This is a genomic window from Microbacterium sp. JAI119, assembly GCF_013410135.1.
Lineage (GTDB): Bacteria > Actinomycetota > Actinomycetes > Actinomycetales > Microbacteriaceae > Microbacterium > Microbacterium oxydans.
In genome coordinates this window covers 1-54,226 of the sequence record NZ_JACCCK010000008.1, presented here as the reverse complement: position 1 = coordinate 54,226, position 54,226 = coordinate 1, and the positions used below count along the sequence as shown (strand labels likewise).

Here is a 54,226-nt window from a genome sequence, read left to right as displayed (position 1 = left end):
TTCGCGCTGCCGAAGGACCAGGTGCTCGTGCAGACCCCGGTCACGGCTCCTGTGCGCTTCGTGGACTGCACGATCACCGGGATCGACGGGGTCAAGGCTCGCGGGTCGGGTCCGGTCGAGTTCGTGGACTGCCGCCTCAGCGGCCCGGCGCCGGGTGCGCCCTTCGAGCTCGGCGCCGCCAAGGTCACCATCCGCGGCGGATCCGTGCGCGACGTGCGCCTGAGCGCGACCGCCGTGCGCGACCAGCTCATCGCCCTGGGCGGGGTCGAGCTCTCCACGGGGCGCACGGACGGGGCTCTGCTGGGCAGGGCCGCCGGTGCCGGCGTCGTCACCTGGCGGGTGAGCGGGGTCACCTCGACGGTGCCGAAGGGCGCGGCGCACCTCGACATCGGCACCGGCGTCAACCACGCCCGCGTCACCGGCAGCCAGTTCGTCGGCGGACGACTACGGCTGGCGGACGGATTCGCCGAGCCGTCGACGCTGCTCTACAGCGACACCGTCGAGCGCGGCGTCGAGACGGCGCTACCGGAGGCCGGACCGCGCGTCGTCATCGCAGACGTGCTGACGAGCGCGTGACGGACGGCATCATGGACATCAGGGAGGACCACGCGTGAACGACACGGCAGCTGCGACGCACCTCGGAGACCGCATCCGCATCCCGCGCACGCAGGCGGGCATCGGCGTCGCCCGGCGCGACATCACGCCGCCCGTCGGCATCCGCGCCAAGAACTGGGGCCCGGCCGACTGGGAGCGCTCCGAGGGGGCGCACCGGCCGTTCGAGCTGACCGCGCTCGCGGTGGTGGCCGCGGACGGACGCCCCCGGGTGCTCCTCGCCGTCGACGGCACGTGGTGGCGCCGAGTCGCCGACGAGCAGGGCGTGCGCGGCGCCATCCTCGACGGTCTGGGCTTCGAACCCGATCAGCTCATGCTCTCGCTCTCGCACACCCACGCCGGGGCCGTGCTGTGCGCCGCGGACGCGCATCTGCCGGGCGGGGAGCTCATCCCGGGGTACCTGGAGGCGCTGTCTGCCGCGGGTATCGCGGCCGGGCGCGAGGCGCTGGAGACCGCCCGGCCTGGACTGATCGAGTGGACCACGGACACCTGCACCCTCGCGGCGGAGCGCGAGCTCGACCTCGAAGGCCGCGCGCTCGTCGGCTACAACCCCCAGGGCACCGCCGACGACACGGTGACCATCGGCCGGATCAGCGTCGACGGGGAGGTGCGGGCGACGCTGGTGAACTACGCCTGTCATCCGACGACCCTGGCCTGGCAGAACCGCGAGGTGTCGCCGGACTACGTCGGCGCGATGCGCGAGATCGTGGAGGCCGCGACCGGTGCACCGTGCCTGTTCGTGCAGGGGGCGTCGGGCGAGCTGGCCCCGCGGGAGCAGTACACCGGCGACGTGGCGGTGGCCGACCGGCACGGACGCGCGCTCGGGCACGCGGTGCTCGCGGCGTTGGACGGCTTGCCTGTGCCCGGCGAGGAGCTGACGTTGGACGGTGTCGTGGAGTCGGGTGCTCCGCTCGCGATCTGGACAGGGACCCCGGCGGACGGCGGCGAGGAGGCGGCGGGAGTCGTCTCGGCCGTCGAGCTGCCGCTGCGCGACCTGCCCACCCTGGACGAACTCGCCGAGGAGTGGAAGGACATCGACCCGCGCTCGCGGGAGGAGCGCCTCGGACGAGCGCGGAACCTCCGCGACGGTTACATCGAGGGGCCGACCGTGTCGCATCCGGTGTGGGCCTGGCGGCTCGGGGACGCCGTGATCGTGGGGCATCCGGGTGAGGCCTACTCGCGGCTGCAGACGACCCTGCGGGAGCGGTTCCCCGAGACGCCGATCGTGGTGATGAACCTGACGAACGGCCCGGGGTTCGTGTACCTCCCGACCCGCGAGGCCTACGACCGCGGCGCCTATCAGTCCTGGCAGACGCCCTTGGCTCCCGGCGCCCTCGAGCTCCTGGAGTCCCACGCCGTGTCGGTGGTGGCCGGGTTGTTGGCCTAGCTCCGGTCGCGATATTCCACCTACTTCGAGGCTTTCGGCTGGAACATCGCGACGGGAGCGGCCGTAGACTGCTATAGCAAACGTATGACTGAGGAGAAGCACGCATGAGTCAGGCACCCGTCGCCATCGTCACCGGAGGATCCGCCGGCATCGGCTGGGAGATCGGCCAGCGACTCTCCGCGGACGGCTACCTCGTCGTCGCGACCGACCGCGTCCCCGGGCTGACCGCGGGCGAGAACCCCGCCGGGATCCTGTGGCGGGAGCTCGATGTCACCGACCACGCCGGGGTCGACCGGGTCTTCGGTGAGATCGAGGCGGAGCTCGGGCCCATCGAGGTGCTCGTGAACAACGCCGGGATCCAGCGGCACCGTGGCATCGAAGACCTCACGTGGGATGAGTGGTCCGCGGTCGTCGACGTGAACCTGCACGGGGTGTTCTCCGCGCTCCAGGCCGCAGGGAAGCGCATGCTCGACCGTGGTGAGGGCCGCATCGTCAACATCTCCTCCATCTCCTCGCGCGGCTCCGCGGGGCGGGCACCCTACGCCACGACCAAGGCCGCCGTCATCGGACTCACCTCCACGGCGGGGGCGGAGTGGGCGTCGCGCGGTGTGCGGGTCAACGCTGTCGCGCCCGGTTACGTCGACACGGGCGTCTTCCGGCAGGGCGTCGAGCAGGGGACGCTGAGCCTGGACACGATCCTGTCGCGTATCCCCGCGAAGCGCCTGGCGGAGGCAAGTGAGATCGCGGCCGCGGTCAGCTTCCTCGTCTCCGACCAGTCGCGCTACATGAACGGGCAGACGCTGTATGTCGACGGTGGCTTCATGGTGGACTACGGCGTGCCCCTGGCGAAGAAGCCCGAATGACCACGATCGCCCGCATCGACACGGCCACCGCCGTACTGCCGCTCCCTGCGCCACTGCAGCTCGGCGCGATGACAGTCGTGCGGCGAGAGTACTCCGCCGTGCAGGTGACAGCCGATGACGGAACGACCGGGATGGCGTACTGCCTTTCGCGGGAGGCGCCGATGGGCGAGATCGTCGGCCGTCTCGTCGCCCCGCACGCGGTGGGTGCGGATGCCGACGACCCTGCGGCGGCGTGGGAGCGGATGCTGCGCGGCAGTGCCATCGTCGGCCGGGTGGGCTTGGTGCGGCGCGCCATGGGGCTGGTCGACATCGCCCTCTGGGACATTGCCGCCCGGCGCGCGGGCATGCCGCTGTGGAAGCTGCTCGGCACCGGTGATGCTCCCCGGGAATCGATGCTGGTCGCCGCTTACCCGTCTGCGGACCGGGCTCCGCGGGAGGTCGCCGACGAGGTTCTCGCGCAGGCTGCTGGATGGACGAACGTGAAGATCTCGCGCATTCCGGATCCGGCATACATGCGAGAACTCCTGGCGACTCTGAATGCAGAGCTGCCCGCTGACACAGGGCTGGTCGTCGATGTGGGTTTCGGCTGGCCGGATGCTGACACCGCGCTCGCGGAGATCGCGCAGTGGGGCGACCCGCAGCTCGCGTGGCTCGAAGACCCGCTGCTGCCGGAAGACGCAGCAGGTGTCGCGCGCATCCGCCGGGAATCGGGCCTGGCGGTCGCCGTCGGCGATGAGGTCACCGATCCCGCGGTGCTGAAGGCGCTGGTCGAGGTCGGTGGTGTCGAGGCGCTGCGCCTCGACGTCGTGGCGATCGGTGGTGTGACGCCCGCCCGCGAGATGATCGCATGGGCGACCGAGCGCGGTGTCCCGGTCTCCGGGCACGTGTATCCCGAGGTCACCGCACACCTCGGGATCGGCGTGGAGACGTTCGCGCGAGGAGTCAATCCGTACGACCCCGCGCCGTCGTTCATCCTCGGTGGTCCGTCGTTCGAGGGTCTGGTGCGCCCGACGGATGCCACGGGACTCGGCTTCGCTCTCGATCCCGCCGTCTTCCGATTCGAGAGGGATTGACATGACGGAATCTGCACGCAGCGTCGTCGTGACGGGCAGCGGCAAGGGCATCGGCCGTGCCATCGCAGAGCGCCTCACGGCTGACGGATGGATCGTGGTTGGGCTCGAGCGCTCTGCCGGCTCGGGCACGGTCGAAGACGGCATCGTGGCTGAGGTGGTGCTCGGTGACGCGTCGGATCGCTCGACGCACGAGCGCGCGGCTGCTGCTGCCCGCGCCAGAGCCCCGCTCGCCGGCTGGGTCAACAACGCCGGCATCACGAAACGGACGCCCCTGCACGAGCTCGACGAGTCCGTGGTGCGCGAGGTGCTCGACATCAACGGCTTCGGCTACATCTGGGGCTGTTCGACGGCGGTCTCCGCATTCGTCGACCAGGGTGTGGCGGGCGCCATCGTCAACATCGGTTCGATCCATGGGCGCTCCAGCTTCACCGACCACGCCGCCTATGAGTTCACCAAGGGCGGCATCGACGCGCTCACCCGCAGCGTGGCCGTGTCGTATGGCGCTCTGGGCATACGAGCCAATACGGTCGCTCCCGGTGGCGTGCGCACCCCGCATCTGGAGGCGCAGATCGCCCGGGCTGCCGATCCCGCCGCCGAGGAACGTGCCCTCGCCGAGGGGCCGCCCATGGGCCGGATCGCCCGCGCGGAAGAGGTGGCCGCGCTCACGGCGTTCCTTCTCTCCGACGAGGCGCCGTACCTGTCGGGGCAGTCCATCGCGGTCGACGGCGCGTGGACGGCATCCTTCGGCGACATCGCCATCGACCCGGGTCTGCGGGAGCGTTTCGAGGGCTGACGGGGCACCTACCGGAGATACGCATCCACCAGCAGTGCTCCCCGAATCACCCGCAGCTCGTCGATGATCCGGGCGATGCTCTTCGCTCCGACGGAGGGCAGCGCCAGGTCGTGCGGACCGAGCGGTTCGAGCTTCCCGGTGCGGATGCGGATCACCTCCCACCCCACAGCACGCAGGGCGCGGTCCTTGCGCAGATCCGCGTCCTGCCGCTTGCCGACATGCTCCAGGCCGTGTCGGCCGACCGTGTCGTACTCGATCGCGATGCGCAGCTCCGGCAACACGATGTCCGGCCAGACCTCGGTGTGGCGGAAGAACGGGCGCGAGACCTTGACGGCGTTCACGGTGGTGTCGAACTCGATCGCGACCCCGAGTCCCGCCCGCAGACGTCCCTCCGCGGCAGAGGCGGGCTTCGGCGCGCACTCACTCGCGAACGCGGTCCCCGAGGGCAGGTCGGGCGTCTTGGTGCAGAGTGCAGGCGCGGGGCGACGGGGCCTACGGGGGATGGCGCGAGCTTCCCCGAGCACGACCGGCTGCGGGCGGGCGAGCGCGGAGCAGTCCGGACACCACCCGGAGCGGCGCCGGACGCGTCCTGGACGTTCGCGCTGCTCGGTCGGTGTGGCGGCGAACCGATGGCCGACCGGGCACTCCCAACACACGAGCACGTCGGCGGCGAGAGGGATCTGCGACAGCGCGATGCCGTGATTCAGCTCGGGGTGGTACTGGCGGATCAGCTCCGGGTACGCGGCCCACCCAGCGCGATAAGTTCCCACGTCATACGGAATCGCGCGACCGCGGGAGAACTGCCGTCGCGCCCACCACTGCATCACCGGTTCCGGCACGCGCCGAACCTACCTGTGAGGACCGACACCGGGTGCGGGCCGGGCGCGACGTCCACGGATGTCCCCGGTCCATGCGACGATCCGCTCGTCGACAGGAGAGCAGGATGCGTGGGGAAGCGACCGTGCTGCACGCCGACCTCGATGCGTTCTACGCGTCGGTCGAGCAGCGCGACGCCCCGGAATTGCGCGGGCGACCCGTGATCGTGGGCGGCGGGGTCGTGCTGGCGGCGAGCTACGAGGCGAAGGCGCGCGGGGTGCGCACGGCGATGGGAGGCCGGCAGGCGCGCGAGCTCTGCCCCGATGCTGTCGTCGTCCCTCCGCGCATGGAGGCGTACTCCGCCGCGAGCAAGGACGTATTCGCGATCTTCCGCGACACCACCCCGCTCGTCGAGGGGCTGTCGATCGACGAGGCGTTCCTAGAGGTCGGCGGTTTGCGACGCCTCGCGGGCAGTCCCGAGCGGATCGCGGCTCGATTGCGCGAACGGGTGCGGGCGGAAGCGGGACTCGCCATCTCGGTCGGGGTCGCGCGCACCAAGTTCCTCGCCAAGGTCGCCAGCGCCGTGAGCAAACCAGACGGCCTGCTGGTCGTCGAGCCCGAGCGGGAAGAGGAGTTTCTGCTTCCCCTTCCCGTGGAGCGGCTGTGGGGCGTGGGCGCGGTGACGGCCGAGAAGCTGCACCGATACGGCATCCGCACCGTCGGACAGCTCGCCGAGCTGGAGACCGCGACCGCCGAGAGGATGCTGGGCAAAGCGACGGGTGCGCACGTGCATGCGTTGGCCCGGCTGCGCGACCCGCGGCCGGTCGACACCACGCGGCGTCGGGGATCCATCGGCTCGCAGCGTGCGTTGGGCACTCGTCCGCGCTCGGCCGAGGAACTCGACCTCATCCTCACGCAGATCATCGACCGTCTCGGCAGGCGACTCCGCGACGGCGATCGCGTGTGCCGGACGGTCGTGCTGCGTCTGCGCTTCGGCGACTTCACGAAGGCCACCCGCTCCCGTTCGCTCCGGGCTCCGACCGATCGCACCGCCGTGCTGCTCACCCTCGCTCGCGCGCTGCTCGCCGCCGCGCAGCCCGAGATTTCTGCGGGCGGCATCACCCTGCTCGGCATCTCACTGTCGCAGCTCGACCGTGCAGGGAACGTGGCGCCCGAGCTGCCGATCGACTGGGGCGACGAAGCGCGCCTCGACACGGTGCTCGACACCCTGCGCGGCCGCTTCGGTGCGGACTCCGTGTCGCGGGCGGCACAGCTGGGTCGTGATCGGGGTTGGTCGTCGCCGGTCCTGCCCGAGCACGAGTGAGCCGCACGACGCTCAGGCTTCTCGTGCCGGTCCGGTATCTTGAGCTCGACGGCGCCGAGCCGAAGAAGGGCGCAGCCGCAGATGAACGCACTCAGCCGGACGGGATGGGTCCTGGTCGTGCTCGTGCGCGGGCTTCTGCTTTGGGTGCTGATCCCCTTCGCCTTCCTCTCCTGGCTTCTCCTCCACTGGTGGGCGCAGAAGGCCTCGCGTCGACAGGCGCTGTGCTGGTACGACGCGCATCTGACCGTCGCGCTCGCGCGAGGTCCGTTCCGCCTGATGATCGCTCCCGACAATCGGCGCTTCGACCGGATTCCGAGGATGGCGACGGTGGAGCCCCGAAAGACCAGTCTCTTCGGCATGCACACCATCGAGGTCTTCGATCTGGTGTGAAGACGGCGCGCTCGGCGAGATGCCCCCCGCGCCTCAGGCCTTGAGCATCGACGCCCTGGCGATCAGCCCGTCCACCACATCGAAGGTCGCGATGGTCTCGGTGGCGACGCCGGCGTTGATCACCTGTTCCTGTGCGACAACCCACCGGGTGCCGAAGAGCACGCTGGTCTCGATGACGCACGACAGCTCGGGGTTCTGCAGTCGAGGCTCGTAGAACGCACGGATCGCGGCGGAACCGACCACGGGTTCGGCGGCGACACCGGTGATCACGGCGTCCTCGGCGTAGGTGGCCACGAACGCGTCGAGGTCGTGTGCGTTGAACGCGTCGAGCTGCGCCTGCACGGTTTCGAGGGCGGAGCGGTCCAGGGGTGCGTGGTCAGTCAATGCGAACTCCTCCGTTGACGTCGTAGGTGGCGCCGGTGATGAAGCGTGCTCGCTCTGAGGCGAGGGATCCGATGATCCAGGCCACGTCCTCCGGCTGCCCGAACGCGCCGAGGGGGATGCCCGACTCGAGCTTCTCGCGCCCCGCCCCCTGCAGCTGGTCCGTGATGGCGCTCGCGACCGGGCCAGGGGTCACGGCGTTGACGCGGATGCCCTCCGAGGCGAGGTGCCGGGCGAAACTGCGCGTGATGGCCAGGATCGCACCCTTGCTCGCGGCGTAGTGGATGCCGGTCTGCAGCGCGCCGACCTGGCCGGCGATCGAGGCGATGTTGATCACCGAGCGGTCGCCCTCCGCTGCCCGGAGCAGGGGGAGCGCGCCGCGGGTCAGGAAGAAGGTGCCGCGGGCATTGGTCTCGAGCACCATGTCCCATTCATCGAACTCGATGTCGTCGTAAGGCGTGTAGGGGCAGACTCCGCCGTTGTTGACGAGCACGTGGAGCGATCCCCATGCGTCCGTGATCTCGCCGACGAGTGCGTCGATCGACTCGCGCTCCTGCAGGTCGAGGCGCGACACGTGAACCTCGGGTGACCCTGCCGCCCGGCACTCCTCCGCTATGCGCAGCGCTTCGGCCTCCCGTCCGGCATACGTGATCCAGAGGGCAGCACCCTCGCGGGCGAGTTCGAGGGCGGCGGCGGTCCCGATGCCGGAACTCGCCCCCGTGATCAGAACGCGGCGCATAGTCATCCCTAAACGCTATAGCAAAAGGGCGGTCATCCGCGACCTCCGGCGCCGTCAGCGGATCCGCCCGCGGTCATCGCCGGCGAAGGCTGCGATCGACGGAACGGCGCGGCGAGGGTGGGCAGGATGTGCCGACGGTGGACGATCAGGAAACCGGCGGCGATGATCAGCTGCAGAGCGGAGAGCACGTAGCGGCCGCCGGTGTCGGTCACGAAGAACTGCACGAGGAAGATCGCTGCCAGGGCGATGGCCGATCCCAGGTGGAATCGGAGAGCGAGGAGGATCGCGACGCCCATCACGGTCTGGGTGCCGGTGAGCACGAACTCCTCGATCTGCCGGGCATCGAGCGGCAGATCGGACCCTCCGCCACCGAAGAAGTGCGCGAGGGGGAGCGAGCCGACCAGGAGGCTCCACTGGTTGACCTTCGACGCGATGAGGGTGGCGATCGCGGCTGCCCCCATTCCCCGGACGGCGAAGAGCACCGCGATGATGAACTCGGGCGCCTCGGAGGCGAGGGGCGCGAGCCACTGCACGAGGAAGAAGCTGTCGATCCCGAGCGCGGTTCCCGAATCGACGAGACCGGTTGCGAACGGCTCGGCGCACGCGAGGATGATGCCCGCCGAGACGATGAACATCGAGATCACGGTGATCCGCCGGGCGCGGGTCGGCATGCCCGCGATGTGCGCGGCGGCGCCGACGAACTCGTCGTGGCTTTCGCTCTCCGCGCGGCCTGCCCGCCACAGGTAGGTGACGAATGCCCCGATGAGCACCAGGCCGAACCAGATCGGGATGTTCCCGAACAGTGGGATGGCGAACGCGAGGATTGCCAGCACCGCGAGGAAGCCGACGTCCAGGCGTGCGGTGACGGGGAGCTCGAGGGCGAGACGCCGGGCTTCGCCGCGTCGTGCCCGGTTCGCGATCACGAGGGCGACGATCACGACGAGTGGCCACCCGAAGCCCAGGAGCAGTCGGTTCGATCCCGTCATGTTCGCGGCGGCGTACTGCGCGTACTCGGGGTCGGAGCCGGAGCGGAACGCGTAGTACAGGTCGACGGCGTACTCGGGGAGCACGGCGATGAGGGCGAGGATGGCGATCGCGAGGGCGCCGGAGATGTCCTTCTGCGCGGCCTCGGCGGCCCAGGCGAGCACGAAGCTCGCCGCCACGACCGCCGCCCCGAAGACGACGAGGTCGAGCATGGGATTCGGGTGGAAGCCCAGTGTGCGGAACACCAAGGCGGGGGCGGCGATCAGGAGGCACAGGGCGAGACGGCCGATCAATGCGCGTGGCATGGGGAACGGTCCTTTCGGTCGGGCGCGACCGAGAGAGGACAAGACAGAGCTCCGGCCGCGCGTGGGCCGAAGGTCTCGTTCATCCGGGAGACAGGGGCACCGGACGATCATCGTGAACGTCAGTATGTCGATGCGGCCTCAGGCTCTCGCGAGCCCGGAACTACTCCCCTTCGATCTCCCCAGTCTGGCGAACACGGCGCGCGATCCCCCTGCTCAGACGGAGATTCAGAGGGTTTCGGCACCCCTCACGCGTGAACTCGCTGGCGCCCGAGCGGGCGGCCCAGGATTTCGGAACAGTGAAAGGGCCCAACTTCGGTATCGCGATGCGCATATCTGCTAGATGCTATAGCATCGCATCCATGACCGAGCCATTCATCCTCGTCAGCGACTGCGACCTGCCGGGAACCGTCATCGAAGACACGCTCCGACAGGCAGGACTGCGCGCCGATCGCGCCGCATCCGGAAGCCCGGACGACATCGCCGCCCTCGGTGCCGACGCCGAAGGGCTGGTCGTGCAGTGGGCGCAGATCACGGGTGATGTGATGGACCGGATGCCGAACCTCCGCATCATCAGCCGTGTCGGCATCGGGTACGACATGGTCGATGTCGAGGCTGCGACCGTTCGTGGCATCGCCGTCGCGAACACCCCGAGCTACTGCATCGAAGAGGTGGCGGCGCACACCATCGCCATGATCATGTCCCAGGCGCGCGGCCTGTCCGCCTACGACCGCGCCGTGCGTGCCGGGACCTGGAAGGCCGTCGACGCACGACCGCTCGCTGTGCGCCCCTCGGCCACCACGGTGTCGGTGCTCGGCTTCGGACGCATCGGCTCGATGGTCGCTCGCGGTTGTCGCGCGCTGGGCTTCCGCGTCCTCGTCGCCGACCCCTTCGCCCCCGCCGACGCCGTGCGCGAAGCCGGGTGCGAGCCCGTAGAGATCGCGGAGGCCGTCGCGCGTGCCGACATCCTGACCCTGCACGTGCCGCTCACCGACGACACCCGGCACCTGATCGACGCAGCCGCCCTCGCGACCATGAAGCCGGGAGCGGTCGTGGTGAACACCTGTCGCGGTCCGCTCATCGACGAGGAGGCGCTCGCCGCCTCGCTGCGGGCGGGACACATCGGTGCCGCGGCCCTCGACGTGTTCGCGGGAGAGCCGCTCGCCGCCGACTCGCCGCTGCGTGACCTCGATCAGGTGCTGCTCACACCGCACGCCGCCTGGTATTCGCCCGAGGCGCTGGCCGACCTTCCGGTGCACGCGGCCGAGAACGTCATCCGTTACCTGGCCGGCGAGTCCGTGCCGATCGTCAACCCGTCCTTCGCCACCGCGCGCTGACCTGGAAGGCCCCCATGGAGCTCCTGCGACTCGGCCCCGTCGGCCGCGAACGTCCCTACGTGCGAGAGGAGGGCGTCGTGTACGACCTGTCCCCCCTCACCGCCGAGATCGACGGCGACTTCCTCGCCGCCGACGGCATCGGCCGCGTGCGCTCCGCGCTCGGCCGGGGTGAACTGGTCGCCGCCGACGTCGATGGGCTGCGCATCGGTGCCCCGGTCGCCCGCCCGACCGCGGTGGTCTGCATCGGACAGAACTACGCAGCTCACGCTGCCGAATCCGGATCGGAGCCGCCCGAGCATCCGGTCGTCTTCTTCAAGCACCCCAACACGGTGGTCGGACCGGACGATGTCGTGCTGCTGCCGCCCGGAGCGGAGAAGGTCGACTGGGAGGTGGAGCTGGCGATCGTGATCGGCAAGCCCGCCCGCTACCTGTCGTCTCCTGATGCCGCGCGTGAGGTCATCGCCGGCTACACGATCTCGAACGACGTCTCGGAGCGCGCGTATCAACTCGACGTCTCGGGCGGGCAGTGGTCGAAGGGCAAGTGCTCCGAGACGTTCAACCCGCTCGGGCCCGCACTCGTTCCCGCCGACGAGGTCGACCCCCAGGCGCTGCGACTGCGGTCGTTCGTGAACGGCGAGCCGCGGCAGGACTCGTCGACCGCGGACATGATCTTCTCCGTGCTGCAGATCGTGCACGAGCTGAGTCAGTATCTGGTGCTCGAGCCCGGCGACGTGATCAACACCGGTACCCCGCAGGGTGTCGCGCTCTCCGGCCGGTTCCCCTATCTGCAGGACGGCGATGAGATGACGATCGAGATCGAGGGTCTCGGACGTCAGCGCCAGCGCACCGAGCGGGTGCACCTGGGCTGACTCGGCTCTCCCCGGCGGCCTGTGCCCGGGGCACGGTTCCTTTCGCTGAGTGCACCGTGCTCCGGGTAGAGGCCGTCGGGTGCGTCAGCCCGCGAAGGGGATGACAGGAAGGCCCCGCACACCGGGTCGCACGGCGAAGAGCGAGCCCGCCTCGGTGCCGTGGCCGGGTTCGAGGCCCTGCGCCGAGGTCGTGATGTACAGCGTGCCGAGGTCGTCGTCGCCGAAGGTGCAGGCGCTGACCTGGGGCACCGGGAGCTCGATCGTCGCGATGCGCTGCCCTGCGGCGTCGTAGCCGTGCACTGCGCTGCCGCCCCACAGGGCCACCCAGATACTGCCGTCAGCGGCGATGCACAATCCGTCGGGGGAACCCTGCTCCTCGGGGATCGCGACGAAGGCGCGACGGCCCCGCAGCTCGCCCTCGCTGACGTCGAACACGTCGATGCGGTGCGTCCCGGTGTCGACGTAGTAGGCGCGTCGGCCGTCCGGCGAGAAGCCGATGCCGTTCGAGATCGTCGCCCGCGGAAGAACGGTGCTCGTCGTCAGGTCGGCGTCGACGCGCAGCACGGCTCCGGCATCGGGCGCCGCGTCGTAGGCCATCGACCCCGCGAGCAGGCGTCCCCGAGGGTCGCAGCATCCGTCGTTCATGCGCACACCGGGGTCGTCGCCCAGCGAGGCGGCGGCCCGGACCTCTCCGTCGACGTCATGCGCGAGGTAGAGCGTGCGGGCGCCGACCGCCACCAGACCTCCACCGGAGCGCGGGCGGGCGAAGGCCAGGTACTCGTCGTCGATGTGCTGGCGGGACACACCATCCGGTCGCAGCGACAGAAGATCGCCGGCGTCCCCGTCGACCCAGCGCAATCCGCCCCAGCCCGACCACCAGACGGGCGCCTCGGCGTGGTGCGCCATCGGGCCGGTGACGTTCTCCGGAGTCATGCGTCGTCGCGCGGGAGGGTCCGCGGGGCTGTGCGGTGCAGCGGGTCGGCGACAGGCATAGGCTCCGGCACGCGCTCCGCCTCCTGCTCGGCTGCGGGTGCGGCGGGCGGGGTCGCGGTGGCAGCGCTCGCCTGCGCGGGAAGCTCCTTCGCCACCTGCTTCTCCAGCACGGTGACCGCGTCGTCGGAGAGCAGGATGAGGCCGTCGAGCTCCTCGCGCACGCGCTTGTAGGCGACGTTGCGCTCGGCCTGCGTGGCGGATTCGTCGACCGCGACCTTCAGCAGCTGCTGTGCGCGTTCGAGACGCTTGCGCTCCGGCTCGGTAAAGGTCGAATCGCGCAGGCGCCTGGCATCCTTTTCGGCGATCTCGAAAGCGACCGCGTAGTCGCCGACGGCCTGGAGGTACTCGGTGACCTGCTGTTCCGACACCCTGGCGTCGGCGGAGGCGGGGCGCAGGGCATCGGCCGTCTTCTTGGCGCGCAGGAACGCGGCGGTCAGCGGCTGGCGCCCATCGCTCATGGCGGGGAAGGCGATCAGCTTGGCGACGTCGAGCTCGTAGTCGAGCCAGCGTGCCGTGATCTCGTCATGCTCGGCGAACAGGCGCGCGACCAGATCGCTCGGTGCCACGGACGCTGTGGTGTCGACGACAGAGGGTCCGCGGCGCTTGGCCTGCTGGGTGAGCGCGCGCGCTTCGATCTCGGCGGTCTTCAGCTGCGCCTTCATGCGAAGGGTCTCCAGGCGGCGCTCGTGTCGTCGCTTGGAGCTGCGCTCCCACGTCTTCGCGATACCACCGGCCATTCCCATGATCGGGAAGATGAGCCACCAGTAGTGCTGCGCGAAGGTCCAGAAGCCCTGGATGAACTCGTCCATGATGCGTTCAGCCTACTTCTCGGCGGGCTCTTGCCGCCCGTGCTGTTGCGGCGGCAAGGCAGGAACCTCCGGGGACACAGCTGGCCCGCTCCGCCCGCAGCGTCGATACCGTCCGTTCACGCAGCGTTCCATTCGGAGTACGGCAGTCTCGTAATTGCGCGTCACCTTCAGGGGTTGGAATACCGATGTTCTCGGAATGCCGAGACGTCTCCTCCCGAAAGGTCATCATGCGCCGCTTCACCCTGCCCGTCGTCGGCCTCCTGGGCGTGGCCGCCCTCTCTCTCACCGCTTGCCAGAGCCCGACCGCCGAGGCTGCTCCGGCCGATCCGGACGCTCCTCTCACGATCGCCACGATCCCCGTCGGCGACGACCCCACCGCCGAGAACCCGATCGAGGTGTTCGCCGACCTGCTGGAGAAGGCGACGGGCCGCGACGTCGAGATCACTGATGTGCCCGACTACCTCAGTGTCGTCGAGGCCATCCGTGCCGACCACGTCGACATCGGCATCATGAGCGGCTTCCCGTCGGCCCTCGCCGTCAACACCGGCGAGGTGGATGCGCTGGTCGCCTTCCAGGGCGACGGCAAGCCGGTCTCGACCTGCGTCGTGCTCGACGAATCGCCCATCCAGAAGGTCGAGGACCTCGAGGGTAAGACGGTCGCGTTCGCCGATCAGGCCTCCAGCTCCGGGTACTTCATGCCCGTGTACATGCTGCACGAGGCCGGTCTCGAGCAGGGGACCGACTACGAGGCCATCTTCGCCGGTGGACACGAGGGCAGCTTCGCCGCGCTGCAGCAGGGACAGGTGGACGCAGCCTGCACGGCCGTCATGCTCACGGAGCTCGGCGCCCCGATGTTCCCCTTTGCGGATGGAGAGTGGCGCGCGGTGGGGGAGAGCCCCGCGATGGACATCCAGGGCGCGGTCCTCGGCCGTCAGTCGCTGGACGCCGAGACCCGCAAGGTGATCCAGGACGGCATCGCCGAGGTGTTCTCGCCCGCGAACGCTGAGCGTCTCGGCGCTTACGGTGCGTTCGCAGCGGCCCCGCAGACGGTCGACCCGAAGAGCGCCGACTTCCAGTCCTTCGCCGAGATCGCGGCCGTGGCCGGGGTCAAGCTCGAGGACCTCAAGTGACTCTTCCCGCTCTGCGTCTCGCGCCGGCGGCCGCTGTTTCCGCACCCGGCCGAATCGGAGATGATTCGTCGTCGTCAGGGCGCGTCGCAGACCGACACGCCGGAGCGCCAACCGATGCTCTGGGTTTCGGCCCCGCCGAGGGTGCAGTGCGCACCCCCACGGCCGAGCTCCGCCAGGCGCTTCCCCTCGTCGCGGTCCGCGGACTGCAGGTCGCGTACGGGGAGAACACGGTGCTCGACGGGGTCGACCTCGACCTCTTCCCCGGCGAGATGGTCGCCCTGCTCGGAGCCTCGGGCTCGGGGAAGTCCACGCTGATGCGCAGCCTGACCGGGTTCGCGCCGATCAGCTCAGGCACGGTCCGCGTGGCCGGGCACGACGTCACGAACCTCGGCCGCGGCGAGCTGCGAACCCTCCGCTCCGGGGTCGGACAGGTGTTCCAGCAGTTCAACCTGATCCCACGCCTCAGCGTCATGACCAATGTGCTCACCGGCGCCCTGCACGGCGCCGGGCCGATCAACATCGCGGGAGGCTTCTCGAACGCGCACCGCCGTCGGGCGCTCGAACTGCTCGATCGGGTCGGGATCGCGCACAAGGCATCCGCTCCCGCACGCTCCCTCTCGGGGGGACAGCAGCAGCGTGTGGCGATCGCGCGGGCGCTCATGCAGCAGCCGAAGGTGATCCTGGCCGACGAGCCGGTCGCATCACTCGATCCGAAACTCGCGGGATCCGTGCTCGGCCTGTTGCGCGAGATCGCCACGCAGGACGGCATCCCTGTGCTGGTGAGCCTGCATGTGCTGTCGCTCGCTCTCGCGCACAGCGACCGCATCGTCGGGCTTCGCCACGGCGAGATGCTCGTCTCCGGCGTGACCTCGCAGTTGGATGCCGCCGCGCTGGAAAACCTCTACGACGACGAGGAGCACGGTGATGACGACGACCACTGAGCCGCGCGCAGACAGGACCACCCGCCCGACTCTCGACCCCGCGGAGCGCGCCCGGCTCGAGAGCGCCTTCCGCGTGCCGCGTGCCCGCTTCCTGATCGGACTGCCGGTCGCGGTCCTGGTGCTGATCTGGTCGTTCAACGGCGCCCAGTTCAACTTCGTGAAGCTCGGCGAGGGCGCGATCAACATGGGTGAGTTCCTGTCGCGCCTGTTCCCGCCCGACTTCTCGAAGATCGGCACCATCCTGGCACTGCTGCTGGAGACGTTTCAGATGGCCGTCGTCGGTACGGTCCTCGGCGCCGTCCTCTCCCTGATCGTCGCCTTCGGAGCCACCTCCACCCTCGCGCCGAAGTGGCTGTACTACCCGACGCGCTGGGTCATGAACATCATCCGCTCCGTGCCCGACCTGGTGTTCGCGCTCATGTTCGTCTCGGCTGTCGGGCTCGGCCCGTTCGCCGGCATCCTGGCCATGACGCTCGGCTCCATCGGCTCGATCGGCAAGATCTTCGCCGAGGCGATGGAGCAGGTCGACCGAGGGCCCGTCGTCGCGATGGAGGCGGTCGGCGCCTCGAAGCGGCAGATCATCCAGTACGGGATCCTCCCGCAGGCCGCACCGCTGCTGACCTCGTACACGCTGCTGCTGTTCGAGGGCAACGTGCGCGGCGCGACCATCCTCGGTCTCGTCGGCGCCGGCGGCATCGGCCTCGAGCTGACCACCGCGATGCGCATGTACGACTACGGCCACCTCAGCGCCATCATCATCTGCATCATCGTGCTCGTCACGGTGATCGACCAGGGCAGCGCCCTCATCCGAAGGAGAATCACATGAGCATCATCGATACCGGACTCGTCCTCAGCGCGCCGGTAAACCTGCGCGACCTCGGCGGCATCATGATCGATGGCGGTGTGCTGCGTGAAGGCCTCGCCATCCGCACGGACGACCTGGCCTATGTGACCTCGGAGGTGGCCGATGAACTCGTCGCGGGTGGACTCAGTGCCATCATCGATCTACGCTCGCCGCTCGAGGTCTCGGTCACGGGACGTGGGCCTCTCGGCGCGCACCCGGTCGGCTACCATCACCTGCCGCTCATCGCGGATGTGGGGGCATCGATGGGAGACAAGGCCCCGGAGCTGAGCCACGAGGCCATGGGCCGGATGTACCGGCGCATGGTCGAGGGCGCGGCGCCGCAGCTCGTCATCGCACTCAACGTGATCGCGCACACTCCCGGCACGGCGGCCTTCCACTGCGCCGCCGGTCGCGACCGCACCGGTGTGCTCGCCGCCATGCTGTTGCTCGCATTGGGGGCCACCGACGACGACATCGTCACCGACTACGCCCGCACCGGCGACAACATGGTCGCGGTCATGGCGCGCACGGCTCCGGTCATGGGAGCGATGTGGAGAGCTCTGGGCTTCGACGCCGCCGCTCTGGAGAACGGCTCGTCGCTTCTGGAGGGCTCGATGGATGTGTCCATGCGCAGCCTTCTCGACACGCTCCGCGCGGAGCACGGGGACCCGCTGACGCCGTTGCGCGCTGCGGGGCTCTCGAACGCCACGATCGCCCGACTGCGCGAGCGGGCGCTGGCCGCGTGACGATGCCGATGACGGATGCCGGGGCCGCGGTTCGCCGCCGCGCCGGGCGTCCGCGCGATGAGGAGATCGACGGACTGATCGTCGACGCGACGCTGGGGATCATCGATGCTGGCGAGGAGGTCACGGTGTCGCGCGTCGTCGCGTGCAGCGGAGTGAGCCGCGCGGCTCTGTATCGGCGCTGGCCGTCGCTGACGCTGCTGATCGCCGCCGCGCTCGACGTCGGGCGCGAGGTGCCACCGGACTATCCCGCGGATGCCGACCTTCACGAGGTGCTGCTCGCAGGGCTCGGACTCGGCGCGGACGGCGTCGCACCCTCGGCGCCCGGTTACTCCGAGGAGCGGTTCCGGCAGCGCATCCGCCTCGTCATGGCAGATCGCGCCCTGCAGAAGACGTACTGGGAGTCGCACGTGTCCCGGCGACGGGTGCCCCTGCAGAATGCGCTCCGCATCGGGATCGCGCGGGGCGAGCTGCGGGCCGACCTCGACGTCGAGGCGTGCTTCGACGCCGTCGCGGGTGTCGTTTACTACCAGCTCGTCGTACGCGGTGACAGGATCAGCGACCCCGTCGTCGTGGCGCGGCTGCGTGCGGCGATCGAGGTGATCTGGCGCGGGATGGTCAGCTCTTCGTGAGGTCCTGCGCGAACATCAGCAGGATGCCGCTCGGGCCGCGCAGATACGTGAGCTTGTACACGTCCTGGTAGTTCGCGACCCCGCGCAACGGGTGGTAACCGTGTCGGGCCGCGATCGCCAGCGACTCGTCGATGTCGTCGACGGAGAACGCGATGCGGTGCATGCCGATCTCGTTGGGCAGGGTGGGCTCGGTCTCGATCGCGTCCGGATGGATGTACTCGAACAGCTCGATCTGGCCGTGCCCATCGGGAGTCTGCAGCACGGCGATCTTCGCGTGGTTGCCGTCGAGGCCGACCGCGGTCGATGCCCACTCCCCGCTGACTTCGTCGCGGCCGAGCACGGTGAGGCCGAGGTCGGTGAAGAACGAGATGGTGGCTTCCAGGTCGCGCACCGCGATGCCGACGTTCTCGAGCGTGATGGGCATGGGGGAATGCTACTCGTGCCCGTCGCCACCGTCAGGGCTATCTGCCGAGCTTCTCGGCGCAGACGACGCAGTACTCGGCGAACGGCCGTGCCTCCAGGCGTCCGGCGGGGATCGGGCGGCCGCAGTTCGCGCAGATGCCGTAGGTGCCGGCTTCCACTCGGGCGAGTGCGTCATCCACCTGCTGCAGCTCGGATGTCGCGGCGTCGGCGAGACCTGTCAGCCGGGACCACTCCGACGACAGGGTCACGCCCTCGGGGTCGTGTTCGTCGTCGTCGTTCGAGCCCGCGCGGTCGTGGGTGAGCTCGTCGAGCATCGCTGCGGTCGCCTGCACGCGCGCCTCGGCCTGCATGCGCAGTGCGAGCAGGCGTTCCCGGGCATCGGCGGTCATCTGCCCACTCTAGGCACCTTCACCGACACCCGATCCCTGGGTCGTCGTCAGTCGGAGGTACGGGTCGTCGGCACCGAGTCGGTCGTCGTCGGCACGGCCACGGACTTCATTCCGGGGTGGTCGCGTTCGAGGGCTGCGCCCTCCATGTCGACGTTGGGCAGGATGCGGTCGAGCCAGCGCGGCAGCCACCAGGCCGAGCGTCCGAGCAGGTGCATGAGCGCGGGCATCAGCAGCATCCGCACCACGAACGCGTCGAGCAGCACGCCGAACGCGAGCCCGAATCCGATCGAGCGGATGATCGTCGACTCCGAGAAGATGAACCCGCCGAAGACCGACACCATGATGAGGGCCGCGGCGATCACGACCGAGCGTCCGGCGCGGAAGCCCTGGGCGACGGCATCGCGAGCGGAGGCGCCGTGCACGAACGCCTCCCTCATGCCGGAGGCGAGGAACAGCTGGTAGTCCATCGCGAGCCCGAACAGGATGCCGACGAGGATCACGGGCAGGAAGCTCAGGATGGGTCCTGTGCTGTGCAACCCGATGATCTCGGCACCCCAGCCGAACTGGAACACCGTCACGATCAGCCCGTAGGTCGCGAACAGCGACAGCACGAAGCCACCTGTCGCGATGATCGGCACGAGCAGCGACCGGAACACCACGATCATGATGAGCAGCGACAGGCCGACCACGACCACGAGGTACAGCGGCAGCACTCCGGCCAACGCTTCGGAGATGTCGATGTTGATCGCGGCCTGACCCGCGACGCCGAGGGTGATCCCCTCCGCGACGGGAGGCATGGAGCGGAGGTCCTGCACGAGCCTCTCGGTCGACGCGCTGTTCGGGCCTTCCTCCGGCACGACCTGGAACGCGAGCAGCGTGTTGTCGTCGGAGGTGGCGATCGGGGCGACCGCAGCCACGTCGTCCTGGTCGGCGATGGCCTGCGCGATCGTCACCTGCGTGGAGAGCAGGTCGTCGTCGCTGACCGCTTCGTCGAGGGTCGCGGTCACGAGCAGCGGGCCGTTCGCGCCCTCGCCGAACTGCTCGTCGACGGTCTGGAAGGCACGGTAGCTGGTCGAGTCGCTCGGCTCGCTCGATCCGTCGGGCAGTCCGAGTCGCATCGACATGGCGGGGGTCGCGATGATCAGCAGGGCGACGACGCTCACGAGTGCGGTGACGACGGCGCGGAGCGTCGACATGCGCTTCACCGGCTTGCCCGCGGCGTGCTCCTCGCCGATCGTGGTGCGCGCGCGACGGCTGAGCAGGCGTGTGCCGACGAGGCCGAGGATGGCGGGCGCGAGGGTGATGGCGACGAACACGGCCACGGCGACGCACACCGCTCCGACCGTGCCCATGAGGCCGAGGAAAGGCACGCCGGTCACGTTGAGGGCGAGGAGGGCGACGATCACGGTCGTGCCGGCGAACACCACGGCCGTGCCGGAGGTGCCGGTCGCGAGGCCGATGGATTCCCGCACCGGTACCCCGGCGAGCAGTTGCTTGCGGTGCCGGTTGACGATGAACAGCGAGTAGTCGATGCCGACCGCGAGACCGAGCATGACACCCAGCACGGGAGTGACCGACGCCATGTTCACGATGCCCGAGAAGGCGAGGGAGGCCGTGACGCCGACGCCGACGCCGACGATGGCGGTGACGATCGGGAGGGCGGCGGCGATGAGGGAGCCGAGCATCACGATGAGGACGATCGCGGCGAACGCGAGGCCGACCGCCTCGCCGACACCGAAGATCTCCGGGACGCCCTGTGCGATGTCGGTGCCGAAGTCGACCTCGACGCCGTCGATCGGCGCAGACTCGAAGTGGTCGATCGCACCCTGCTTCACCTCTTCGGAGAGCTCGAGGCGCGGGTCGACGAACGAGATGTTGACGATGGCGGTCGAGCCGTCGTCGGAGACCACGCCGATGCCGTCGGCCAGGTCGAGCAGGGTCGAGCCCAGCTGCACCTGGTCGGCGTTGTCGTCGAGGGTGATGCGGGACTGGTCGAGCTGTGCGTTCTGGGCCGCGACCTGAGCCAGCTGCGCGTTCACGGCAGCGATCTGGGCATCGAGGGCGGCGAGCTGTGCGGATCCGGCACCGGCCTGCTCCGCCTGCGTGCGCGCGGCCGTGAGCTGCGTGAGTCCGGCTTCGAGCTGCGCACGGCCGTCGTCGAGCTGCGTCTGGGCGGCATCCAGCTGCGTGCGACCGTCGGCGACCTGCGTCTGGCCGTCGGCGAGCTTCTGCGCCTGCTCTTCCTGCTGCTTCTGCGCGTCGAACGGATCGATCACGCGCGCGACGCCGTCGAGGTCTTCGGCGCTGACGGCGAGGTCGGAGATCGCCTGCTTCTGCTCGTCGGTGAACGGCGACCCGTCCTTCGTGCTGTAGACGACCGTGCCGGTGCCGCCGGCGGTGTCCGGAAGCTTGTCGGCGAGCTCATCGGTCACGGCGCCGGATGCAGTGCCGGGGATGTCGAAGCTGTTGCTCAGCGTGCCGCCCAGGGTGAGGAAGGCACCGACTCCGAGGCCGAGGATCAGCACCCACGACACGATCACCGTCCACGCCTTGCGCGCAGCGAACGAACCCAGCCGGTAGAGCAGTGATGCCACAGTGGTCTCCTTCAGACTCGAAGATCATACGGCACGTCTCGTCTAGCGATCTGTGGCTATCCTGAACGCATGGCGAACGAGCATCGAAGCGGCCCCGTGCGCAGCACGGCGGCACGCGAGGCGATCCTCGATGCGACCTCTCGGTTGTTCCATGCGCAGGGCTATGACCGGCTCACGATCGAGGGCATCGCCAAGGAAGCCGGGGTGGGCAAGCAGACCATCTACCGCTGGTGGTCGTCGCGCGGGGCCCTGATCGCCGACTGTCTCGTGGACGGGCGGCTCATCCCCGTCGACTTCGTCGTACCCGACACGGGTGATCTGTTCGCCGACGTCGAGACCTGGCTGCAGTCGGTGTTCTCGATCCTCGCCTCCGCCCAGGGGCAGGCGCTGCTGCAGTCGCTCGTCGCCGCTGCGGCCGAAGACGCGGCGGTCGGCGCGCATCTCGGGAGCAGTCTCGGGGTGGAGCAGCATCTGTCCGAACGGCTGCGAGGGGGGATCCGCGACGGCCAGCTGCCGGAGGATGCCCCGGTCGCGCAGATCGGGCGCGCCATCCTGGGCGCGATCATCGTGGACTCGCTCGGGCGGGAGAGCCGCGGTCCCGACGGCATCATCGACCTGGCGCGGTACCTCTTCACGCGCTGAGGCCGGCGCCTGACGGTACTGGGCATTCATCCGTCGTGACCAGCTGTCTACTCTGGTGGCATGCACACCAGCGATTACCGTGCGCGACTGATGCGTGTCCTGGCTGCGTCATCCGACCAAGTCGCCGGGAAGCTCCGGCGTTTCCAGGACGTCGCGACCGACGCGGTCGCGATCGACCTCTTCCTGGGGCAGGACGGCGAGGGGCCGTTCGATGTGTGGGCGCGGTTCATGGGAGAGGACGCGTTCGTGCTCGACCGTCGTTTCGACGACGAGCGGCAGATCTTCGGTGTCGTCTGGGGCGAGGAGGGGTGGGAACCCGATGTTCCGTCGCGTCCGCAGGGGTGGAGCTGGGAAGACCTCGAGGATGCGGTGTTCGAGACCGTCGCGGAGTGGCTCGAGCCGCTCATCCCGGAGGGCGACCAGGTCTGGGAGCTGACCTCCGTGGACGGGGTGGCGGAACCACGCCCGCTCCGCGCGCAGTGTTGACCGTGCCGGCGGAGTGCAACTCGATCGGAGCCCGAGTCTGCGCGTCCCGACTCAGCCGAGGAGCAGCGTCAGCACCGTCGCGCCGCCACCGCCGAGGATCAGCGCGATGATGACGGTCCACGCGACGATGCGCATGCGTCGATTGCGCTTCTCGCCGAGGTCGCCGTAGTCCTCGCTGAGACCGTCGTTGCTCATGCGCTGACCGCCTCGGTGACGGTCGGGCCGAAGTACGACGGCAGTGTGGCCTGCGATCGCTCGCGCAGTTCGGCGGCCGTCACGGTGAAGACGTCCTGCACCTCGAGCTTCGCGCCCTCACTGTCGGTCACGCCGATGCGCATCACCGGGTAGTCGCGTCCCTCGCAGAGTCCGCGGAACTTCACGTCGTCCTCGCGGGGAACGGTCACGATCACGCGGCCGGTCGACTCGGAGAACAGGGCGGATGCGGCATCCACTCCGTCGCGTTCGATGATCTCGTTCAGCCAGACGCGCGCTCCGACGCCGAAGCGCATGACGCCTTCGGCCAGAGCCTGGCCGAGGCCGCCCTCGGAGAGGTCGTGCGCGGAGGAGATCAGCCACTCATCACGGGCTGCGGAGAGCAGGCCTGCGAGACGCTTCTCGCCCGCGAGGTCGACCTTCGGGGGCAGGCCGCCGAGGTGCTGGTGCACGACGTCTGCCCAGGCCGAGCCCGAGAGCTCGGTCGAGGTGGTGCCGAGCAGGTATATGTTCTGACCCTCGTCCTGCCATCCGGAGGGGATGCGGCGCGAGACGTCGTCGATGATGCCGAGCACGCCCACGAGCGGGGTCGGGTGGATCGGCACGTCGCCGGTCTGGTTGTAGAACGAGACGTTGCCGCCGGTGACCGGGGTGCCCAGTTCGTAGCAGCCGTCTGCGAGGCCGTCGACGGTCTGGCCGAACTGCCACATGACCTCGGGGTTCTCGGGAGAGCCGAAGTTGAGGCAGTCGGTGATGGCGGTCGGCACGGCACCGGTCACGGCGACGTTGCGGTACGCCTCGGCGAGGGCCAGCTGCGCGCCGGCGTACGGGTCGAGCTGGCAGTAGCGGCCGTTGGCGTCGGTCGCGACGGAGAAGCCGAGGCCGGACTCCTCGTCCACGCGGATCATGCCGGCGTCGTCGGGGAAGCTCAGGGCTGTGTTGCCGAGCACGTAGTAGTCGTACTGGTTCGTGATCCAGCTCGTGTCGGCCAGGTTCGGGGAGGCGACGAGGGCGAGGAACTGCTCGCGCAGCGTCTCGGGGTCGTTCGCGCGCGGAAGCTTCTCTGCGGCATCTGCCTGGAGCGCGTCGATCCACGTCGGGTACGCGACCGGACGGTCGTAGACAGGGCCGTCGACCGCGACGGTCGAGGGGTCGACGTCGACGATGCGCTCGCCCTGCCAGTCGATGATGAGGCGTCCGTCGCCGGTGACCTCGCCGAGCACGGAGGTCTCGACCTCCCACTTGTTCACGACGGCCAGGAAGGCGTCGAGCTTCTCGGGGGCCACGATCGCCATCATGCGCTCCTGCGACTCCGACATGAGGATCTCCTCTGCCGTGAGCGTGGGGTCGCGCAGCAGCACGTTGTCGAGAGAGACCTTCATGCCGCTGTTGCCGTTGGCCGCGAGCTCGCTGGTCGCGCACGAGATGCCGGCTGCGCCCAGGTCCTGGATCGCCTCGACGAGCTCGCCGCGGTACAGCTCCAGGCAGCACTCGATGAGCACCTTCTCGGCGAAGGGGTCGCCCACCTGCACCGCGGGGCGCTTGGTGGGGCCACCGTCGGCGAAAGTGTCGGAAGCCAGGATGCTCGCGCCGCCGATGCCGTCGCCACCCGTGCGGGCACCGAACAGGACCACCTTGTTGCCGACACCGGTGGCGTTCGCGAGCTTGAGGTCTTCGTGGCGCAGCACGCCCACCGCGAGCGCGTTGACGAGCGGGTTGGCCTGGTAGACGCTGTCGAAGACGGTCTCGCCACCGATGTTCGGAAGGCCCAGGCAGTTGCCGTAGAAGCTGATGCCGCTGGTCACACCGTGCACGACGCGGGCGGTGTCGGGGTGGTCGATCGCACCGAAGCGCAGCGCATCCATGACGGCGACGGGGCGAGCGCCCATCGAGATGATGTCGCGGACGATGCCGCCGACACCGGTGGCCGCGCCCTGGAAGGGCTCGATGAACGACGGGTGGTTGTGCGACTCGGCCTTGAAGGTGACGGCCCAGCCCTCGCCGACGTCGACGACGCCCGCGTTCTGGCCCATGCCCACCATGAGGCGTTCCTTCATCTCATCGGAGACCTTCTGGCCGAAGCGGCGCAGGTAGTTCTTGCTCGACTTGTAGGAGCAGTGCTCCGACCACATCACCGAGTACATCGCCAGCTCGCCCGAGGTGGGTCGGCGGCCGAGGATCTCCTTGATGCGCGCGTACTCGTCGTCCTTGAGTCCGAGGGCGCCGTACGGCTGCTCCTTCTCGGGGGTCGCGATCGCGTTCTCGACGGAGTCGGGGACGTGCTGGGGGGAAGGTGCAGGGGCGGTGGTCACGCGCACTCCAAAGGAAGGGGCCGGCGGGGCAGGTTCAGTCTACCGGCGTGGGTGAGGCGGCTCTCCCGCGGGCTGCGGACTCAGATCCGATCGCGGAGGACGGCGGCGATGTCTCGCCGCGTGTGGAGCACGCGGTGCACTCGCACAGCATCAGGGTCGTGGGTGTAGATGATGAGGTACGGGTGGCTCCGAAGAGGGAAGGCGCGGATCTCGGGAATCTCGGTCACCGGTTCGAAGCGCGCCGACTCGAGAGAGGGATGCGCAGCGAGCCGACCCATCGCGTGCTGGAGATCATCGATGAACGCGATCGCGACGTGTGGCCCTGCTTCGCTGAGATAGTGGGTGACTGCGCCACCGATTTCGCCCCGTCCCGGCCTCGTTCCACAAAATGGGGAAAGGGCGTGAAACTCGACGATTCAGGAGGACGAGTCGCACGCCGCGGCGAAACGCTGCGCCAGGATTCCCGCCGCCTCCCGCAGCGCCGGAGGGCCGATGACGGTGAAAGCCGCATCGAAGCGTGCGACCGAGGCGAGCATCCCTGTCCACGACCACGACCCGATCGTCACGCGGCACGATCCGTCGGTGAGCTCCTCCAGCTCTCCGTCGCCGACCCAGGGCGCGATGTCGCGGGCGGGGAGCGCGATCACGACGTCCCCCACGCACGGCCACCGATCTTCGCTCGTCGAACCCTTGGCTCGAGCCGCGAGATACGTCTGCGCATCCACGGCGGGCAGCGGGCGCGTGGCGAACGACGGTCCGGTCGGGATGCGGGGTCGCATCCCGTCCAGGCGGAACGTGCGCCAGTCGTCAGCCTCCAGATCCCACGCCAGCAGGTACCAGCGCCCCTCTCGCGCCACCACCGCGTGCGGTTCGGTGCGTCGGGCCGGGCGGTCCTGGGTGGAGGCGTAGTCGAAGCGGAGCACCTGCCGGTCGCGGACGGCGGCGCTCGCCGCCTCGAGTACCGCCGGATCGACCCTGGTCGCGTTCTCGGTGCCGGTGAAGCGGATGCCGTCCACTCGATGTCGTAGCCGGGACGGCATCACCTGGCGCACGGTGGCCAGGGCTCTGGCGGCACCTTCATCGATGTCGATCCCCGTCGCCGAAACGCTCTGGAGGGCGACGGCGATCGCGACCGCCTGATCATCGTCGAACAGCAGCGGCGGGAGCTCCGATCCTGCGGCGAGACGATAGCCGCCGTCCGGTCCCTTGATCGCACCGATCCGGTAGCCCAGCGCGCGCAGCCGGTCGACGTCGCGGCGCACCGTGCGGGGGCTGACCTCCAGCCGTTCCGCCAGTACGGACCCCGGCCAATCGCGCGGGGTCTGCAGCAGCGACAGCAGCGCGAGCATGCGTGAAGAACTCCCGGTCATGCGATTCAGTCTGCCCGAAGTAGAGGACGGAAACTGACCTCTACCTCTGTGATCGTTGTCGTCAGAGGTCCCGAACGGCGGGGCTCGCGACGAGGAGAAGAGCATGACCATCACCACCACGACCCACCTGAACTTCCGCGGCACGGCCCGGCAGGCGCTCGACTTCTATCAGTCCGTGTTCGGCGGCGAGGTGACCGCGGCGACCTATGGACAGTTCGGCATGCCCGAGGGCGTTCCGGGCTTCGACAAGATCGTGTTCGGCCAGTTGGACGGTGTCGTGCGCCTGATGGCGTACGACATCCCTGGTGAGGACGACTCGAACCCGGCGGCGACCGCGGGCAGCACGCACCGGGAGAACGGAGCGACCCTCACCGACCGCACGTTCTTTCAGTCGCTGCGCGCCGATTCGCTCGATGAGCTCCAGCGCTACTGGAACGGGCTCGTCGAGGGCGCGACCGTGATCGAGTCACTGGCAGCATCGGCGTGGTCGGCCGGTTTCGGCATGCTCACCGACCGTTTCGGCGTGACCTGGGTGCTCGACGTCGCGGCCTGAGCCCGATGGCCCGTTCTTCCCGACCGGATGCATGAGGATCGGACGGATGCAGGAGGAATCACTGCGAGTGATCCTGCATCCGTCCGATCCTCCGACAGACGTGTCGCCCCAGGACGCCGGTCAGGCCGGCGGCCAGTTCGGATGCCGTGCCACGGTCACCCGCGCCTGCAGGTCCGTGACCACCCGGGACCCCTCGGCGTCCAGCCCGAGCGCCCCGGCCAGGCCGAGCGCGAGCAGGGCATGACCTGAGGCGCTCGGGTGGAATGCGTCGTCGAGCAACCCCCACGGTGTGCCCTCGTTGCCCGGCCCCGTGCCCGCGGAGAACGCGACGAACGCCTCGTGCTGGTCGACGAGGATCGCTTCCTCGGCGGTGGCCACGTCGCGGATCGCCTGCGCGAACTCGCCGAGACGCGCGCGGTCGGGAGCATGGGACAGGTCGGCGGGCGGCGGCGTCTGCAGCACCGGCACCGCGCCGAGCTCTCGCACCTGTCGCACGAACTCCGCGACCGAATCGGCGAACTCGGACACCTCGATCACGGGATCGAGCCACTCGGTGGTGCAGTCGTTCGTGCCGATCAGCAGCGTCACGACGTCGGGGCGCCAGCATGCCACGCGCCCCTCGAAGTCCGCCAGGATCAGGTCGGCGCGCCACCCCGTGATCGCGGTGTTGATCACCGTGTCGTGCACCCGACCCAGGTCGCCGCGGATCAGCTCGTGCAGATGGTCGACGTAGTTGCGGGCACCGCGGGTATGGATGAGTCCGTGCGTGATGGAGTCGCCCGTGAGCACCCAGGTGAGCGGCGCTCCGGAGGCGAGAAGCCCTCGGAGCGCCGCACGGTCGTCGGTCACCCGGTGACCTCGAGCTGCACGTCGATGAACCGCGGACGGTAGATCGAGGCGTCGTCATACACGTCGCCCACGTTGTCGAAGGTGTTGACGTTGTAGGAGACGAGGATGCGGTTGCCCTGGCGCAGCTGCGGATGCTCGTGCGCGTTGTAGGTGAACACATCGGGGTCGCCGTAGCTGCCCAGTGCCCCGGTCTCGGGAGTGCGGTACAGCTCGACCGGATCGGTGAACGGGCCGGTGGGCGAGCACGAGGTGCGGGCGACGATGCGGGTGCTGAACAGCTCCGACGTGTCCTGCGTGACGAGCAGGTAGCCGTCGTGGAAGGGGGCGATGCTGAACTCGTTCGCCACGTACGGCACGACAGGGACGGCATCGGTCTCGGCAGCTGACCATCCGGTGCCGTTCCAGTACGTCCACGCGCCCTTGACGCCGTCGCGGTCCTGCGCGCGGGCGACGTAGGCCGAGCGCACTCCACCCGGATCCGCGATGCCGTAGATGTACGTGGTGCCGCGTTCCTCCAGCGTCCACGAACCCCAGTTGATCCCGGTCGCCGAAGGCAGGTCGGTGATGGACTCCAGTTGCAGGGTCTGGCCGTCGAGGGTGGCAAGGCGGTTCGCGGTCCACGCGAAGTCCCACTGGCCGCTGCCCGTGCGCCCGAACTGCAGCAGCGGCACCTGCACCGTGCCGTCGCGTCCGGGCGTGGGGTCGCCGATCCAGTACCACTTGCCGTCGGGCTCGGGCGGGATGATGGCGGCAGGCTCCTCCGGGGTGCCTCCCGTGATGGTCGTCAACCCGCCGCGGCGGTCCTGCACCACGACGGAGTTGTTCACGAACGGGGAGTCGGTGGGCCGCGAGCCGTCGGGGTTCACGGTGCCGAGGAACGTGTCGGAGAAGAACCATCCGGTCTTCCCCTTCCCGAGCGGCAGGGAGTACGTGCTGTCGCCGCCGGTCCACGCGCCGCCGGTGTTCCCGTAGGTGGTGAACTGCTCGGTCAGGCCCTGTTTCACGTTCGCCGTGGCGGTGAGCGTCTTGTCGACCAGCGAGCACTGGCCGGGTCCGTGTCCTCCGCCGCCGTGGTTCCCTCCGGTCGGGACGGCTGCGGTGGCCGGGGCGGCGAACAGCGCGCCGGCGCAGAGGGATGCCGCGGCGAGGGTCGCCGCGATGGTGCGTCTTCTCATGTCGATCACTCCTTCGTGTTCGGGTGGTGCTCGGTGGTGCTCGGGTGGTGCGGGTCAGCGGCCTGGGGCGGGGGCGATTCCTCCGGAGGCGTCGATGTCGAACGTGCGGGTGCCGACGCGCAGGCCGCGCAGGGTCGCACCCGGGTCGAGGGCGGCGACGCATCCGGCCGCCCGCACAGTGCCGTCGGCGGCGACCGAGACACCGAACAGGGCTTCGATCACGAGCTCGATCCAGGCCCCGGACGAGGAACACGACCAGTCGATGATGTACGGCAGCTGCGGCGGAGCTTTGCGGGCTCCGCCGTTGATGCCGGGCACGGCCTCCTCCACGAAGTGCGCCTGCCCCATCGGCCCTTGGTTCGCCGTGCGGGAGAGTCCTTCGATCCAGCTGGTCAGCACTTCGGGAGCTCCGAGTGCGGCGAGCGCACGTCCCGCGTCGGCGGGCCAGGCGGGATAGGCGCCGTTCCACTGGTGGTCCGGCCGCGGGCTGTAGCTGGCGTCGGGGTCCCACGGTGAGAGCGCACGCATCCAGTTGTCGGTCTGCAGCTCGCGCCGGAAGAACCCGACCATCTCGTCGCGGACTCTCGGAGCGAGGTCGTCGGCGATGGTGGTACCGACCACGCTGAAGTCGTAGCAGTGCCGCACGGGCAGCTGCGTGCCGTCGGGCTGTCCTGCCGCGAAGACACCGGTGCCGGGAAGATAGCGTTCGATCACGGCCGGGAGCAGCGCCTCGGCGTCGGCGCGCAGCGCGCTCGCCGCGGTCTCGTCGCCCCGCAGGTCGGCCAGGTCGGCGGCGGTGCGCATGCTCCACACGTTCGCGGCGTTGAGGCTCGCCACCTCGTGCGTGTACGAGCTCACGCACTCCAGCAGGTTGTCGATCTCGCCGTAGTCGGCCAGGGGTGTATCGCGGCGCAGTTCCTGCCACGCGGTCGCCCACTGCCGCACCGACGCGGCAACGGTGTGGTCGCCGACGAGCTCGTCGAGGAAGGCGACGTCGCCCGTGAAACGTACGTAGTCGTGCACGAGGCGGGTCATGGCGTAGTCGTTCACGGAGTACCAGCGGCCGACCGGGCCTCCGGTGAGGGACGAGGTGCCGAAGTGCGAGTGGATGTCGAGGGAGATCCAGTGCCGCACCTGGTTCCGCATCTCGTCGGGGTCGAGCAGGGCGTGGCTCACCGAGCTGAGGCTGTAGTCCCAGATGAACGTGGTCGTGCCCCAGTAGTTGGGCATGAGAGTGTCGTACGAACGCCCGAGCACGTTGCCGGCGAAGTCGCGGCGGAACCAGATCACGCCCAGCACCGCCCACCAGTACAGGCGACGCAGGGGTGCGGAGGCGGTGTCGAGCACGGGTAGTGCGCCGGAGAACTCGGTGTCGCTGGGGTCGAACGCGGCGCGGAGCTGTCGGTTCCAGAACTCTTCGGCTGAGGCGACGGCACCGGGGATGTCACCGGCGACGTCGGCCCAGGTGGCCTTCGCGTCGGACTCGTCGAGGCCGATCGCCTGCACGAAGCCGGTGCGCGCGGTTCCGCCGGCGGGCACGGTCAGCGTGGTCGCGAGCTCGCCGCCGCGGCCGTTGCCGCCGATCCCGGTGTCGAATGCATCGGGCAGGTCGGCCACACCGCTGAGGGTCGCGGTCCCGCCGATCAGGCCCTGCACGCTCCACGCCGCGGCATCGGTCGAACCGAACACGAGGCACCCGCCGTCGACGGTCGCGGTGTCGCGTTCCGACGGTGATTCCGCGTCGAGCCAGGCCTCGGTCGACCGGGTCACGCGGGCCGCAGACGACAGGCCGATCCGCACCTCACGCTCGCCCGCACCGGAGTTGCGCACCGCGATGTCGATCGCCACCGCTGTCTTCCCCGGCACGCACACGGTCGTGGTCTCGATCTCGAGCTCACCCACGCTCGCGCGCCGCACCACCCCGTCGGGCCGCCACTCGTGCGTGACGGGCACGCCGTATGACGCGAACAGGCGGCCGTCGACGAACAGCACGGCGGTCTGCGTGAGTCCTTGCGACACCGGTGGGAACTGCACGGCGCTGAGCGCGGTCAGGTCGTGGTCCACGCGCACGGTGCCGAGCATGTTCGTGAGGCCCGTGGGCGCGATCATGTCGTCGTAGTGATGGGTGACCGCATCGGCGACCAGATCCTCGACGGTGGGGATGAGGGGATTCATGATGCCTTTCGAGGCGGGTTGGGGGTCAGTACTGTCCGAGCGCGAGGCCCTTGGCGAAGAACCGCTGCGTGCACAGGAACAGCACCACGGTGGGGAGCGAGACGAGCACGGCCGCGGCCAGCACGACCGACATCTGCGCGCCGCCGTAGGTGCTCTGCATTCCCGACAGCGTGGTGATGATGGGGCGGATGTCGTCGGACTGGCTGAGCGTGAGGCCGAGCAGCAGGTCGTTCCACACGAACGTGGCCTGCAGGATGAAGATCGCGACCAGCGCGCTCGACGCCATCGGCAGGTACAGACGCACGAAGATGCGCCAGGTCGTGGCACCGTCGAGCACCGCGGCCTCGAACACGTTGTGCGCGACGCCGGTGAAGAAGTTGCGCATCACGAACGCCGAGAACGGGATTGAGATCACCGTGTAGATCATGATCATGCCGACGCGGGTGTCGAACAGCCCGGTGCGCGAGTAGGCGTCGAACAGGGGCAGCAGCACCATCTGCAGCGGGAAGACTGTGCCGCCGAAGATCACGACGAACCATAGGAATCCGCGCTTGAGGCGCAGGGCCACGATCGCGAAGCCGGCCGCGGCGCCCACGAGCACGGCGATGGTCGGCGACACGATCGAATAGATGAGCGTGCTGACGATGCTGTCGCCGATGCCGGAGAGCTCGAGCGCCTGACCGAAGTTCTCGAACAGGTGGAAGTCGGTGGGGATCCACGACTCCTTCGAGGTGAAGGTGGTCGGGTCCTTCATCGCGTTCACGACGAGCAGGTAGGCGGGCAGGAGCCACACGATCCCGAGGACGACGAGCACGGTGGTGCGGATGATCTTCGACATCACATCTCCTTCTTCGGGGAGAGCTGCTGGCGCAGGTACAGGACCGAGGCGACGAGGGTGATCACGGTGAGGAACACCGCGATCGCGGAGCCGAGCCCGTAGTCGCTGTTCACGAACGTCTCCTTGTACATGGTCAGCGCGAGGGTCTCCGAGACGGTGCCCGGTCCGCCCTTGGTCATGCCCCATACGATGTCGAAGGTCTTGAGGCTCGCGACGATCGAGAGCCCGACGACCACGGCGGTGAGCGGCCTCAGCATGGGCCACAGGATGCTGGTGAACAGGCGCGCCCCGCCGGCGCCGTCGATGCGCGCGGCCTCGAGCGGCTCCTTGGGGATGGCCTGCAGGCCGATCGTGAACAGCAGTGCGTTCACGCCGACGCCCTGCCACGACGACGCGATGATCATCACGACCGTGTTGAGCGGAGCGTCGAGGAGCCAGCGCGGTGGGTCGGTGATGCCGACCGCGGCGAGGGCCTGATCGAGCGCTCCGCCCGAGGAGAGGATGAACGACCAGACCACGCCGACGCCGATGCCGGAGAGGGCGTAGGGGATGAGGAACGGAAGGCGCAGCCAGATGCCACCCCCGAGGTTCCAGGTGAGCAGCGCGATCGCCAGGCCGATGCCGACCGGGATGATCAGGGTGCCGATCACCCAGAGCACGGTGTTCATCGCCGAGCCCACGAAGTCGCCGTCGGTGAACATCTCGACGTAGTTGTCGAGCCCGATCCACTTCGGGCTGCCGAGGCCGTTGTACTTCGTGAAGCTGAGGAACACCGTCCACAGCAGCGGGAGGTAGAGCAGGACCGCGACCAGGATCACGCCCGGGGCGATGAAGCCCCGGGCGGACCACTGGTAGGGCGTCTTCTGATGCGTCATCCGCCCGCTTACTCCTGCTCTGCCCAGTACTTGTCAGCCGTGGCCTGGATCTTCTCCAGGAACGGCATCGGGTCGCCGGGGTTGGCGTTGAATGCGCCGAACTGCTCGATCGCGGTGGTCACGATCTCGGTGGGCATCGCCTCGAAGAACCGGTCGTAGAGCATGTAGTCGTCGCCGGCGATCTGCTCGCCGATCTCAGCCAGTGCGGGGTCGGAGACCTTCGCCTTCGGGTTGAACGCGACGTCACCGTGTGCGTCGTTCCACGCGGTCTGTGCGTCGGGCGACATCCACCATTCGGCGTAGGCCAGGCCGAGGTCGCGCTGCTTCGAGTTCTCGGCGGTGCAGATCGGGCCCGACTCCATGGCCACCGGTGTGGCATCGAGGTCGTCGCTGACCGCGGGGATCGCGAACATGCCGTAGTCATCGGTGGTCATGCCGGCGCCAGCGAGGTTGCCGGCGAAGAACGTGCCGAAGTTGATCATGGCGTAGTCGCCCTGCTTGAGGCCGACCGCGGGATCGGTCGTGCTGCCCGCGTCGCTGAACCAGCCCGCCTTCTGCTCGTCGAGCCAGACGTTCATGATGTCGACGATCTCGGGGTCGGTGTACTTCACGTCGCCCGTGGTGAGTCCGGCGTACAGGTCGGGGTCGGTGGAGGCGACCAGGTGCTGGAACCACTGGAAGGTGAACAGCACGCTGGTCTGGTAGTACGGGGTGACCCCTGCATCCTTCAGCGTCTCGGCGGCGGTGTTCAGCTCGTCCCAGGTCGTCGGCACCTCGATGCCGTTGTCGGCGAAGGCGGCCTTGTTGTAGAACATGATCCAGTAGGCGATGTTCATCGGCACGCAGTACTGCTTACCGTCGAAGGTATAGCTGTCACGCAGGTCTTCGCTCACCCAGCCCTCGTCGACCGCCTTGGACCAGATGTCGGTGGTCTCGGCGACCAGACCCTCGTCCACGAGCTGCTTGAGCGACTCGCCGGTGTGCCAGGTGAACAGTCCCGGCGACTTGTCGGTGCGGAACGACTGCTTGATGAAGGCGTCGTACTGGTTGGCGTCGGAGTAGCCCGTGGTCTTCAGGGTGATGTCGACGGCATCGCCGCTGACCTCGTTGAGCGACTCGAAATCGGGCTTCCACGCCGCCTTGTCGGTGTAGAAATCGAGCGTGCCGGTGACCTCGCCCTCCCCGCCGGATCCGGAGTCGCCGGAGCATCCGGCCAGCGCCAGGGTGCCGAGGAGGAGACCGGCCGCGGCGGCGGCGATCGTGCGTCGCGAAATCATTCTGAACTCCCTTGTTCGTATTTCTCGGGTGTGCGGTGTGTGTCGGGTGTGCGGTTTCTCGGGTGCGGTGCTCGTCGGGTGCGGCGTCTTCAGCTGTCGCTCGAGCGAGAGCCGCGCACGTAGGCCTTGACGGTCGCGAAGCGCGGACTGCGCGAGTTCTCGGTGCGCCGGATGAGGTAGGCCCCGACGGCGGCCGGGACGATGAACGTCTCGGCGTAATGGATCACGAAGGGAGCGAAGGCGTCGGTGGGGCTGACCACCTCGACCTCATCGCCCTCCACGAGGTTGAGCACGTTCACGGTGCCCTCGGTGTCATGGTCGGCCGTCTGGGTGAACCAGTGTCGACGCACCTCGATGAACTCGAGCTCGTGCAGGCCCGTGCTCTCCTCGATCACGTCGCTGTCGGTGCGGATGGTCTCGACCTGGTCGATGAGGTTGTCGCCGACCCAGGTGGTGTCGCGGTCCCACTGGATGTTGTTGGCGCCGTGGTCGAGGTGCACGGGGCGGGGGATCCCGTCGAGTCCCACCCGGCCCCAGTCCCAGAGCTTGAAGGTGAAGATGAACGGCGTCGCCGAGATCTCCAGCACCATCGAGTTCGCGCCGGAGCAGTGCACGGTTCCGGCGGGGATGGCGAAGTGGTCGTGCTTGCGGGCCGGGAACGAGTTGACGTACTTCTCGGCGGGGAACGGGTGCTCGCCGTCCTGGGCCGTCGCCAGCTCCTGGAGCATCTCGGCGGGATCGATGCCCTCCTTCGTCCCGAGGTACACCACCGCGTCGTCGCCGACATCGAGCATGTAGTAGCTCTCGTCCTGCGTGTAGTGCATGCCGAACGTGTTCTGGATGTAATCGGTGAGCGGGTGCACCTGCAGGCTGAGGTTGCCGCCGTCCATGGTGTCGAGGAAGTCGAAGCGGATCGGGAACTCGGCGCCGAATCGCGAGAACGTCTTCGCGCCCAGCAGGTCGACAGGGCGGCTGAAGACGAGGTCCAGGGCGGGGATCTCGATCACGCCGCCTTCGCCCTCCAGCAGCAGCGAGTTCTCCTCGGGGACGCAGTCGAAGCACCAGGCGTAGTTGTCCTTCGAGGGGTCGAGGCCGATGAGGTTCTTCATCCACTGCCCGCCCCACACGCCGGGGTCGAAGAACGGGACGACACGGAACGGGCGACGCGCGGCGTCCTTCAGGGCCTGACGGAAGGCGGCTCCCGTGATCATCCCCGCCTCCGGCGAATCCGGATGCCGCTCGGCCGGCGAGATCGCATTGCCGTCGAGCACGAAGTCGACCGTGTCGAACAGGGCGCGCTTGTGACGGTCGGCGGTGCGCCATTCCACGAAGAAGCCGCGCTTGTACTTGCGGAGGTTGTCTTCCGAGGCGTTGTCGGCGCGCCAGTTGGTCGCGCCCTTGCGCTGGCGCAGCTGGATCTCCCAGCGGGCCATGTCGACGAGCACCGTCACGGCGTCGCCCGTCAGGCGCGGGGAGAGCAGGGCCGCGCCCCAGCCGATCACCACGGTGGGGTTCTCGACGACCGTGTCTGCCAGGGCGTCGAGCTTCGCGGTGTCGTAGAAGTCGGTGAGGGCGAAGTGGCTCATGACACCGAAGACGCGGTCGTCGGTGAGGCTCGGGGCGATCAACTGTTCGACCTCGGCGACCGGCCGCGCGGCGACCTCGACGTCGACGACCGCCCACTCCGGCAGCGACTGGCGCACCTGGGTGGTGAGGGCCTCGACGTCCACTCCGGGGTAGGTGTCGATCAGCAGCACGGGGGCGGTGCCGGTCACCCGGGCGCAGGCTTCGGCGAGCTCGGCCGCCGCCGTCCAACCGTGCGCGCCGCGGAGGATGCGCTCCCCGGCGGGCAGTGCCACGGTGGGCTGGGTGTCGTAGCGACCTCGGGTGGTGTGCCCTTCATGCATGTCGCTGATCGGCGTGGTCACTGTTCCTCCTGCGGGATGGCGGTGTGGGTGGTGGCGGTGTGGGTGGTATGGATCAGGGTGCTGAGCCCGCGGACGACGGAGAGTTCGGGCTCGGGCGGGACGACGAAGTGCGGCGGGGTCAGCGATGGCCATAGGTGCTCGCGCACGAAGTCCTCGATCGGTGCGCTCACGGCGTCGCCCGCGCGCAGGATGCCGCCGGAGAGGATCACGACGGCGGGGTCGTAGGAGTGCACGAGCGACGTGACGACGGCGCCCCAGACGTGCAGGAAGCGGTCGCGCAGGTCGGGGTGCGCGTCCGTGGTGAAGACCTGCGTCATGGAGACGTGCTCGGGGAGTGCCCTGGTGCTCGCCAGTGCTTCGCCGCAGCCGATGTTCCCGCACGGGCAGGTGGGGCCGTCGATGTCGACGGTGAGGTGTCCGCCCAGGATCCCGGCGTGGCCGGTGCGTCCGCGCAGGGGCGATCCGTCGATCATCGCCGCGGTCCCGATGCCGGTGCCGAGGGTGACGAGCACAGCGTCGCGTTCACCGGCCGCGCTGCCCGAGGAGGTCTCGCCGATCAGCGCCGCGCGCGCATCGTTCTCGACCACGGACGGCAGGTCGAACTCGGTGTGCGCCCAGGCGTGCAGGTCGATGTCTTCGAGGAAGTCGTACTTGGCGTTGGCGTGCAGCATCCGGTCGCTGCGGGGGTCGACGACGCCAGGGACCGCGATGCCCACGGCGTCGGCTGCGCGGCCGGTCTGATCGAGGAGTGCGCGGGCATGAGCGGCGGCCTTGTCGAGGTCGGTGGGGGTGCCTTCGACCGGGATGCTGCGCGAGCCGACGACATGGCTGCCGTCGGTGAGGGCGATCTTGATCTCGGTGCCTCCGAAATCGATGCACAGCTCCATCCGGCCTCCTCGTCGATGATTGGTAACGTTATCAATGCGGAGGTGAGGTGTCAACACGTTGCGTACGCCCCGCCCAGGCCGCTTCACTTGCATGATCGGCGGACGGATGCATGAGCCGCGGCGCGGAATGGTTCATGCATTCGGGGGTGGGTCATGCATGTGAGCCGGGAAGCAGCAGTGCGGTGGGGAACCGCGCCCGTGCGCGTCAGCGGACGCCGCGCAGTGACACGGGCAGTTCGAGCTCGCGGTGCTCCCTGTCGCGCTCGCCGCCGTCCAGGCGGTCCAGCAGCAGGCGCGTGGCGGTGCGGCCGAGCTCGCGGGGGTCGTGGTCGATCACGCTGATCGGCACGGGGGAGAGCTCGGCGAGCTCGAAGTCGTCGAAGCTCACGATCTCGGGGAACTCCGACGCGGGGCGCGACCCGGCGTTGAGCTGGCCGTTGATCTCCTTGAGCGCACCGATCGCGTTGCGGTTGTTGGCGCAGAAGATCGCGGTGGGCGGATGCGACGCGGCGAGGAGCGTTCGCGTCGCCTCGCGCGCCTGATCGACGGTCTGTTGGTTCGTGGCGACGAGCTGCGGGTCGACCGTGAGGCCCCGCTCCTGCATGGCGCGGACGAAGCCCGCGTAGCGGCGCTCGCCGGTGAAGATCGACAGCGCATTGCCGAGGTAGCCGATCCGGGTATGTCCGCGATCGATGAGCGCCGTCGTCCCGCGGTGGGCGCCTTCGTCGTCGGCGAGCACGACGCTGTCCACGGCGAGTCCTTCGATGCGTCGAGAGGCGAGCACGACGGGGACACCCTGGTTCTGCGAATGGGCGAGGTGCGCGGAGGTCGTGCCGGCGGGGACGACGATCAGCCCGTCGACGCGGCGGCCGAGGAAGTCGCCGACGAGGTCGGCTTCGCGCGCAGGGTCCTCCGAGGTGTTGCCGAGCAGGATGCGGCGACCGGTGAGGGCGGCCTCCTCTTCGACGCCGAGCGCGAAGGTGGAGTAGTAGGGGTTCGCGATGTTCGTGATCGCGACGCCGATGAGGCCGCTCGAGTGTCCTGGACGGATGCTGCGTGCGTTCTCGTTGCGGTGGTAGCCGAGCTCGGCCACGGCCTCCATCACGCGCTGCTGCACGTCGGGTTTGACGTTGAGTCCGCCGGAGAGCGTGCGGGAGACGGTCATGGGGCTGACGCCGGCTCTGGTCGCGACTTCCTTGACGGTCGGGCGGCGCGCTGGTTCGCTCATCACTGCCCTCCGAATGTGGTGCCGTCGATCAAGGGAACGTTACCAGCGCCCCTCCGGTTCTGCGGAGGCATCGACCGCCGTCACGGTGGGAAACCCGAGATGCGAGGGAGCGGGGCCGTCCGTAGATTGGACTGGTCCCGCTGCGAATGGAGTTCCCCGTGTCCGAGATCCGCGTCCTGCGTCTTTCCTGTATCGCCGCCGCCGCCGACTGACTCGGCGGGACCCAGACCATGACCTCCGCCTCCCCCGTGCATCCGTTCGATGCCCGCACCCGTCTGTTCCTCGACCGGCCGCAGAGCCGCAAGTGGAGTCTGCACCCCGGACACATCGGCGCCTGGGTGGCGGAGATGGACTTCGGGGTCGCGCCCGAGATCGCGGAGGCGCTGCATCGCGCGATCGACGACGAGAACCTGGGATACCTCTCCCCTCCGCAGGCCGCGGAGCTCGGTGAGGCGACGTCTGAGTGGATGCGCGACGAGTACGACTGGGCGGTCGATCCCGAGCGTGTGCATCCGGTCTCGGACGTGATGGCGGCCCTCGGCGTCGCGGTGCAGGAGTATGCGCCAGCGGGTTCGCCCGTGATCGTGCCCACCCCCGCGTACATGCCGTTCCTGACCTACCTGCCGGCGATCGGACATCCGGTGATCGAGGTCCCCGGCGTCGAGGTCGACGGGCGCTGGCAGCACGATCTGCAGCGCATCGATGAGGCGTTCGCTGCCGGCGCGAGGACGCTCGTGCTCTGCAACCCGCACAACCCGACCGGCACGATCGTCGGGCGTGATGAGCTGGAGGCGATCGCAGAGATCGTCGAGCGGCACGGCGGGCGGGTGTTCGCGGATGAGATCCACGCCCCGCTGCGCTATGAGGGTGCGTCGTTCGTGCCGTACGCGTCGGTGTCGGAGGTGACGGCCGCGCATACGGTGACGGGAACGAGCGCCTCGAAGGCCTGGAACATCCCTGGGTTGAAGACGGCGCAGCTGATCACCTCGAACGAAGCCGACCAGCAGCTGTACAAGCGGTTCGGTTTCGCGGTGCAGCACGGTGCGGCCACGCTCGGGGTGGTGGCCTCGACGGCGGCCTACCGGTCGGGCAAGCCCTGGCTGACGGAGGTGACCGACTACCTCGACGGTTCCCGGCGGCAGCTGGCGACGCTGGTGGAGGAGCACCTCCCCGGAGCCGTGTATCACGTGCCCGAGGCGACATACATCGGGTGGATCGACACCGCGGCGCTCGGGATTCCGGGGCCGCCCGCCGAGTTCTTCCGCGAGCAGGCGGGGGTCGTGCTGACCGAGGGACGGCTGCTCGGGCGTGGCGCCGAGGGTCACGTGCGGGTGGTCTTCGCGACACCCCGTCCGATCCTGGAAGAGGCGTTCGCGGCGATGGGCGATGCCGTGCGTCGGGCGGGTCTTCTGGTCTGAACCGGTCTCGCTCGGGCGATGGGGCGGAGGCTGTCAAGCCCCTCCGTCGTGTCGGTGGTCTGACGTAGAAAGGGATGCGAGAGAAGGGATCCCGCCATGGCTGCAGGCGACATCGAGACGTTCCACCGCAACGGCATCTGGTTCAACCGCATCGAGGGGGAATCGCAGACGTTGGGGAGCAGCTTCATGAGCGAGGCCGAGGCGGTCAAGGTCGGCCGCAGCGCGGCGGTGGCGCGTCAGGTCGAGCACACGGTGCGCGCCGAAGAGGGCCCGTCGACCGACTCCTCTCCCTATGACCTGCACCCCCGCGAGCTGATCGGCCGATGACCGCGCCGGACTCGGACCCGCCCGCCCGGCCTCCGCGTCGGATGCTGTTGCAGGCATGCGTGAACGGCGCTCGTGATGCGGTCGAGCACCCGTGGTTGAGTGCGGATGCGTCGGTCGTCGCCGACGATGCTGCGCGTGCTGTGGTGGCGGGAGCGCACGAGGTGCATGTGCACCCGAAAGACGAGGCGGGTCGCGACAGTCTCGCCGCCGACGATGTCGCCCGATGGGTGGCCGCGGTGCGCTCCGCGAGCCCCGGTGTGCCGGTCGGCGTGACGACGGGAGCGTGGGCCGAGCCCGACGTCGAGCGCCGCCTTGCCGCCATCGAGGCGTGGACGGAGCTACCCGATCACGCGTCGGTCAACTGGCACGAGGCCGGCGCCGATGAGGTGGCCGCGCTGCTGCTTAGGCGCGGCGTCGCGGTCGAGGCCGGGTTGTGGGACGCGGCCGGCTTCGAGGTGTGGAAGCGGTCGCCCGTTCGCGGGCAGTGCCTGCGGGTGCTGATCGAGCTCCCCGACGAACCGACCGATGTGCTGCGCGATCACGCTGAAGGGATGATCGCCCACGTGCAGCTCGAGGAGCCCGACCTCCCGATCCTGTTGCACGGCGAGGAGGGCTCGACGTGGCCGGTGTTCGACCTTGCCGTCGAGTTCGGGCTGGCGTCGCGCATCGGCCTGGAAGACACGCTGCTGCTCCCCGATGGCACGACTGCTCCGGGGAACGCGGCTCTGGTGCGGGCGGCCGTGGCGCGGATGCGGGGAGTCTGACCGGGCGGGTGCGCGGGGTGCGGCATTCTGGGGCGATGTTCTCTGGCTCGTTTCTTCTCGTCCTTCTCGCGAATCTCGCGTACGTCTTCATCGGGATCGCTGTCGTGTGGCTGGTGATCTACTCGGCCGTGCGCGCGGCTCTCGCGTCGCACCGGAAGGCGACGGCCCGAGAGCGACGGCCCGGCCCGGAGTGACGGCCTACGCGCAGTCTCGGAACCTAGGCTCCCGGCATGCCGTTCTCTGAGTACGTCCGATCGATCCGCGCGCGGATCGGTCATGACCTCCTGCTGCTGCCGGGCGTGACCGCGGTGATCCGCGAGGGCGATCGTTTCCTGCTCGCGCGCACGGCGGGCTCGGAGGAATGGGGTCTGATCGGTGGTGGCGTCGAGCCGGGGGAGGGTCCGGATGAGGCGATCACCCGTGAGGTGCAGGAAGAGATCGGCGCGCGCATCCGCATCACCGGGATCGTCGGCGCTTTCGGTGGCGAATCGCTCGTCGTGACGTATCCGAACGGGGATCGTGTGTCGTACGTGTCGACCGCGTTCGCGTGCGAACTGCTCGATCCGCCGGTGCCTGATCAGGACGAGGTCGTCGAGGTCGGGTGGTTCACGCGTGCCGAGATCGCCACGCTGCCGCATCCGGTGTGGGTGGATCGGATGTTGGCCGACGTCGGCTAATCCTCACTCTCCGCTTGCGCGGTCCCACCCCGACCAGTCGGGACGGTCGACGATGCAGAAGCGGTTGCCCTCAGGGTCTTCCATGATCACGTAGTCGGCGTCGGCCGGGCGTCCGTCCCAGTGCACCTCGCGCGCACCCAGAGCGAGGAGCCGCTGCACCTCGGCGGCCTGATCCTCGGCGTAGATGTCGAGGTGGATGCGCGGAGGCAGTATGCGCTCGGAGTGGTGCGCGTCGAGAGCGATGCAGGGAGCGTCGGCATCGCGCGGTTTCAACACGACCCAGTCGTCGTCCGCGGGGTCGCGTTCGACGTAGTCGAGGGCTGCCTTCCAGAACGTGGACTGCACGGGGAGGTCCGTCACGCGGATCACGATCGACACGAGCTTCAGCATGGAGCGAGTGTATGACCGCTGAAGGGTCGTTCTGCCCAGTGATCGATAGGCGAGATGTCGCGCCGCAGGTCGCGACCAGCTGCCGGACGCCACCTCTCGAGTGTGACGAGATGGCGCCCGACGTCTTGGGCGAGCGTCACACGCGCCCGACTCGTGCGCGGGAGGACCGCTCGCTGCATAGGGCGACAAGCATGAGCGAGGAAGCGACGATTGCTGTCGCTGCCAGGACTGCGATCCACGATCCGCGGACGGTGACAGCGGGCGATCCGTTCACATCGACGTACCCGTCGAAGCTTGCGATCCAGGGGATCGCAATCGTGACGCTGTTCGCGAATGCGTAACTTGCGAACGATAGACCAGCGATGACCACGAGCCCAATCGAGATGCAGAGCGAGCACGCCATCACGAAGATGCGGTCGCCTGTGAAGAGCCGTTTGGGAGACATCAGGAAACCCTAGATTCCGTCGCGCTATCGCACGCACCTGGCAGTGAAGCCGTTTCGGGTGGAGAGCTCGGGGTACTTTCCCTGTGCGCGACAGGTGTTCCACCAACTGATGACAATCCAGGTGGCGACTCCGAGCGCGGCTGCGGCGACGACGATCGCTGCCGCGGCTGTGATGACGATCACGACGACAGGAAGCGGGTCGGCGACGATCGGATACGAGATGCTGCTCAGGCTCTTGTGCGCGACGGTCTGGGTCAGGACGTTCCCTTGAACGGAGTAGTGAGTTGGGACGCTCCTCCCGCTCGAGTCGCGAGCCCAGGCGGGTTCGAAGATGACGACTGCCTTTCCAGTCGAGTCGACGATCTGTGCGCCGCCATCCGCGGTCTCCTCCAGGCGGTTCTCGGGTGGCATCGTGAGCCCGTAGTCAAAGCGTTCGGGTGCCGCGTCGTTCGAAATGACGGTGAGGAGTTGTGCGCCACCGTCAACGGGGATGACGGCATTCGCGCTATCCATGGTCGAGGGATAGGCCACTCCACCGTTCGGAAGACCTTCGCCGGTGTCAGCTGCGTCTGCGTGGGGCAGGTCGATCCCGAGAACGAAGTTCCCCGTCGAGATCTGCACGCCTTCTGTCGCGTCGTTCGAAACCTCGACCCTGACGCCGACCTGAGCGCTCTCGTCATCTAGCCCATCCTCGATCTCAGAAGGAGCGAAGTCGCCGACCAGGCTGCCTTCCACGTGCTCCAACGCAGCGGCGATCTCGTGCCCTGCTGTCGTCTGGTCTCCGTCGCCTCCGGTATCCGCCCACGACGACGTGGTGGGGAGAGCGATGGCTCCGAGGGCCAGGGCAGCGGAGGTCGCAATCGATATGAAAAGCCGGGTGGGCTCGTATGGCGATGTGCGCGTGGCGTGGGAAACACGAATCATGGGGTCCTCCTACATCTAGTTCGAGTGCTTGGAGCAGATACAAGCACACATATGAGGACGATAGTGATATATTCGTCGACGCGCTCGACGCGCTCGACGCGCTCGACGCGGTTGCGCCGGTCGGCATCGCCTGCCGGTACGGGGCCAGGCGGCCGGAGCCGCACTCAGACATGTTCGGGGACCGGGATGCCGGTGGCGACTCTGTTTGGGGTGACGGAGTTCATGCGGATGCCCATCAGTCCTCGCACGAACGCCGCCGACTTTGTGACGCGCAATGGTTGGGCTCTTGTCAGTGCTCCCTCTGTGGCGTCCCGCGACTCGACGTGCGGCGAGTTCGACAGGAGATCGGTGGATGCCGCGATCGGTCGCGGCATCCACCGGTGTCTCACACGGCGTCGATGCGGTGGCGTCGTCGACGGGCGACGAACGCTCCGCCCAACAGGAGCAGCAGCAGTCCGACGATCGCTCCGCCGATGGGCAGCTCTTCCGCATAGACGCCGACTCGCCGACTCCCGCTACTTTGGTTCTGACGCGCTGCAGAATCCTGACGCGGGAGAGGCGGAGTCCAGGTGGAGTACTCGCGAAGCGATGTCCGACGGGCACTCGACAGCGCGGACGTGCCCGAAGATCTCGCGCTCAGAGCGGCCCCGGCGGCAGTCCTGAATTCGCTTGAAGGTCGTCGACGACGCATCATCCGGTATTGGGAGGACCTCGACCGTCGCAGGGACGGGGGATCGGGCGATGACGCCGCGAGAGAGTTCCGCGCGGTGACCCGCAGTACGCTCCTCACCTACGCGTTCGTGTCAGAGATCCAAGACGGTGAGACCATCGTCGACAGAGTTCCCGGTGTTCCCCTCGGCGCGGAGTTGAACGATGTCATCCGCGCCTTCGGCGCGGTCGGGTTGATCCAGCAGCGAGGCGCGGAGAGCCCGCCGGTTCTCGGGGTGACGCTGTACCTGCCTGACGATGTCGATGATGAGTTCTGGTTCCTGCAACGGCGGCGTGACGACCGTCCGCTGCGGGTGAGCTTTCCGCGTTTGCGAACAAGCCTCCCGCTCGTCGTCGTCCGCGTCGAACGGGAGCTTCATGGCGCCCCGAACCTGGTCGGAGCCACGACGACCTGCTACGCGATGAGGGGCAACGTGCCGGGGATCATCGTCGCTGGCCATTCCGTCGTGAACTCGCGTCCCGGCGACCTCCTGGGTCTGGATGACGGAAGTCACGGGTACTTTGGCCTTTCGCGGTACCAGCCCATCGATGCGGCTTTCATCGAGCTTCCGTACGCGCTGTCGCACCTCAGCGACCTGCCCGTCGTCGATTATCCGACGGTCGGTGACGACGTGATCGTGCAGACCAGGGGCGGAGGTCAGCACCGCCAGGTGGCCCAGGTGAGCAACACGATCGTGAGCCCGAACTTCTCGGATTATCCGATCGTGCTGTACCTCGATCGGGGGTGCAGCCGAGGCGATTCCGGCGCTCTGATCCGTCTTGATCGCACGGGTGAGGCGGTCGGCATCTATACGGGGACCCACCGCCCGCGAGCCCCGCGAATCCCCGAGGCTCTGGGCATCGCGCAGAACATGGCGCAAGCCGTGTACGCGCTGGGCGTCCAAGCGAAGCACTGAACGCACGAAAGAGGAGATGCAATGAGCGATACCGCGGACAACTGGGCTGTACAGATTCTCGCGCCTCAGGAATCGGATGCGACGTTCCGCTCGCCGGACGACGACGGCCCTGTCGAGAGGCACTCGGCGCCGGTCGCGAGTCGACGCGGGGAACGTGTCGTGAACGCGAGTGTCGAGGCCATCAAGGCGAACTGGAACGACACGGTGCGGAAGCTGACCGAGATCGGTGAGGGGCTCGATAGCGGATCGAGCGGCTGGGGTGTCTCACAGATCGAGGTGGGACTCACGCTGAGTGCGACGGGTCAGCTTCTGTTCATTGCAGAAGCGAGTGCCGAGGCGTCGGTCAAGATCACGCTCACGCGCAGACCTGCGTAGCGCCCCGGCGATACCGCGGCTTACTGCACCGACCATCCGCCGTCGGAGGCGAGGACGGCGCCGTTGATGTTCACGGCGTCGTCCGACAGCAGGAACGTGATCGATGCCGCCAGGTGCTCAGCCGTTGCGACGGTCGGGATCGACTGCTGGAACGGGGCCAGGCGGCCGGAACCATACTCGGACATGTTCGGGGGCATCGGGATACCGGTGGCGACGCCGCCCGGGGCGACGGAGTTCACGCGGATGCCCTTCGGGCCGTACATGAAGGCCGCTGACTTGGTGACGCCGATGATGCCGTGCTTGCTGGCCGTGTAGGCGTTGCCTGAGGCGTTGCCGCGCAGGCCCGCTTCGCTCGAGACATTGAGGATCGCGCCGCGACCGGCAGCTTCCATGACGGGGATGATCGCGCGCATGAGCTTGAACGGAGCGGTCAGGTTGATCGCGATCACGCGGTCCCAGACGGCGTCCGGGGTCTCGCCCGCAGGGGAGAAGTCGTCGTTGATGCCGGCGACGTTCGCGAGGCCGTCGATGCGGTCGCCCGCGGCGGCGAGCACGGCATCGATCGCGTCCTGCGTGGTCAGGTCGCCCGCGACCGTGACGATGTCGGCATCTGGAAGCTCTGCCTTGAGGGCGTCGAGCTTCTCGGCGGCGATGTCGCTGGCGATCACGCGTCCGCCTTCGCGGGCGATGCGCGAGGCGGTGGCCTTGCCGATGCCGGAAGCGGCGCCCGTGACGATGACGGTCTTGCCGGCGAAGCGGCCGGACGTGACCTTCTCGGTCCAGCCCTCGGAGTCGTCGGCCTCGGGGATCTCGCCGTCGTTGGCCGCGCGCACGAGGTCGTCGACGACCGACTGGGGAAGTTGGCCCTGGCTCATCGCGACCAGCTGCTGAAGCGGAAGGCCCAGCACGGGGGTGAGGAGCTCGGGGTCGGCGCCCGTCTGCTCGAAGAGTCCGCGGATGAGGGGGCCGCCGGTCGGGTCGTTCATCCAGTCGCCGATGGTGGAGTGTGCGGTGAGGGCCATGCTCGTTCTCCTTGCTCGGGTGCCGTTGTAGTTTCGCAACGGTGCGTCTACTTATGTTCCAGTGTACGCCTGAGTACGGTGGACGGGTGCCTCGTCCTCGCAGTGAGAAAGCCCGCCAGTCCGTGCTGGACGCGATGCGGCGCGCGCTCGCCGCAGACGGATACGATGCCGTGACGATCGAGGGCCTCGCGGCTGAGGCGGAGGTGTCGAAGCAGACCATCTACCGGTGGTGGCCGTCGAAGGCTGCGATCCTCGGGGAGGCGCTGCTCGAGGGGACGCTGCCGGGCGCTGAGGTTTCGGTGCCGATGACGGACGACCTCGGGGCCGACTTGCGGGCGTGGTTCACGGCGGTGTCCGCGGGGCTGGCTCGACCCGAGGGGGTATCGCTGGCGAGGGCGCTGATCGAGGTGACGGCGGCTGATCCCGAGCTGGGCTTGGTGTTGAACGAGCGGTTGGCGGCGCCGATCCGGGAATGGGTGTCGGAGCGAGTGGCGCGCGGACGGACCGCGGGGGATGTGCGGGCGGACGTGGATGCGGGGGCGATCGCGGATCAGTTCATCGCGATGGCGTCGTACTCCGCGTTGATCGGGCAGCCGTTGAGTGCGGAGCGGGTGGAGGAGACCGTGGTGCGGTTGCTGCGGGGGATCGCGGCGTAACTAGTCCGTGGCGGGGGCGAACCGGATTTCGTAAAGCATTGTATATCGATATGTCCTCATGTGTGTGCTTACATACTTCGCATGAAGAGTATAGCTTTACGCCAGACCGTTCTCTGCGCGAGCGCACTAAGTCTCGTTCTTGCTCTCGTGCCGCTCGCTGCGCAGGCATCCGCCCCCGATGAACCTGACGACATCACGGGCGTCCTCGAGGAGGCGGAGGCCGCCGCCGTGGGCGCCTCCACGCCGTCGGATGCCGAAACGCCTGTGCTGCAGATGGATGGTGGTGCTGTCTCTGTAGCCCTGGACGACGTCAATGTGGACGACACCCTGGGGGCCTCCGAAAACGCGGAGATCTCCGAAGCCGGTCAGTATGCACTCGCGGAGGGCGACTCTGTGACGTACGCCGTCAGCTTTCCTGACGAGGGGGCGACGCGGCTCTCAGCAATGCTGTCGGATCCGCTCGGAGAAGATCCCCAGTGGACCTTCACTGGTGGCACTCAGCTGCTTCTCCTCAACGATGGTTCGGTCTCTGTGTCGAACGCCGATGGCTTCGTGGGAGGCATCGAAGCTCCCTGGGCGATAGACGCTGCGGGACAGGCGCTCCCCACGCACTATGAGATCTCCGGCTCAACCCTGTCGCAGGTTGCGGACACGACCGGAGCGGTTTTCCCCGTCGTCGCGGATCCCACGGTTCAGTTCTTTGGCCCGTACATTCAGGTCCACCTGAACAAAGCGGAGAGTCGCGCAGCGGTCGGCGGCTATGCAGCATGCGCCGGAGTGCTGAACAAGTCCCCTGTGCCGTTTGCAAAGCTCCTCCAGGTCTCTTGTACGACAGTCGCCGCGATTGGGGCGTCGCAGGTGGTGGGCAATCGATGCATCTCGATCCACTACGTCGTCGGTGTTGGTGGACCCACGGGCGTCTGGTGGCCGTGGGTACGGAACTGCTAGGACGCACGCATGGGGTACTTCGTTGTAGGGGTGGCTCTTCTTCTTTGGGGAGTCTTGGCCGGACGAGCGGGACGGAAGCTGGGTGTGGTTCTCTCACTCGTTCCCGTAGCCGTGTGGTTCGGGTTCTTGGCCTGGTTCGAGTGGACTGGCACGCTTGACGGTCCAGCCGGAGATGCGCTCCCCGCTTACCTCGTGATCGGACTTCTCGCGTTCTTCACCGGATCGAACCTCGCCGGGTGGACCGTCGCCTCGCATAGGGCGCGACGGAAGCCATGATCGACGTGTCGACGCGAGACTGTCGGGACGGATGTGCTGCCCCCGACCGATCGCGACCGTGGTGAAGAGCGATGACAACCCGGGCTACAAGCTACGGACCATCATGAGAGTGACGTGCTGACGAAGGAGCGATGGCAATGATCTTGGAAATCGGCGGCGAGCTCGCTGTCTACTTCTTTGTCTGTGCCCTGGGAGTCAGCATCGGTATCAGTTCCGGGATGACCGTCCCTCGAGGTCTGGGAGTAGTCGTAGCGATCGTCAACGTGGTCATCGTGGGTGGTCTTGTCGCTATCGGATTTCTGTTCGGATCGGAGGCGCCATGGATTGGACCCATCTTTGTGTTCGCGGCTCTGGTAATGAGGGTGGTGACGGGGGCGATGGAGCTGGCTCGCTTACCTGCGTTGAGTGAGGAATCATTCGTACACCGAGCCGTGTTGGTGTTCTCCCCTCGACGAATTCGCATCATTGAGAACGCGAACGCGCATGATCCCGCCGTAGCTAGAATCCCTTAGGGCGCTGAGCCCACTTCTCGGCGTAACGACGGCCGGATCACATCCAGCCCGGATGTCCGCGGGGTCTGTCCCACGCGGCTCTCCTGAAGGGGACTAGAAGTCCCCTTCGGCCACCTGGAAGCAGACCAGCCCGCGAGACCGCCACATCTCGACCACGCTTCGGCGGTCGTCGACGACGCCGATCACGTCGAAGTGCGGTTCGATGTGGGCATCGTAGATCTCGGCCTTGACGATGTTGTCGGCGCGCTGGTCGCCCGTGCGGCGGAGCAGAAGGCGGTCGAACGGGATCTCGTTGAACGTCAGCCAGGCCTCGGTGGCGCGGCGAGCGGTCTCGTCGCGGCCCGAGACGACGATGAGCGCATCGACATCGGGGTGGGCGGAGAACGCCTGAGCTGCGACGACGACAGGGTGGTTCGGGGTGTCGATCGATACGTTGCGCATGTCTTACGGTGAGCGGTCGCCGATGAGGGCGAGGGTGCCGTCGACGTCGAAGAGCCAGGCGCGGGGGCGATCGGTGGGCATGGTGTGAGGGTAGTGGGTTCTTTGGTGGCCGGTCGGTTGCATCGCGGACGGTCTAGCCGAGCCCGCTGGGGGCGCCTCTCATCGCTCGGACGTCGATCCGATTCAAGCTATCTTGCAAGCCCTCTTGAAAAATATTGGTGAACCGGCTTGACTGGGCCTAAGGTGCCTCAAGGTACCTTGCAACCTATCTTAGGAGGGTTCATGATTCCCATCACCGTGCACGTTCCGGATAGCCGAGTCGCGGAGTTCTACGTGCGCTTCGGAGAGTTCGTCGCGGACGTGCCTAGCTCTGAGAATCCCACGCTTCTCCCATCTGGCCTGCATGGGCCATCGTGGGCGATCGACGGACGAGGCCCAGCGGTCGCTGCGGCTCTCGTAAGGGAGGTCTCCGGTTCGGGGCAGAGCGTTCTCAGGCGTCTGAGCAACGCGGCGATGAAGGAGACTGCGGTGTTCACCCCGGCTGAGCTCGCAGAGGCTGTGAACCACCCGCACGGATACTCCCGTGTCGCCGGACTGCTCGGGGGAATCGGCAAGGCGGTTCGTCGCGCAGGTCTCCCCCTGTTCCGCACGCCTAAGGGCGGCGAATGGCACTACGTCTGGTGGTGGGACGGCGAGCAGTACTTCATGAGCCCCGAGGTGGCAAAGCTTCTTCGTAAGGCCCTGCGAGACGCCTGAGTTCGGATGGCCGCGGAGGCATAGGCGAGGCGGGCGAGGTGCTTCAACTGTTTGTGCTATCTGTCGTCCGCCCATCCGCGAACCGTGCCTGCGCCCGGTCGTGCCGCTTGCCGACGGGTACGAGTTCCGTCGCCTTCGGCAGCCCCATCGGCTTCGTCGAGACGTACACGCTCTCGGCGGTGTCGACGCGGAAGGTCTCGTGCCAGACACCCACCGCCCCCGGAGCCTTGCGGGCTGCGCGGTTGAAGGCGGTCCAGGCGGGGCGGTGTAACTGGTTCGGGCTGGACGCGTAGGCGTAGAGCTTGTCGACGGATGACCAGTACTGCACGACGTAGGGTCCGCCCGAGCTGAAGAGCAGGTGGTAGCCGAGCATGCCCGAGTCGGGGTCGGTGCTGAGTTCGCGCAGCATCCCCGGCATGGCGAAGAACGCCGGCATCCACAGGTCGGGGCGCCACCAGCGGTTGATCTGCATCCCGATGTGGAACACGACGAGCTCGCCCTCGTGGCGGTGGGTCGTGCGGCCCGTGATGACTTTCGACATGATGTCTCCTTGGTTGGATAGTTTCACTATCCATACTGGATAGCGCTACTATCGAAGTCAAGAGGTGGCCATGAGAATTTCCGAACTGTCAGCCCAGACCGGCGTGACCGTGCCGACGATCAAGTACTACCTGCGCGAGGGGCTGCTGCCCGAAGGCGAGCGCTCGTCTGCGACTCAGGCCGCATACGGGGAGAGGCACGTGGAGCGGCTGCGGGTGATCCGGGCGCTGCTCGACGCGGGGGTGAGCATCGCCGAGACGCGACGGGTGCTCGGGGCGCTGGATGATCCGCCGGCGAGTGCGCACGAGCTGCTGGGGGCGGCACATGCGGCAATCACTCCGCCGGTGAATGAGTCGTTGGACCTGACGGACGCAGAGGCTCTTGTCGCTCGGCTCGGGTGGAAACCGGGGACGTGCGACGAGGCGGTGCTCTATGCGGTCGCGCGGGCGCTGCACGGGTTGGAGCGTGTCGGGTTCACCGTTCCGGATGCGGCGATGGCGGAGTACCTCGCGAGTGCGCGGCGGATCGCGGATGCGGAGATCGCGGGGGTGCCGGGGGAGTCTGCGGAGGCGGCGGTGCGGTACGTGGTGCTGGGGTCGGTGTTGGTGGAGCCGTTGCTGTTGGCGTTGCGGCGGGTGGCGCAGCAGGTGAGCTCGGGGGAGCGGTTTGGGGAAGGAACGAGTTAGCTACTTCTCTGCGGCTTTCGATTGTCGTCGTTTGGGCGCTGTCGTTGGTTGTCGCGGTGCATAGTCGCGAGGACGATGGCACGCGAGCTTGCGAGTGTCAAGTTGCAGAGCCGTGGTCGATGTGCTTCAGGATAGGGTTCACGAAAGCGCCCAGCTGGCGCTGCTCGGCTGGAACGAGTCGTCAACGATGTGGTTGGGGGAGTAAGTATGCGAGTTACTAAGACTTTCGGAGTTTCCGGCGTGGTCCCGTTTGTTGATGTCCACGTGCATCGGGACAATCTCCTGTTCCTTGACCCAAGCGCGATCCGGAACGGACGCGGGAAATACGCAACGGCTGCCAACAAGGCGCTAATCGCGTTCTTCGCCGAGGTGCTGCGGCTCCGGCTCTCTTCTGTTGCTGCGGACCATTCGGCGGGGCAAGAGCTGCTCGAACACTTGCACGAGCCGAATGAGACTCGCCTTGGCATGAGCGTTAAAAGCAAGTTCGGAAGAGCGTTCGGGCATGAGGAATCTCAGGATCTTTGGAAGCTGCTGGAGAATAGTCGCGAGGCGAGGGTTGCCGTGTTGACCCGCCTCGAGCACTTGAGGCTCTTTGCGGACGGAGTGGGCTACGACCTCATCTCGGACGCAACCACACGAATCGTGTTCCATGTTCTTGCTGACTTCACGACGGACATGATGCGTCAGCATCCCAGTCTGGCAGTTGGTGCCGTGACCGATGAGTATGACGTCTTCGATTCCGTCGCACTGAAGTGGAAGAAGCAGCGCCTCACGCTCCCTGTTGCGGACGGACGTGCTCTCCTTCTCGTGCCTAAGGAATGGGTGTATTGGCGACTACTCATGGATGTATCCCCCTTCTACAACAGATACGCGACCGAGACGCTCCAGGAAGAGCAAACCGTGGTCCGAGCGGATGGCAAGGCCAGTAAGCCATCGAAGAAGAAGCTGAAAGAGAACAACCGCGATAAGAGGGAGCTGAATCGCAAACAGGCGGCCAAATATATGGAACAAGATGACCGCAACCTGGTTGGTGAGTACCAGCGGGAAGTCGATACGGAGTTCACTCCGCTATCTGACGACGAGATCCGCGAGCGTACCTCGAACTAACGTCGCCGCCGCCAAGCGCGGCGACGCGCTCAGCGAAGATTCTGGCTCTGACCAAAAGAGAACTCAGCGGTGGAGCGCCGCCGATAGTCGCGCCCGGAGTGCTGGATCACACACATATAGGTAGGTTCCGCGCATCCCTCGAGTCAACAGCACCCCGTAGATGTTCCGGATGAACGTCAGCAGATCATCGTCCCCGAATGCATCCTTCAGGTGCCCGGTATTCTCCTTGCCTTTCTTGTCCCGATAGTTCTTGCGATCCGCGACGATCCGTCCGGTGGTCGGGTCGAGGCGGAGGTCCGGTCCGATGATGACGCCGGCATAGTTCAGGTCGTACCCCTGGACGGTGTGGATCGAGCCGACCTCCTCAAGCGAGCCCTTCGAGCTGATCCAGTCCTTATCCGTGCCGTTCCACCGCATTTGCTCGCCGTCGAGCTCGATGTCGAAAGCGTCCGGGTTCTTCTTCGACACCCAATCCCACGCGTAGCCTGCGACGAGGCGGGAGAGACCCACTTCAGCATCCTTCTGTCGGATGGCGTCGCGCATCTCTCCGAGGTTGTCGAAGAGGCGGAGCTCATACTCGCCGAGGTCAGGGAGCGACGGCGCTTTATCCCGCAGGACGGCGCGCACGAACTCGACATAGTCTGCGCCGGCATGCACGCGCATCTGGGTTGTCAGTCGGAAATAGCGGTGAGCGTCCTTCGCCCCGATGATCTCTGTATTAAGGGCCGCCGGAGAAAGATCATGAGGTCGCACACTCTGCTCCCCATCAACAAGTAGGAGCTGATGCTTGCTCCTAGCCTTGATCCAGTCGAGCTGGGTGTGGCGAGGGTCATCGCTTCCGAACAGAGCCTCGTTGATCTCGCGGAACTTCTTGTTCTGCACGCCTGATGCTTGGTTGGCTCGCTGTCCGAGGCGATGGGTCTCGTCGACGAGGACGAGGTCGTAAGTCTCGTCAGATTCACCGAGCTGGAACGGCGACATCACCATCGCAGCATCGAGCTTGGGGGTCTTCATGAAGACCTTCTTCACCGACATTCGCAGAGACTGCTGTGGGATCACGAGAGCCACGCGAAGAGTCTTGAGCAGCTCGCGATTCTCGGGGACGAAGAACTCCGAGAACATCGAGTCTGGCTCGACTCCGTCGCGGTCGTCGTAGTCCCGGATATCGGCGAGCAACTTCATCAGGAAGATCGCGATGATCGTCTTGCCAGTCCCTGGATTGCCTTGGACTATGAGTGTTGATCGAGCGCCGGGGTCCTGAAGGTCATCGAGCAGACCCTCCAGGATGTCCATGATCGCGATGCCTTGGTCAGCGGTCAGCGCTTTGAAGGGCGAGAGCTTGAACAGGTCGGAGTTCTCGATTTGCGGGATGCTGCGCGAGAAGAGTCCCTCTGCTCGCAGCGCCTCGAACACGTCACGGAAAGATTCACGGTAGAGGGCGCGGTCGTAGTACTGGGCATCGGTCAGACCGTCGTTGCCATTGAGGATGCGGTATTGGTCGTCGCCCGAGAACCAGCGAATGAGATGCGATTCAAGGTCGAGACAGACTGACTTGTTGAAGGTGTGATCCACGACGACGCGGATCGACTCAAGCGACTCGTTCTTTTTCGAGCCGGCGAGGTGCTGACGCATCCGGGTGGCAGCGCTGGCTGTCTCGCCGACGTAGAGTCCAGGAGAGCTGCGCTGGGCGTCGCCTTCGATCACATAGACAACAGGCCAGTTAGTGTGCCGGGCGTCGTCGCGCGCCCACGCGTCAACGGCGTCACGGCGGAAAGGCAGGCGCTGGATGCTGAACTCTGTCACTCCGGCGCCTCGGAAAGCTTGGTGTACTTGGTCATGCGGCCCCTGGCCAGCTCGACGGGATACTTTGCCTTCGTCGACTCCAACTTCTTCATGACGATCGCGTCAAGGTCGACGCCGATCTTGTTCGCGAGGTGGATGCAGTAGGTGACGACATCTGCGAGCTCCGCTTCAACCTGTTCTTGGTCGAAGTCAGCGGACCACTGGAAGCACTCAAGGAGCTCGCCGGCCTCGATTGAGATGCTCTTGGCGAGGTTCTCCGGCGAGTTGACGGCGCTCACTGAAATTCCTCGGTTCTGCTCATCGAAATTCCCCACTCTGGGTCGCTCCGCCGCATGAGGCGGGCCTTCCTCGATGCTGG

The 54,226-nt window shown here is 67.8% G+C and carries 61 protein-coding genes (1 of these 61 cut by a window edge); 31 read left to right on the top strand and 30 right to left on the bottom strand.

The genetic code is table 11. The features are described 5' to 3' along the window. The 5 genes from HDC31_RS19545 to HDC31_RS19525 form a co-directional block, all read left to right on the top strand. Positions 1-576: the 3' end of a peptidase C14 gene (locus HDC31_RS19545; RefSeq protein WP_257022410.1), read on the top strand. It extends 1,617 nt beyond the left edge of the window; 576 of the gene's 2,193 nt are visible here — the last part of the coding sequence; its start codon lies off the left edge, out of view; its stop codon occupies positions 574-576. Between the two features lie 34 nt (positions 577-610). Next, positions 611-1,999 (top strand): hypothetical protein, encoded by a 1,389-nt coding sequence (locus HDC31_RS19540; protein ID WP_179516436.1) that lies wholly within the window; start codon positions 611-613, stop codon positions 1,997-1,999. 104 nt (positions 2,000-2,103) lie between these two features. Further along, complete coding sequence (locus HDC31_RS19535) at positions 2,104-2,862, top strand: SDR family NAD(P)-dependent oxidoreductase (protein ID WP_058631069.1); 759 nt, start codon at positions 2,104-2,106, stop codon at positions 2,860-2,862. After that, the gene (locus HDC31_RS19530) at positions 2,859-3,935 is read left to right on the top strand and encodes a mandelate racemase/muconate lactonizing enzyme family protein (protein WP_179516435.1); all 1,077 of its coding nucleotides are present in this window, start codon (positions 2,859-2,861) and stop codon (positions 3,933-3,935) included. Before HDC31_RS19535 ends, HDC31_RS19530 begins: the two co-directional genes overlap by 4 nt. Before the next feature lies 1 nt (position 3,936). Then, complete coding sequence (locus tag HDC31_RS19525; protein WP_113680165.1) at positions 3,937-4,728, top strand: SDR family NAD(P)-dependent oxidoreductase; 792 nt, start codon at positions 3,937-3,939, stop codon at positions 4,726-4,728. Between the two features lie 8 nt (positions 4,729-4,736). On the opposite strand, the gene HDC31_RS19520 is transcribed toward HDC31_RS19525, so the two are convergent. Beyond that, positions 4,737-5,567, bottom strand: coding sequence for a zinc-ribbon domain-containing protein (locus tag HDC31_RS19520; RefSeq protein WP_113680166.1), 831 nt, complete (start codon positions 5,565-5,567; stop codon positions 4,737-4,739). Positions 5,568-5,671: 104 nt separating this feature from the next. On the opposite strand from HDC31_RS19520, the gene dinB reads away from it, so the two are divergent. Then, positions 5,672-6,868: a DNA polymerase IV gene (dinB, locus tag HDC31_RS19515; RefSeq protein ID WP_179516434.1), complete on the top strand. Its 1,197-nt coding sequence runs from the start codon at positions 5,672-5,674 to the stop codon at positions 6,866-6,868. An 81-nt stretch (positions 6,869-6,949) separates the two neighbouring features. Next, the gene (locus HDC31_RS19510) at positions 6,950-7,258 is read left to right on the top strand and encodes a hypothetical protein (RefSeq protein ID WP_113680168.1); all 309 of its coding nucleotides are present in this window, start codon (positions 6,950-6,952) and stop codon (positions 7,256-7,258) included. Between the two features lie 33 nt (positions 7,259-7,291). On the opposite strand, the gene HDC31_RS19505 is transcribed toward HDC31_RS19510, so the two are convergent. From HDC31_RS19505 to HDC31_RS19495, 3 genes are read right to left on the bottom strand one after another with little or no spacing between them, the layout of a single operon-like run. After that, the gene (locus tag HDC31_RS19505; protein WP_113680169.1) at positions 7,292-7,642 is read right to left on the bottom strand and encodes a nuclear transport factor 2 family protein; all 351 of its coding nucleotides are present in this window, start codon (positions 7,640-7,642) and stop codon (positions 7,292-7,294) included. Further along, positions 7,635-8,384, bottom strand: a complete 750-nt coding sequence (locus tag HDC31_RS19500; protein ID WP_113680170.1) for an SDR family NAD(P)-dependent oxidoreductase — start codon at positions 8,382-8,384, stop codon at positions 7,635-7,637. The genes HDC31_RS19505 and HDC31_RS19500 overlap by 8 nt, the downstream gene beginning before the upstream one ends. Before the next feature lie 26 nt (positions 8,385-8,410). Then, on the bottom strand, positions 8,411-9,667 hold the full coding sequence (locus HDC31_RS19495) for a sodium:proton exchanger (protein ID WP_218867955.1): 1,257 nt from the start codon (positions 9,665-9,667) through the stop codon (positions 8,411-8,413). Between the two features lie 359 nt (positions 9,668-10,026). Between HDC31_RS19495 and HDC31_RS19490 the strand changes: the two genes are divergently transcribed. Then, positions 10,027-11,001, top strand: a complete 975-nt coding sequence (locus HDC31_RS19490; protein WP_113680171.1) for a C-terminal binding protein — start codon at positions 10,027-10,029, stop codon at positions 10,999-11,001. 14 nt (positions 11,002-11,015) lie between these two features. Next, complete coding sequence (locus tag HDC31_RS19485; protein ID WP_113680172.1) at positions 11,016-11,870, top strand: fumarylacetoacetate hydrolase family protein; 855 nt, start codon at positions 11,016-11,018, stop codon at positions 11,868-11,870. Between the two features lie 84 nt (positions 11,871-11,954). On the opposite strand, the gene HDC31_RS19480 is transcribed toward HDC31_RS19485, so the two are convergent. After that, entirely contained in the window at positions 11,955-12,803 is an 849-nt protein-coding gene (locus HDC31_RS19480) for an SMP-30/gluconolactonase/LRE family protein (RefSeq protein ID WP_179516433.1), read from the bottom strand. Next, positions 12,800-13,672 carry a hypothetical protein gene (locus HDC31_RS19475; RefSeq protein ID WP_058631058.1) on the bottom strand — a complete coding sequence of 291 codons (873 nt, stop codon included), beginning with the start codon at positions 13,670-13,672 and terminating at the stop codon, positions 12,800-12,802. The genes HDC31_RS19480 and HDC31_RS19475 overlap by 4 nt, the downstream gene beginning before the upstream one ends. Positions 13,673-13,899: 227 nt before the next feature. Here HDC31_RS19475 and phnD point away from each other — a divergent pair, with 227 nt between their 5' ends. The 5 genes from phnD to HDC31_RS19450 all read left to right on the top strand — a co-directional run bounded on the left by phnD (position 13,900) and on the right by HDC31_RS19450 (position 17,962). Continuing rightward, positions 13,900-14,802, top strand: coding sequence for a phosphate/phosphite/phosphonate ABC transporter substrate-binding protein (phnD, locus tag HDC31_RS19470; protein WP_061017433.1), 903 nt, complete (start codon positions 13,900-13,902; stop codon positions 14,800-14,802). A gap of 146 nt (positions 14,803-14,948) precedes the next feature. After that, on the top strand, positions 14,949-15,743 hold the full coding sequence (phnC, locus tag HDC31_RS19465; protein WP_113680944.1) for a phosphonate ABC transporter ATP-binding protein: 795 nt from the start codon (positions 14,949-14,951) through the stop codon (positions 15,741-15,743). Beyond that, positions 15,727-16,569, top strand: coding sequence for a phosphonate ABC transporter, permease protein PhnE (phnE, locus tag HDC31_RS19460; protein ID WP_113680945.1), 843 nt, complete (start codon positions 15,727-15,729; stop codon positions 16,567-16,569). Before phnC ends, phnE begins: the two co-directional genes overlap by 17 nt. Next, positions 16,566-17,333 (top strand): tyrosine-protein phosphatase, encoded by a 768-nt coding sequence (locus HDC31_RS19455; protein WP_113680946.1) that lies wholly within the window; start codon positions 16,566-16,568, stop codon positions 17,331-17,333. Before phnE ends, HDC31_RS19455 begins: the two co-directional genes overlap by 4 nt. An 8-nt stretch (positions 17,334-17,341) precedes the next feature. Then, entirely contained in the window at positions 17,342-17,962 is a 621-nt protein-coding gene (locus HDC31_RS19450; protein ID WP_257022408.1) for a TetR-like C-terminal domain-containing protein, read from the top strand. On the opposite strand, the gene HDC31_RS19445 is transcribed toward HDC31_RS19450, so the two are convergent. The 3 genes from HDC31_RS19445 to HDC31_RS19435 are packed head-to-tail and all read right to left on the bottom strand — an operon-like array spanning position 17,949 to position 21,368. Continuing rightward, positions 17,949-18,386 (bottom strand): VOC family protein, encoded by a 438-nt coding sequence (locus HDC31_RS19445; RefSeq protein ID WP_061017427.1) that lies wholly within the window; start codon positions 18,384-18,386, stop codon positions 17,949-17,951. The two genes, HDC31_RS19450 and HDC31_RS19445, sit on opposite strands and share 14 nt — an antisense overlap. Positions 18,387-18,423: 37 nt before the next feature. After that, a complete protein-coding gene (locus HDC31_RS19440; protein ID WP_113682022.1) occupies positions 18,424-18,774 on the bottom strand; it encodes a TraR/DksA C4-type zinc finger protein in 351 nt (116 codons plus the stop codon). Between the two features lie 47 nt (positions 18,775-18,821). Next, a complete protein-coding gene (locus HDC31_RS19435; RefSeq protein ID WP_113682023.1) occupies positions 18,822-21,368 on the bottom strand; it encodes an MMPL family transporter in 2,547 nt (848 codons plus the stop codon). A 69-nt stretch (positions 21,369-21,437) separates the two neighbouring features. Here HDC31_RS19435 and HDC31_RS19430 point away from each other — a divergent pair, with 69 nt between their 5' ends. Continuing rightward, the gene (locus tag HDC31_RS19430) at positions 21,438-22,010 is read left to right on the top strand and encodes a TetR/AcrR family transcriptional regulator (protein WP_113682024.1); all 573 of its coding nucleotides are present in this window, start codon (positions 21,438-21,440) and stop codon (positions 22,008-22,010) included. A gap of 60 nt (positions 22,011-22,070) precedes the next feature. Further along, a complete protein-coding gene (locus HDC31_RS19425; RefSeq protein WP_113682025.1) occupies positions 22,071-22,496 on the top strand; it encodes a DUF6389 family protein in 426 nt (141 codons plus the stop codon). Positions 22,497-22,547: 51 nt separating this feature from the next. Here HDC31_RS19425 and HDC31_RS19420 read toward each other — a convergent pair whose 3' ends face one another. From HDC31_RS19420 to HDC31_RS19405, 4 genes are all read right to left on the bottom strand, one after another. Continuing rightward, on the bottom strand, positions 22,548-22,691 hold the full coding sequence (locus tag HDC31_RS19420; protein ID WP_164734066.1) for a hypothetical protein: 144 nt from the start codon (positions 22,689-22,691) through the stop codon (positions 22,548-22,550). Then, positions 22,688-25,021, bottom strand: coding sequence for a phosphoribosylformylglycinamidine synthase subunit PurL (purL, locus tag HDC31_RS19415; protein ID WP_113682026.1), 2,334 nt, complete (start codon positions 25,019-25,021; stop codon positions 22,688-22,690). Before purL ends, HDC31_RS19420 begins: the two co-directional genes overlap by 4 nt. 80 nt (positions 25,022-25,101) lie before the next feature. Then, positions 25,102-25,380, bottom strand: a complete 279-nt coding sequence (locus HDC31_RS19410) for a type II toxin-antitoxin system RelE/ParE family toxin (RefSeq protein ID WP_258546602.1) — start codon at positions 25,378-25,380, stop codon at positions 25,102-25,104. Between the two features lie 57 nt (positions 25,381-25,437). Continuing rightward, positions 25,438-26,391 carry a YafY family protein gene (locus HDC31_RS19405; RefSeq protein WP_113682028.1) on the bottom strand — a complete coding sequence of 318 codons (954 nt, stop codon included), beginning with the start codon at positions 26,389-26,391 and terminating at the stop codon, positions 25,438-25,440. A gap of 103 nt (positions 26,392-26,494) precedes the next feature. Between HDC31_RS19405 and HDC31_RS19400 the strand changes: the two genes are divergently transcribed. Further along, a complete protein-coding gene (locus tag HDC31_RS19400) occupies positions 26,495-26,944 on the top strand; it encodes a VOC family protein (RefSeq protein WP_046748168.1) in 450 nt (149 codons plus the stop codon). Between the two features lie 120 nt (positions 26,945-27,064). On the opposite strand, the gene HDC31_RS19395 is transcribed toward HDC31_RS19400, so the two are convergent. The 9 genes from HDC31_RS19395 to HDC31_RS19355 all read right to left on the bottom strand — a co-directional run bounded on the left by HDC31_RS19395 (position 27,065) and on the right by HDC31_RS19355 (position 38,176). Next, positions 27,065-27,793 (bottom strand): SGNH/GDSL hydrolase family protein, encoded by a 729-nt coding sequence (locus tag HDC31_RS19395; RefSeq protein WP_113682029.1) that lies wholly within the window; start codon positions 27,791-27,793, stop codon positions 27,065-27,067. Further along, positions 27,790-28,968, bottom strand: a complete 1,179-nt coding sequence (locus tag HDC31_RS19390; RefSeq protein WP_179516432.1) for a DUF4185 domain-containing protein — start codon at positions 28,966-28,968, stop codon at positions 27,790-27,792. The genes HDC31_RS19395 and HDC31_RS19390 overlap by 4 nt, the downstream gene beginning before the upstream one ends. 54 nt (positions 28,969-29,022) lie before the next feature. After that, complete coding sequence (locus HDC31_RS19385) at positions 29,023-31,143, bottom strand: hypothetical protein (RefSeq protein WP_179516431.1); 2,121 nt, start codon at positions 31,141-31,143, stop codon at positions 29,023-29,025. Between the two features lie 25 nt (positions 31,144-31,168). Continuing rightward, on the bottom strand, positions 31,169-31,981 hold the full coding sequence (locus HDC31_RS19380; RefSeq protein ID WP_058631048.1) for a carbohydrate ABC transporter permease: 813 nt from the start codon (positions 31,979-31,981) through the stop codon (positions 31,169-31,171). Continuing rightward, a complete protein-coding gene (locus HDC31_RS19375) occupies positions 31,981-32,856 on the bottom strand; it encodes a carbohydrate ABC transporter permease (RefSeq protein ID WP_113681251.1) in 876 nt (291 codons plus the stop codon). Before HDC31_RS19375 ends, HDC31_RS19380 begins: the two co-directional genes overlap by 1 nt. Positions 32,857-32,864: 8 nt before the next feature. Continuing rightward, entirely contained in the window at positions 32,865-34,133 is a 1,269-nt protein-coding gene (locus HDC31_RS19370; RefSeq protein ID WP_113681250.1) for an ABC transporter substrate-binding protein, read from the bottom strand. Between the two features lie 89 nt (positions 34,134-34,222). Further along, positions 34,223-36,061 carry a class I mannose-6-phosphate isomerase gene (locus tag HDC31_RS19365; RefSeq protein ID WP_113681249.1) on the bottom strand — a complete coding sequence of 613 codons (1,839 nt, stop codon included), beginning with the start codon at positions 36,059-36,061 and terminating at the stop codon, positions 34,223-34,225. After that, positions 36,058-36,948: an ROK family protein gene (locus HDC31_RS19360; protein WP_061015119.1), complete on the bottom strand. Its 891-nt coding sequence runs from the start codon at positions 36,946-36,948 to the stop codon at positions 36,058-36,060. The genes HDC31_RS19365 and HDC31_RS19360 overlap by 4 nt, the downstream gene beginning before the upstream one ends. 205 nt (positions 36,949-37,153) lie before the next feature. Further along, a complete protein-coding gene (locus HDC31_RS19355; RefSeq protein WP_061015120.1) occupies positions 37,154-38,176 on the bottom strand; it encodes a LacI family DNA-binding transcriptional regulator in 1,023 nt (340 codons plus the stop codon). A 230-nt stretch (positions 38,177-38,406) separates the two neighbouring features. On the opposite strand from HDC31_RS19355, the gene HDC31_RS19350 reads away from it, so the two are divergent. The 5 genes from HDC31_RS19350 (at position 38,407) to HDC31_RS19330 (ending at position 41,362) form a co-directional block, all read left to right on the top strand. Further along, on the top strand, positions 38,407-39,594 hold the full coding sequence (locus HDC31_RS19350; RefSeq protein ID WP_113681247.1) for a MalY/PatB family protein: 1,188 nt from the start codon (positions 38,407-38,409) through the stop codon (positions 39,592-39,594). Between the two features lie 96 nt (positions 39,595-39,690). Then, positions 39,691-39,921: a hypothetical protein gene (locus tag HDC31_RS19345; protein WP_058631043.1), complete on the top strand. Its 231-nt coding sequence runs from the start codon at positions 39,691-39,693 to the stop codon at positions 39,919-39,921. Beyond that, on the top strand, positions 39,918-40,685 hold the full coding sequence (locus HDC31_RS19340) for a 3-keto-5-aminohexanoate cleavage protein (RefSeq protein ID WP_257022405.1): 768 nt from the start codon (positions 39,918-39,920) through the stop codon (positions 40,683-40,685). The genes HDC31_RS19345 and HDC31_RS19340 overlap by 4 nt, the downstream gene beginning before the upstream one ends. A gap of 35 nt (positions 40,686-40,720) precedes the next feature. Next, on the top strand, positions 40,721-40,879 hold the full coding sequence (locus HDC31_RS19335) for a hypothetical protein (RefSeq protein ID WP_179516430.1): 159 nt from the start codon (positions 40,721-40,723) through the stop codon (positions 40,877-40,879). A 36-nt stretch (positions 40,880-40,915) separates the two neighbouring features. Next, positions 40,916-41,362, top strand: coding sequence for an NUDIX domain-containing protein (locus HDC31_RS19330; RefSeq protein ID WP_113681245.1), 447 nt, complete (start codon positions 40,916-40,918; stop codon positions 41,360-41,362). A 3-nt stretch (positions 41,363-41,365) separates the two neighbouring features. Here the strand turns inward: HDC31_RS19330 and HDC31_RS19325 are convergent, their stop codons facing one another. Then, positions 41,366-41,752 (bottom strand): VOC family protein, encoded by a 387-nt coding sequence (locus tag HDC31_RS19325; protein ID WP_113681244.1) that lies wholly within the window; start codon positions 41,750-41,752, stop codon positions 41,366-41,368. A 191-nt stretch (positions 41,753-41,943) separates the two neighbouring features. Here HDC31_RS19325 and HDC31_RS19320 point away from each other — a divergent pair, with 191 nt between their 5' ends. After that, a complete protein-coding gene (locus HDC31_RS19320) occupies positions 41,944-42,093 on the top strand; it encodes a hypothetical protein (RefSeq protein WP_179516429.1) in 150 nt (49 codons plus the stop codon). Between the two features lie 128 nt (positions 42,094-42,221). Here HDC31_RS19320 and HDC31_RS19315 read toward each other — a convergent pair whose 3' ends face one another. Together HDC31_RS19315 and HDC31_RS19310 are read right to left on the bottom strand one after the other, a co-directional pair. After that, positions 42,222-43,121, bottom strand: a complete 900-nt coding sequence (locus tag HDC31_RS19315; protein WP_113681242.1) for a hypothetical protein — start codon at positions 43,119-43,121, stop codon at positions 42,222-42,224. Positions 43,122-43,285: 164 nt separating this feature from the next. Then, positions 43,286-43,495 carry a hypothetical protein gene (locus tag HDC31_RS19310; protein WP_147251311.1) on the bottom strand — a complete coding sequence of 70 codons (210 nt, stop codon included), beginning with the start codon at positions 43,493-43,495 and terminating at the stop codon, positions 43,286-43,288. A gap of 393 nt (positions 43,496-43,888) precedes the next feature. On the opposite strand from HDC31_RS19310, the gene HDC31_RS19305 reads away from it, so the two are divergent. Next, entirely contained in the window at positions 43,889-44,746 is an 858-nt protein-coding gene (locus HDC31_RS19305; protein ID WP_113681240.1) for a hypothetical protein, read from the top strand. Positions 44,747-44,767: 21 nt separating this feature from the next. Then, positions 44,768-45,121: a hypothetical protein gene (locus HDC31_RS19300; RefSeq protein ID WP_113681239.1), complete on the top strand. Its 354-nt coding sequence runs from the start codon at positions 44,768-44,770 to the stop codon at positions 45,119-45,121. 20 nt (positions 45,122-45,141) lie between these two features. On the opposite strand, the gene HDC31_RS19295 is transcribed toward HDC31_RS19300, so the two are convergent. Beyond that, a complete protein-coding gene (locus tag HDC31_RS19295; RefSeq protein WP_113681238.1) occupies positions 45,142-46,143 on the bottom strand; it encodes an SDR family NAD(P)-dependent oxidoreductase in 1,002 nt (333 codons plus the stop codon). 86 nt (positions 46,144-46,229) lie between these two features. On the opposite strand from HDC31_RS19295, the gene HDC31_RS19290 reads away from it, so the two are divergent. The 3 genes from HDC31_RS19290 to HDC31_RS19280 all read left to right on the top strand — a co-directional run bounded on the left by HDC31_RS19290 (position 46,230) and on the right by HDC31_RS19280 (position 48,535). After that, the gene (locus tag HDC31_RS19290; protein WP_258546417.1) at positions 46,230-46,799 is read left to right on the top strand and encodes a TetR/AcrR family transcriptional regulator; all 570 of its coding nucleotides are present in this window, start codon (positions 46,230-46,232) and stop codon (positions 46,797-46,799) included. Between the two features lie 81 nt (positions 46,800-46,880). After that, on the top strand, positions 46,881-47,747 hold the full coding sequence (locus tag HDC31_RS19285) for a hypothetical protein (protein WP_179516428.1): 867 nt from the start codon (positions 46,881-46,883) through the stop codon (positions 47,745-47,747). A gap of 413 nt (positions 47,748-48,160) precedes the next feature. Continuing rightward, entirely contained in the window at positions 48,161-48,535 is a 375-nt protein-coding gene (locus HDC31_RS19280; RefSeq protein ID WP_147251309.1) for a hypothetical protein, read from the top strand. A 93-nt stretch (positions 48,536-48,628) separates the two neighbouring features. Here the strand turns inward: HDC31_RS19280 and HDC31_RS19275 are convergent, their stop codons facing one another. Further along, on the bottom strand, positions 48,629-48,976 hold the full coding sequence (locus HDC31_RS19275) for a polynucleotide kinase (protein WP_257022397.1): 348 nt from the start codon (positions 48,974-48,976) through the stop codon (positions 48,629-48,631). Positions 48,977-49,258: 282 nt separating this feature from the next. Between HDC31_RS19275 and HDC31_RS20045 the strand changes: the two genes are divergently transcribed. Next, positions 49,259-49,732: a hypothetical protein gene (locus HDC31_RS20045; protein WP_113681235.1), complete on the top strand. Its 474-nt coding sequence runs from the start codon at positions 49,259-49,261 to the stop codon at positions 49,730-49,732. 43 nt (positions 49,733-49,775) lie between these two features. On the opposite strand, the gene HDC31_RS19265 is transcribed toward HDC31_RS20045, so the two are convergent. Continuing rightward, positions 49,776-50,273 (bottom strand): DUF4188 domain-containing protein, encoded by a 498-nt coding sequence (locus HDC31_RS19265; protein ID WP_113681234.1) that lies wholly within the window; start codon positions 50,271-50,273, stop codon positions 49,776-49,778. 70 nt (positions 50,274-50,343) lie between these two features. Here HDC31_RS19265 and HDC31_RS19260 point away from each other — a divergent pair, with 70 nt between their 5' ends. Together HDC31_RS19260 and HDC31_RS19255 are read left to right on the top strand one after the other, a co-directional pair. Beyond that, positions 50,344-50,958, top strand: coding sequence for a MerR family transcriptional regulator (locus tag HDC31_RS19260; RefSeq protein ID WP_113681253.1), 615 nt, complete (start codon positions 50,344-50,346; stop codon positions 50,956-50,958). 240 nt (positions 50,959-51,198) lie between these two features. Next, positions 51,199-52,065 carry a DUF167 domain-containing protein gene (locus HDC31_RS19255; protein ID WP_147251307.1) on the top strand — a complete coding sequence of 289 codons (867 nt, stop codon included), beginning with the start codon at positions 51,199-51,201 and terminating at the stop codon, positions 52,063-52,065. Positions 52,066-52,128: 63 nt separating this feature from the next. Here the strand turns inward: HDC31_RS19255 and HDC31_RS19250 are convergent, their stop codons facing one another. Beyond that, positions 52,129-53,868 carry a DUF2075 domain-containing protein gene (locus HDC31_RS19250; RefSeq protein ID WP_113681232.1) on the bottom strand — a complete coding sequence of 580 codons (1,740 nt, stop codon included), beginning with the start codon at positions 53,866-53,868 and terminating at the stop codon, positions 52,129-52,131. Then, on the bottom strand, positions 53,865-54,182 hold the full coding sequence (locus tag HDC31_RS19245; RefSeq protein WP_113681252.1) for a MazG-like family protein: 318 nt from the start codon (positions 54,180-54,182) through the stop codon (positions 53,865-53,867). The genes HDC31_RS19250 and HDC31_RS19245 overlap by 4 nt, the downstream gene beginning before the upstream one ends. Between the last annotated feature and the right edge of the window lie 44 nt (positions 54,183-54,226).

Excerpts from the sequence above, each read along its gene's own strand:
- HDC31_RS19535 (WP_058631069.1), top strand. The coding sequence starts at position 2,104 with ATGAGTCAGGCACCCGTCGCCATCGTCACCGGAGGATCCGCCGGCATC.
- HDC31_RS19530 (WP_179516435.1), top strand. The coding sequence starts at position 2,859 with ATGACCACGATCGCCCGCATCGACACGGCCACCGCCGTACTGCCGCTC.
- HDC31_RS19525 (WP_113680165.1), top strand. The coding sequence starts at position 3,937 with ATGACGGAATCTGCACGCAGCGTCGTCGTGACGGGCAGCGGCAAGGGC.
- dinB (WP_179516434.1), top strand. The coding sequence starts at position 5,672 with ATGCGTGGGGAAGCGACCGTGCTGCACGCCGACCTCGATGCGTTCTAC.
- HDC31_RS19510 (WP_113680168.1), top strand. The coding sequence starts at position 6,950 with ATGAACGCACTCAGCCGGACGGGATGGGTCCTGGTCGTGCTCGTGCGC.
- HDC31_RS19500 (WP_113680170.1), bottom strand. The coding sequence starts at position 8,384 with ATGACTATGCGCCGCGTTCTGATCACGGGGGCGAGTTCCGGCATCGGG.
- HDC31_RS19495 (WP_218867955.1), bottom strand. The coding sequence starts at position 9,667 with ATGCCACGCGCATTGATCGGCCGTCTCGCCCTGTGCCTCCTGATCGCC.
- HDC31_RS19490 (WP_113680171.1), top strand. The coding sequence starts at position 10,027 with ATGACCGAGCCATTCATCCTCGTCAGCGACTGCGACCTGCCGGGAACC.
- HDC31_RS19485 (WP_113680172.1), top strand. The coding sequence starts at position 11,016 with ATGGAGCTCCTGCGACTCGGCCCCGTCGGCCGCGAACGTCCCTACGTG.
- HDC31_RS19480 (WP_179516433.1), bottom strand. The coding sequence starts at position 12,803 with ATGACTCCGGAGAACGTCACCGGCCCGATGGCGCACCACGCCGAGGCG.
- HDC31_RS19475 (WP_058631058.1), bottom strand. The coding sequence starts at position 13,672 with ATGGACGAGTTCATCCAGGGCTTCTGGACCTTCGCGCAGCACTACTGG.
- phnD (WP_061017433.1), top strand. The coding sequence starts at position 13,900 with ATGCGCCGCTTCACCCTGCCCGTCGTCGGCCTCCTGGGCGTGGCCGCC.
- phnE (WP_113680945.1), top strand. The coding sequence starts at position 15,727 with ATGACGACGACCACTGAGCCGCGCGCAGACAGGACCACCCGCCCGACT.
- HDC31_RS19455 (WP_113680946.1), top strand. The coding sequence starts at position 16,566 with ATGAGCATCATCGATACCGGACTCGTCCTCAGCGCGCCGGTAAACCTG.
- HDC31_RS19450 (WP_257022408.1), top strand. The coding sequence starts at position 17,342 with ATGACGGATGCCGGGGCCGCGGTTCGCCGCCGCGCCGGGCGTCCGCGC.
- HDC31_RS19445 (WP_061017427.1), bottom strand. The coding sequence starts at position 18,386 with ATGCCCATCACGCTCGAGAACGTCGGCATCGCGGTGCGCGACCTGGAA.
- HDC31_RS19440 (WP_113682022.1), bottom strand. The coding sequence starts at position 18,774 with ATGACCGCCGATGCCCGGGAACGCCTGCTCGCACTGCGCATGCAGGCC.
- HDC31_RS19430 (WP_113682024.1), top strand. The coding sequence starts at position 21,438 with ATGGCGAACGAGCATCGAAGCGGCCCCGTGCGCAGCACGGCGGCACGC.
- HDC31_RS19425 (WP_113682025.1), top strand. The coding sequence starts at position 22,071 with ATGCACACCAGCGATTACCGTGCGCGACTGATGCGTGTCCTGGCTGCG.
- HDC31_RS19420 (WP_164734066.1), bottom strand. The coding sequence starts at position 22,691 with ATGAGCAACGACGGTCTCAGCGAGGACTACGGCGACCTCGGCGAGAAG.
- HDC31_RS19405 (WP_113682028.1), bottom strand. The coding sequence starts at position 26,391 with ATGACCGGGAGTTCTTCACGCATGCTCGCGCTGCTGTCGCTGCTGCAG.
- HDC31_RS19400 (WP_046748168.1), top strand. The coding sequence starts at position 26,495 with ATGACCATCACCACCACGACCCACCTGAACTTCCGCGGCACGGCCCGG.
- HDC31_RS19390 (WP_179516432.1), bottom strand. The coding sequence starts at position 28,968 with ATGAGAAGACGCACCATCGCGGCGACCCTCGCCGCGGCATCCCTCTGC.
- HDC31_RS19385 (WP_179516431.1), bottom strand. The coding sequence starts at position 31,143 with ATGAATCCCCTCATCCCCACCGTCGAGGATCTGGTCGCCGATGCGGTC.
- HDC31_RS19380 (WP_058631048.1), bottom strand. The coding sequence starts at position 31,981 with ATGTCGAAGATCATCCGCACCACCGTGCTCGTCGTCCTCGGGATCGTG.
- HDC31_RS19375 (WP_113681251.1), bottom strand. The coding sequence starts at position 32,856 with ATGACGCATCAGAAGACGCCCTACCAGTGGTCCGCCCGGGGCTTCATC.
- HDC31_RS19370 (WP_113681250.1), bottom strand. The coding sequence starts at position 34,133 with ATGATTTCGCGACGCACGATCGCCGCCGCCGCGGCCGGTCTCCTCCTC.
- HDC31_RS19360 (WP_061015119.1), bottom strand. The coding sequence starts at position 36,948 with ATGGAGCTGTGCATCGATTTCGGAGGCACCGAGATCAAGATCGCCCTC.
- HDC31_RS19355 (WP_061015120.1), bottom strand. The coding sequence starts at position 38,176 with ATGAGCGAACCAGCGCGCCGCCCGACCGTCAAGGAAGTCGCGACCAGA.
- HDC31_RS19350 (WP_113681247.1), top strand. The coding sequence starts at position 38,407 with ATGACCTCCGCCTCCCCCGTGCATCCGTTCGATGCCCGCACCCGTCTG.
- HDC31_RS19345 (WP_058631043.1), top strand. The coding sequence starts at position 39,691 with ATGGCTGCAGGCGACATCGAGACGTTCCACCGCAACGGCATCTGGTTC.
- HDC31_RS19340 (WP_257022405.1), top strand. The coding sequence starts at position 39,918 with ATGACCGCGCCGGACTCGGACCCGCCCGCCCGGCCTCCGCGTCGGATG.
- HDC31_RS19335 (WP_179516430.1), top strand. The coding sequence starts at position 40,721 with ATGTTCTCTGGCTCGTTTCTTCTCGTCCTTCTCGCGAATCTCGCGTAC.
- HDC31_RS19330 (WP_113681245.1), top strand. The coding sequence starts at position 40,916 with ATGCCGTTCTCTGAGTACGTCCGATCGATCCGCGCGCGGATCGGTCAT.
- HDC31_RS19325 (WP_113681244.1), bottom strand. The coding sequence starts at position 41,752 with ATGCTGAAGCTCGTGTCGATCGTGATCCGCGTGACGGACCTCCCCGTG.
- HDC31_RS19320 (WP_179516429.1), top strand. The coding sequence starts at position 41,944 with ATGAGCGAGGAAGCGACGATTGCTGTCGCTGCCAGGACTGCGATCCAC.
- HDC31_RS19315 (WP_113681242.1), bottom strand. The coding sequence starts at position 43,121 with ATGATTCGTGTTTCCCACGCCACGCGCACATCGCCATACGAGCCCACC.
- HDC31_RS19310 (WP_147251311.1), bottom strand. The coding sequence starts at position 43,495 with ATGCCGCGACCGATCGCGGCATCCACCGATCTCCTGTCGAACTCGCCG.
- HDC31_RS19300 (WP_113681239.1), top strand. The coding sequence starts at position 44,768 with ATGAGCGATACCGCGGACAACTGGGCTGTACAGATTCTCGCGCCTCAG.
- HDC31_RS19295 (WP_113681238.1), bottom strand. The coding sequence starts at position 46,143 with ATGGCCCTCACCGCACACTCCACCATCGGCGACTGGATGAACGACCCG.
- HDC31_RS19285 (WP_179516428.1), top strand. The coding sequence starts at position 46,881 with ATGAAGAGTATAGCTTTACGCCAGACCGTTCTCTGCGCGAGCGCACTA.
- HDC31_RS19280 (WP_147251309.1), top strand. The coding sequence starts at position 48,161 with ATGATCTTGGAAATCGGCGGCGAGCTCGCTGTCTACTTCTTTGTCTGT.
- HDC31_RS19275 (WP_257022397.1), bottom strand. The coding sequence starts at position 48,976 with ATGCGCAACGTATCGATCGACACCCCGAACCACCCTGTCGTCGTCGCA.
- HDC31_RS20045 (WP_113681235.1), top strand. The coding sequence starts at position 49,259 with ATGATTCCCATCACCGTGCACGTTCCGGATAGCCGAGTCGCGGAGTTC.
- HDC31_RS19265 (WP_113681234.1), bottom strand. The coding sequence starts at position 50,273 with ATGTCGAAAGTCATCACGGGCCGCACGACCCACCGCCACGAGGGCGAG.
- HDC31_RS19260 (WP_113681253.1), top strand. The coding sequence starts at position 50,344 with ATGAGAATTTCCGAACTGTCAGCCCAGACCGGCGTGACCGTGCCGACG.